Source organism: Formosa algae, assembly GCF_001439665.1.
GTDB lineage: Bacteria > Bacteroidota > Bacteroidia > Flavobacteriales > Flavobacteriaceae > Formosa > Formosa algae.
In genome coordinates this window covers 1-57,671 of the sequence record NZ_LMAK01000075.1, presented here as the reverse complement: position 1 = coordinate 57,671, position 57,671 = coordinate 1, and the positions used below count along the sequence as shown (strand labels likewise).

53 protein-coding genes and 1 pseudogene (1 of these 54 running past the window's edge) are annotated in these 57,671 nt (G+C 33.6%); 34 read left to right on the top strand and 20 right to left on the bottom strand.

Annotated elements, in window-relative coordinates; translation table 11 throughout:
* A protein-coding gene (locus tag AST99_RS16085; protein ID WP_057783505.1) for a M1 family metallopeptidase crosses the window boundary here: on the top strand, nt 1–413 show its 3' end. It extends 1,546 nt beyond the left edge of the window; 413 of the gene's 1,959 nt are visible here — the last part of the coding sequence; the start codon falls outside the window, past its left edge; its stop codon occupies nt 411–413.
* Nucleotides 414–429: 16 nt separating this feature from the next.
* Here the strand turns inward: AST99_RS16085 and AST99_RS16080 are convergent, their stop codons facing one another.
* Both AST99_RS16080 and purN read right to left on the bottom strand, forming a co-directional pair.
* Nucleotides 430–1,065, bottom strand: a complete 636-nt coding sequence (locus AST99_RS16080; RefSeq protein ID WP_057783503.1) for a ribonuclease H1 domain-containing protein — start codon at nt 1,063–1,065, stop codon at nt 430–432.
* Nucleotides 1,066–1,097: 32 nt separating this feature from the next.
* Entirely contained in the window at nt 1,098–1,661 is a 564-nt protein-coding gene (gene purN / locus AST99_RS16075) for a phosphoribosylglycinamide formyltransferase (protein ID WP_057783501.1), read from the bottom strand.
* A 237-nt stretch (nt 1,662–1,898) separates the two neighbouring features.
* Between purN and AST99_RS16070 the strand changes: the two genes are divergently transcribed.
* The 5 genes from AST99_RS16070 to pyk all read left to right on the top strand — a co-directional run bounded on the left by AST99_RS16070 (nt 1,899) and on the right by pyk (nt 6,209).
* Nucleotides 1,899–2,132 (top strand): acyl carrier protein, encoded by a 234-nt coding sequence (locus tag AST99_RS16070; protein ID WP_007647141.1) that lies wholly within the window; start codon nt 1,899–1,901, stop codon nt 2,130–2,132.
* A gap of 13 nt (nt 2,133–2,145) precedes the next feature.
* On the top strand, nt 2,146–3,396 hold the full coding sequence (fabF, locus tag AST99_RS16065; RefSeq protein ID WP_057783499.1) for a beta-ketoacyl-ACP synthase II: 1,251 nt from the start codon (nt 2,146–2,148) through the stop codon (nt 3,394–3,396).
* A gap of 6 nt (nt 3,397–3,402) precedes the next feature.
* Nucleotides 3,403–4,143: a ribonuclease III gene (gene rnc / locus AST99_RS16060; protein ID WP_057783497.1), complete on the top strand. Its 741-nt coding sequence runs from the start codon at nt 3,403–3,405 to the stop codon at nt 4,141–4,143.
* A 138-nt stretch (nt 4,144–4,281) separates the two neighbouring features.
* The gene (locus tag AST99_RS16055) at nt 4,282–4,767 is read left to right on the top strand and encodes an IPExxxVDY family protein (RefSeq protein WP_057783520.1); all 486 of its coding nucleotides are present in this window, start codon (nt 4,282–4,284) and stop codon (nt 4,765–4,767) included.
* Complete coding sequence (gene pyk, locus AST99_RS16050; RefSeq protein ID WP_057783495.1) at nt 4,767–6,209, top strand: pyruvate kinase; 1,443 nt, start codon at nt 4,767–4,769, stop codon at nt 6,207–6,209. The genes AST99_RS16055 and pyk overlap by 1 nt, the downstream gene beginning before the upstream one ends.
* Nucleotides 6,210–6,364: 155 nt before the next feature.
* Here pyk and AST99_RS16045 read toward each other — a convergent pair whose 3' ends face one another.
* The 3 genes from AST99_RS16045 to dinB form a co-directional block, all read right to left on the bottom strand.
* Nucleotides 6,365–7,702 carry a hypothetical protein gene (locus tag AST99_RS16045; RefSeq protein ID WP_057783493.1) on the bottom strand — a complete coding sequence of 446 codons (1,338 nt, stop codon included), beginning with the start codon at nt 7,700–7,702 and terminating at the stop codon, nt 6,365–6,367.
* A 24-nt stretch (nt 7,703–7,726) separates the two neighbouring features.
* Nucleotides 7,727–10,153, bottom strand: a complete 2,427-nt coding sequence (locus AST99_RS16040) for a TonB-dependent receptor (RefSeq protein ID WP_057783491.1) — start codon at nt 10,151–10,153, stop codon at nt 7,727–7,729.
* Between the two features lie 228 nt (nt 10,154–10,381).
* Nucleotides 10,382–11,482: a DNA polymerase IV gene (gene dinB / locus AST99_RS16035; RefSeq protein ID WP_057783489.1), complete on the bottom strand. Its 1,101-nt coding sequence runs from the start codon at nt 11,480–11,482 to the stop codon at nt 10,382–10,384.
* A 92-nt stretch (nt 11,483–11,574) separates the two neighbouring features.
* On the opposite strand from dinB, the gene AST99_RS16030 reads away from it, so the two are divergent.
* From AST99_RS16030 to AST99_RS16010, 5 genes are all read left to right on the top strand, one after another.
* A complete protein-coding gene (locus AST99_RS16030) occupies nt 11,575–12,252 on the top strand; it encodes an NAD(P)H-binding protein (protein ID WP_057783487.1) in 678 nt (225 codons plus the stop codon).
* The gene (locus AST99_RS16025; protein ID WP_057783485.1) at nt 12,233–12,706 is read left to right on the top strand and encodes a CYTH domain-containing protein; all 474 of its coding nucleotides are present in this window, start codon (nt 12,233–12,235) and stop codon (nt 12,704–12,706) included. The genes AST99_RS16030 and AST99_RS16025 overlap by 20 nt, the downstream gene beginning before the upstream one ends.
* A complete protein-coding gene (locus AST99_RS16020) occupies nt 12,703–13,248 on the top strand; it encodes a YciI family protein (protein ID WP_057783483.1) in 546 nt (181 codons plus the stop codon). The genes AST99_RS16025 and AST99_RS16020 overlap by 4 nt, the downstream gene beginning before the upstream one ends.
* 230 nt (nt 13,249–13,478) lie before the next feature.
* On the top strand, nt 13,479–14,396 hold the full coding sequence (locus AST99_RS16015; RefSeq protein ID WP_057783481.1) for an OmpA family protein: 918 nt from the start codon (nt 13,479–13,481) through the stop codon (nt 14,394–14,396).
* Nucleotides 14,397–14,429: 33 nt separating this feature from the next.
* Entirely contained in the window at nt 14,430–14,942 is a 513-nt protein-coding gene (locus tag AST99_RS16010; RefSeq protein WP_057783478.1) for a hypothetical protein, read from the top strand.
* Between the two features lie 220 nt (nt 14,943–15,162).
* Here the strand turns inward: AST99_RS16010 and AST99_RS16005 are convergent, their stop codons facing one another.
* On the bottom strand, nt 15,163–16,296 hold the full coding sequence (locus tag AST99_RS16005; protein WP_057783477.1) for an ATP-binding protein: 1,134 nt from the start codon (nt 16,294–16,296) through the stop codon (nt 15,163–15,165).
* A gap of 1 nt (nt 16,297) precedes the next feature.
* Entirely contained in the window at nt 16,298–17,050 is a 753-nt protein-coding gene (locus AST99_RS16000; protein ID WP_057783475.1) for an SDR family NAD(P)-dependent oxidoreductase, read from the bottom strand.
* A gap of 252 nt (nt 17,051–17,302) precedes the next feature.
* Between AST99_RS16000 and AST99_RS15995 the strand changes: the two genes are divergently transcribed.
* From AST99_RS15995 to AST99_RS15950, 10 genes and pseudogenes are all read left to right on the top strand, one after another.
* Nucleotides 17,303–18,304, top strand: coding sequence for an AAA family ATPase (locus AST99_RS15995; protein ID WP_057783473.1), 1,002 nt, complete (start codon nt 17,303–17,305; stop codon nt 18,302–18,304).
* A gap of 77 nt (nt 18,305–18,381) precedes the next feature.
* Entirely contained in the window at nt 18,382–19,245 is an 864-nt protein-coding gene (locus AST99_RS15990) for a DUF58 domain-containing protein (RefSeq protein ID WP_057783471.1), read from the top strand.
* Between the two features lie 15 nt (nt 19,246–19,260).
* Complete coding sequence (locus AST99_RS15985) at nt 19,261–20,949, top strand: hypothetical protein (protein WP_057783469.1); 1,689 nt, start codon at nt 19,261–19,263, stop codon at nt 20,947–20,949.
* The gene (locus AST99_RS15980; protein WP_057783467.1) at nt 20,949–21,953 is read left to right on the top strand and encodes a vWA domain-containing protein; all 1,005 of its coding nucleotides are present in this window, start codon (nt 20,949–20,951) and stop codon (nt 21,951–21,953) included. Before AST99_RS15985 ends, AST99_RS15980 begins: the two co-directional genes overlap by 1 nt.
* A 3-nt stretch (nt 21,954–21,956) precedes the next feature.
* A pseudogene (locus AST99_RS15975) lies at nt 21,957–22,994 on the top strand (VWA domain-containing protein).
* On the top strand, nt 22,991–23,923 hold the full coding sequence (locus tag AST99_RS15970) for a tetratricopeptide repeat protein (RefSeq protein ID WP_232301637.1): 933 nt from the start codon (nt 22,991–22,993) through the stop codon (nt 23,921–23,923). The pseudogene AST99_RS15975 and the gene AST99_RS15970 overlap by 4 nt, the downstream one beginning before the upstream one ends.
* A gap of 23 nt (nt 23,924–23,946) precedes the next feature.
* Nucleotides 23,947–25,719 carry a BatD family protein gene (locus tag AST99_RS15965; protein ID WP_057783465.1) on the top strand — a complete coding sequence of 591 codons (1,773 nt, stop codon included), beginning with the start codon at nt 23,947–23,949 and terminating at the stop codon, nt 25,717–25,719.
* A 1-nt stretch (nt 25,720) separates the two neighbouring features.
* Entirely contained in the window at nt 25,721–26,473 is a 753-nt protein-coding gene (locus tag AST99_RS15960) for a tetratricopeptide repeat protein (protein ID WP_057783463.1), read from the top strand.
* A 38-nt stretch (nt 26,474–26,511) separates the two neighbouring features.
* Nucleotides 26,512–26,808: a hypothetical protein gene (locus AST99_RS15955; protein WP_057783461.1), complete on the top strand. Its 297-nt coding sequence runs from the start codon at nt 26,512–26,514 to the stop codon at nt 26,806–26,808.
* A 310-nt stretch (nt 26,809–27,118) separates the two neighbouring features.
* Nucleotides 27,119–27,745, top strand: a complete 627-nt coding sequence (locus AST99_RS15950; RefSeq protein ID WP_057783458.1) for a carbonic anhydrase — start codon at nt 27,119–27,121, stop codon at nt 27,743–27,745.
* Between the two features lie 69 nt (nt 27,746–27,814).
* Here AST99_RS15950 and AST99_RS15945 read toward each other — a convergent pair whose 3' ends face one another.
* From AST99_RS15945 to AST99_RS15935, 3 genes are read right to left on the bottom strand one after another with little or no spacing between them, the layout of a single operon-like run.
* Entirely contained in the window at nt 27,815–29,065 is a 1,251-nt protein-coding gene (locus tag AST99_RS15945; RefSeq protein WP_083495714.1) for a T9SS type A sorting domain-containing protein, read from the bottom strand.
* Nucleotides 29,066–29,104: 39 nt separating this feature from the next.
* The gene (locus AST99_RS15940; protein WP_057783454.1) at nt 29,105–30,205 is read right to left on the bottom strand and encodes an HmuY family protein; all 1,101 of its coding nucleotides are present in this window, start codon (nt 30,203–30,205) and stop codon (nt 29,105–29,107) included.
* Between the two features lie 7 nt (nt 30,206–30,212).
* Nucleotides 30,213–32,345, bottom strand: coding sequence for a TonB-dependent receptor plug domain-containing protein (locus tag AST99_RS15935; protein ID WP_057783452.1), 2,133 nt, complete (start codon nt 32,343–32,345; stop codon nt 30,213–30,215).
* Nucleotides 32,346–32,442: 97 nt separating this feature from the next.
* Here AST99_RS15935 and AST99_RS15930 point away from each other — a divergent pair, with 97 nt between their 5' ends.
* The 4 genes from AST99_RS15930 to AST99_RS15915 are packed head-to-tail and all read left to right on the top strand — an operon-like array spanning nt 32,443 to nt 37,577.
* Nucleotides 32,443–33,354 carry a DUF6607 family protein gene (locus AST99_RS15930; protein ID WP_057783450.1) on the top strand — a complete coding sequence of 304 codons (912 nt, stop codon included), beginning with the start codon at nt 32,443–32,445 and terminating at the stop codon, nt 33,352–33,354.
* A gap of 2 nt (nt 33,355–33,356) precedes the next feature.
* Nucleotides 33,357–34,859, top strand: a complete 1,503-nt coding sequence (locus AST99_RS15925; RefSeq protein ID WP_057783448.1) for an ankyrin repeat domain-containing protein — start codon at nt 33,357–33,359, stop codon at nt 34,857–34,859.
* Between the two features lie 6 nt (nt 34,860–34,865).
* The gene (locus AST99_RS15920; RefSeq protein ID WP_057783446.1) at nt 34,866–35,360 is read left to right on the top strand and encodes a DUF2271 domain-containing protein; all 495 of its coding nucleotides are present in this window, start codon (nt 34,866–34,868) and stop codon (nt 35,358–35,360) included.
* 12 nt (nt 35,361–35,372) lie between these two features.
* On the top strand, nt 35,373–37,577 hold the full coding sequence (locus AST99_RS15915; RefSeq protein ID WP_057783444.1) for a PepSY domain-containing protein: 2,205 nt from the start codon (nt 35,373–35,375) through the stop codon (nt 37,575–37,577).
* Here AST99_RS15915 and AST99_RS15910 read toward each other — a convergent pair.
* Nucleotides 37,574–38,104, bottom strand: a complete 531-nt coding sequence (locus tag AST99_RS15910) for a CvpA family protein (RefSeq protein WP_057783442.1) — start codon at nt 38,102–38,104, stop codon at nt 37,574–37,576. The genes AST99_RS15915 and AST99_RS15910 overlap by 4 nt on opposite strands.
* A 127-nt stretch (nt 38,105–38,231) precedes the next feature.
* On the opposite strand from AST99_RS15910, the gene AST99_RS15905 reads away from it, so the two are divergent.
* Genes AST99_RS15905 through AST99_RS15895 form a run of 3 tightly spaced genes read left to right on the top strand, consistent with a single transcriptional unit; the run spans nt 38,232 to nt 40,048 of the window.
* Nucleotides 38,232–38,588: a hypothetical protein gene (locus AST99_RS15905; protein WP_057783440.1), complete on the top strand. Its 357-nt coding sequence runs from the start codon at nt 38,232–38,234 to the stop codon at nt 38,586–38,588.
* Between the two features lie 37 nt (nt 38,589–38,625).
* Nucleotides 38,626–39,645, top strand: a complete 1,020-nt coding sequence (gene pheS / locus AST99_RS15900; protein ID WP_057783438.1) for a phenylalanine--tRNA ligase subunit alpha — start codon at nt 38,626–38,628, stop codon at nt 39,643–39,645.
* Nucleotides 39,646–39,649: 4 nt separating this feature from the next.
* Nucleotides 39,650–40,048: a hypothetical protein gene (locus AST99_RS15895; protein ID WP_057783436.1), complete on the top strand. Its 399-nt coding sequence runs from the start codon at nt 39,650–39,652 to the stop codon at nt 40,046–40,048.
* A gap of 13 nt (nt 40,049–40,061) precedes the next feature.
* Here the strand turns inward: AST99_RS15895 and AST99_RS15890 are convergent, their stop codons facing one another.
* From AST99_RS15890 to AST99_RS15875, 4 genes are all read right to left on the bottom strand, one after another.
* Nucleotides 40,062–41,063, bottom strand: a complete 1,002-nt coding sequence (locus tag AST99_RS15890; RefSeq protein WP_057783434.1) for an NAD(P)H-dependent glycerol-3-phosphate dehydrogenase — start codon at nt 41,061–41,063, stop codon at nt 40,062–40,064.
* Between the two features lie 105 nt (nt 41,064–41,168).
* A complete protein-coding gene (locus tag AST99_RS15885; RefSeq protein ID WP_057783432.1) occupies nt 41,169–41,513 on the bottom strand; it encodes a hypothetical protein in 345 nt (114 codons plus the stop codon).
* A complete protein-coding gene (locus tag AST99_RS15880; protein WP_057783430.1) occupies nt 41,510–42,814 on the bottom strand; it encodes a voltage-gated chloride channel family protein in 1,305 nt (434 codons plus the stop codon). Before AST99_RS15880 ends, AST99_RS15885 begins: the two co-directional genes overlap by 4 nt.
* 392 nt (nt 42,815–43,206) lie before the next feature.
* Nucleotides 43,207–44,358: an FAD synthase family protein gene (locus tag AST99_RS15875; protein ID WP_057783428.1), complete on the bottom strand. Its 1,152-nt coding sequence runs from the start codon at nt 44,356–44,358 to the stop codon at nt 43,207–43,209.
* Nucleotides 44,359–44,745: 387 nt separating this feature from the next.
* Between AST99_RS15875 and AST99_RS15870 the strand changes: the two genes are divergently transcribed.
* The 3 genes from AST99_RS15870 to AST99_RS15860 all read left to right on the top strand — a co-directional run bounded on the left by AST99_RS15870 (nt 44,746) and on the right by AST99_RS15860 (nt 47,537).
* Complete coding sequence (locus AST99_RS15870; protein WP_057783427.1) at nt 44,746–45,333, top strand: HupE/UreJ family protein; 588 nt, start codon at nt 44,746–44,748, stop codon at nt 45,331–45,333.
* Between the two features lie 174 nt (nt 45,334–45,507).
* Nucleotides 45,508–45,939: a deoxycytidylate deaminase gene (locus tag AST99_RS15865; protein ID WP_057783426.1), complete on the top strand. Its 432-nt coding sequence runs from the start codon at nt 45,508–45,510 to the stop codon at nt 45,937–45,939.
* Nucleotides 45,939–47,537 (top strand): S41 family peptidase, encoded by a 1,599-nt coding sequence (locus AST99_RS15860; protein ID WP_057783424.1) that lies wholly within the window; start codon nt 45,939–45,941, stop codon nt 47,535–47,537. Before AST99_RS15865 ends, AST99_RS15860 begins: the two co-directional genes overlap by 1 nt.
* Before the next feature lie 27 nt (nt 47,538–47,564).
* On the opposite strand, the gene AST99_RS18495 is transcribed toward AST99_RS15860, so the two are convergent.
* Complete coding sequence (locus tag AST99_RS18495) at nt 47,565–47,768, bottom strand: hypothetical protein (RefSeq protein ID WP_083495713.1); 204 nt, start codon at nt 47,766–47,768, stop codon at nt 47,565–47,567.
* 1 nt (nt 47,769) lies between these two features.
* Entirely contained in the window at nt 47,770–48,351 is a 582-nt protein-coding gene (locus AST99_RS15855) for a MarC family protein (protein ID WP_057783421.1), read from the bottom strand.
* Between the two features lie 90 nt (nt 48,352–48,441).
* Between AST99_RS15855 and AST99_RS15850 the strand changes: the two genes are divergently transcribed.
* A complete protein-coding gene (locus tag AST99_RS15850) occupies nt 48,442–49,008 on the top strand; it encodes a DUF3109 family protein (RefSeq protein WP_057783419.1) in 567 nt (188 codons plus the stop codon).
* Nucleotide 49,009: 1 nt separating this feature from the next.
* Here AST99_RS15850 and AST99_RS15845 read toward each other — a convergent pair whose 3' ends face one another.
* Both AST99_RS15845 and AST99_RS15840 read right to left on the bottom strand, forming a co-directional pair.
* Entirely contained in the window at nt 49,010–51,001 is a 1,992-nt protein-coding gene (locus AST99_RS15845; RefSeq protein ID WP_057783417.1) for a tetratricopeptide repeat-containing sensor histidine kinase, read from the bottom strand.
* A 1-nt stretch (nt 51,002) separates the two neighbouring features.
* Nucleotides 51,003–51,737 carry a LytR/AlgR family response regulator transcription factor gene (locus tag AST99_RS15840; protein WP_057783415.1) on the bottom strand — a complete coding sequence of 245 codons (735 nt, stop codon included), beginning with the start codon at nt 51,735–51,737 and terminating at the stop codon, nt 51,003–51,005.
* Between the two features lie 540 nt (nt 51,738–52,277).
* On the opposite strand from AST99_RS15840, the gene AST99_RS15835 reads away from it, so the two are divergent.
* Both AST99_RS15835 and AST99_RS15830 read left to right on the top strand, forming a co-directional pair.
* Nucleotides 52,278–53,258, top strand: coding sequence for a ribonucleotide-diphosphate reductase subunit beta (locus AST99_RS15835; RefSeq protein ID WP_057783413.1), 981 nt, complete (start codon nt 52,278–52,280; stop codon nt 53,256–53,258).
* Between the two features lie 94 nt (nt 53,259–53,352).
* Nucleotides 53,353–55,833, top strand: a complete 2,481-nt coding sequence (locus tag AST99_RS15830) for a ribonucleoside-diphosphate reductase subunit alpha (RefSeq protein WP_057783412.1) — start codon at nt 53,353–53,355, stop codon at nt 55,831–55,833.
* A 150-nt stretch (nt 55,834–55,983) separates the two neighbouring features.
* Here AST99_RS15830 and AST99_RS15825 read toward each other — a convergent pair.
* The coding region (locus AST99_RS15825; protein WP_057783410.1) for an inorganic phosphate transporter at nt 55,984–57,671 on the bottom strand (1,688 nt) is incomplete at its 5' end.

Genomic DNA, 57,671 nt, shown 5'->3' with positions numbered 1-57,671 from the left:
AACAATACATTAATAATTGGGCTTATAAACACCCAAAGCCTGAAGATTTTTTTAAAAGTATGGATAATGGCTCTGGCGAAGATTTATCGTGGTTTTGGTTAGGTTGGTACCATAATAATTGGCAACTAGATCAGGCCGTCACAGCTGTTAGTTATGTTAAAGATTACGCTGATAATGGCGCTAATATCACGGTTAGTAATAACCAACAAATGGTAATGCCTATTTTGGTAAGTGTTGAGGAAGTAAACGGTAAAGTTCACGATTTTAAAGTTCCTGTAGAGATCTGGAAGCTTGGTGAAACTGCACAGTTTCATGTCGATACCACTTCAGAAATCACTCATGTTGTGATAGATTCTGAGCATCAATTACCCGATATTGATAGAAGTAATAATGTGTGGCACTCTAAAAAATAATAGATTCTAAATTTGATTACTTTCTTCCAAAATCGGCAGGAATTTCACCCCAAGCTTTAGTTTCCCATTTTACAATAGTTGTGATATAATCGTTGTTTTTTAGCCAACTTTCAGCACGATCAATTAAATCGAATACATCTTTGTTTTTTTCGGTTCTTTCTAATTTTGTGTTGCATTTTTTTTTCTTGACCCAACTTATAGCGGTTCTAGAATCGGTGTAAATAAGTAAACTGCTATTGTTTTTTTTTAGCAAAGCGAGACCGTGAACAATAGCTAAAAATTCGCCTATATTATTTGTGCCTTGTTTAAAAGGGCCTTGTATAAAAAGCTGTCTTTTACTTTTTGTCTCTACACCTCTATACTCCATAACCCCTGGATTTCCGCTAGAAGCCGCATCCACAGCGATAGAATTATAATTAGGTTGCCCGATGCGTTTCAATTGTTCAGAGGTTAAGCCGCTTTTAAAAGTTTTGTTGCCAATAAAGTCTTTGGGGTTACTGTTTAAAGCATGTTTTGCAGCCTCAAGGGTGGGGAAAGATTTGTAAACTGCACCCTGATAATCCTTGGTTTGTGCTTTACAAGCATTCCAGGTGTCGTAAACACCTACTTTATGTCCTTTCCAAACGGTATAGTATTTCTTTTTTTTTGACATTGATTATCTTTAAAAACGAGTTTAAATCAGCTTTAGCTTAAAAGTTTTTCTACAATTATAGGGAAATGTTCCATCTCTAGTTCATGAATTTTAGCCGCAACATCTTCAGAACTGTCTGTGCTTAAAACAGGACAAGTGGCTTGAAAAATGGTTGCGCCCTCATCATAATTCTCATTTACATAATGAATTGTAATCCCAGTTTCTGTTTCCTTATTAGCCACTACCGCATCGTGTACGCGTATGCCGTACATCCCTTTTCCTCCAAATTTAGGTAAGAGCGCCGGATGTACATTTATAACCTTATTAGGGTAGGCTTTTAGTATCTGTTCTGGAAATTTCCATAAAAAACCGGCTAAAATAATTAAATCAGGTTGTGCACTCTTTAAGAGGTTTAAAACGTCGTTTGTCTTAGTAAAAGCGACTTTGTTAAAAGATAAGGCGCTAATGTCTAGTTTTTTACATCGGTCAAGAACCTTGGCATGTGGGTTATTTGTGAGTACAAGTGTCACTGTTGCGTTAGATTTACTTTTAAAGTATTTAATTAAGTTTTCGGCATTCGATCCAGATCCAGAAGCAAAAATTACAATACGTTTCATGAGTTATATTTTGGTTATAATAATAAGTGTAAAATCGTGATAAACACTGTGAAAACAGAGGGTAAAACAACTTATAACTTGTTGTGAAAAATAGATAAATTTTTAAATTTATTTGTGCAAAATTAAAGGACTTATGTTTAAAATAATTAAATTACATTCACTATTTTCAAACTAAAAGCGTGTTTTAAAATAAAGTTTTTTATTTTTGCACCTTATTTAAACTTAAAATTAAAGATTATGTCAGACATTGCATCAAGAGTAAAAGCGATTATCGTAGACAAATTAGGTGTTGATGAAAACGAAGTTGTAACTGAAGCTAGCTTCACAAACGACTTAGGAGCAGATTCATTAGATACTGTAGAATTAATTATGGAATTCGAAAAAGAATTCGATATCCAAATTCCAGATGATCAAGCAGAAAACATTGCAACAGTTGGTCAAGCTATATCATATATAGAAGCTGCAAAATAAGGGAAAGATTTTTATGGAACTAAAGCGAGTAGTAGTTACAGGTTTAGGGGCTCTAACACCAATAGGAAATACCAAAGATGAATTTTGGGAAGGTCTAATTAGTGGTAAAAGTGGGGCTGCTCCTATAACATATTTTGATACTGAGAAGTTCAAGACTAAATTCGCTTGCGAATTAAAAAACTTTAATCCTACCGATTTTCTTGATAGAAAAGAGGCTCGTAAAATGGATCGATTTACTCAGTATGCTATGGTAGCTTCAGACGAAGCAATCTTAGATTCTAAGCTAGATTTAGATACCATTAATAAATTACGAGTAGGTGTAATTTGGGGCGCAGGAATTGGTGGTCTAGAAACATTCCAAAATGAAGTTTTAAACTTTGCAGCAGGCGATGGTTCACCACGATTCAATCCGTTTTTTATACCTAAAATGATTGCAGATATAGCTCCAGGTAACATATCCATTAAACATGGATTTATGGGGCCTAACTATACTACTGTTTCGGCTTGTGCTTCTTCTGCAAATGCAATGATAGATGCTCTAAACTATATTCGTTTAGGTCAATGCGATGTTATTGTAACAGGAGGTAGTGAAGCTGCCGTAACTATTGCAGGAATGGGAGGTTTCAATGCTATGCATGCGTTATCAACAAGAAATGAAAGTCCGGAAACAGCATCTAGACCTTTTGATGCGACCAGAGATGGTTTTGTGTTAGGAGAGGGTGCAGGAGCCATTATTCTTGAAGAGTATGAACATGCTAAAGCAAGAGGAGCCAAAATTTATGCAGAAGTTATGGGTGGAGGAATGTCATCAGATGCACACCATATGACGGCACCACATCCAGAAGGTATAGGCGTTATGGCTGTAATGAGAAATTGTCTTGAAAATTCCGGATTGAAACCAGAAGATGTAGACCATATTAATACACATGGTACATCTACGCCTTTAGGCGATGTCGCAGAATTAAAAGCAATTACTGAAGTTTTTGGCGAGCATGCTAAAAACATCAATATTAACTCAACAAAATCTATGACTGGTCACTTGTTAGGTGCTGCCGGTGCTATAGAATCTATTGCTGCAATTTTAGCAATGGAATATGGCATTGTCCCTCCAACAATTAACCACGAGGTTTTTGATGAGAACATTGATTCAGAATTAAATTTAACACTTAACAAACCTCAAAAAAGAGATGTTAAAGTGGTTATGAGTAATACCTTTGGATTCGGCGGTCACAACGCTTGTGTATTATTTAGAAAACTAGATTAAACACGAATGAAAAGCATTCGTTACATATTAAATTCCCGTTTTAAAAATAACGGGAATTTTTTTGTTTCAGTCTCAAAAATTTTAGGTTTCAAGCCTAAAAACGAGAGTTTTTACAAAACAGCTTTTACCCATCGCTCTATGAATATTAGAGACGGTAAGGGAAACGCAATTAACTACGAACGTCTGGAGTTTTTAGGCGATGCCATGTTAGGTTCTGTAATTGCCTCTTATTTATATACAGAAGCTCCGGCTGGAGATGAAGGTTATCTTACCAAAATGCGTTCTAAAATTGTGAGTAGAGAGCATTTAAATGAACTTGGACGCGATTTAAAACTTATTGAATTAATAGACAGTAAAATTCCTAAAGGCCAATTTGGAGATAACATACACGGGAATTTATTTGAAGCACTCGTTGGTGCAATTTATTTAGATCGTGGCTTTAAATACTGTGAGAAGTTTATTTATAAACGCATTATTGTGCCTTTTGTTGATATTGAACAATTAGAAGGTAAGGTAATTAGTTATAAAAGTTTGCTTATAGAATGGTGTCAAAAAGAAAAGAAAACCTTCGATTTTAATGTGTATGACGATACAGGAAACGACGATGTGAGACATTTTGCCGTAAAACTTGCTATCGATAAAAAAGTAGTAGCTAAAGCGCGAGCCACCTCTAAAAAGAAGGCCGAAGAGAAAGCCTCTAAGCGTGCTTTTTTTGTTTTCCAGAAGGAGATAACAAAAAATACATAGCCAAAACTACAATACATACATTTTTTTTAAAAATTCGCATAAACTAAAACGTTTTCGTAGAAATATAACAATAAGATAAGTTGAAAAGGTCATTTTTGAATGCTTTTAAATGTTATCTTTACAGTTAAAGTAACGATTATGGCGATTCATAAACTTAATCTTGAAGACTTTCTAGAAGACGTCGATTATATTTTAATTGCCATACATAGTCGTTTAGAAGATTATAGATTAGCGTATTATTTAAATAAAAATTTAAATTTAAGCCTAATCAGAAGAGCTCAAGATATTGATTACAAATATTTTTCAGCTGCTTATTCTATTTTTGAATGGAAGGACGAAGCCAATTTAATTACATATAACTTGGTGTCTAATATTTGTAAACGCGAGGAAGATAGCTTACAAAGTTCTGGATCGCTGTTTACAAATCAAGAAAAAATTATAAAGTCTTACAACTTAATTCCTGAATTAAAAAATGTAGATTATTTAATGAAGATTACGAAAGAAGACTTGCAAATAAGTGAACAATTAATAGTGAATAAAATCCAAGAGATACCCCAAGTTATCACAACTTATACGGTAAATGTGGATCAGATAAAATCTAAAGACAATTTAATTTTTAATTAATGTTGAAAAGAAAGAAGACCAAAATAGTGGCTACATTAGGGCCAGCGACGAGTACGAAAGAAGTTTTAAAAGGTATGTTAGACGAAGGCGCTGACGTGTTTAGAATTAATTTTTCTCATGCAGATTATGAAGACGTTGCAGAACGTATTAAAATGATTCGTGAGTTAAACGAAGAATTCGGTTATAATGCTGCAATACTAGGAGATCTACAAGGTCCTAAACTTCGTGTAGGTGTCATGAAGGAAGAAGTGTTTGTTAATCCTGGAGACGAAATAATCTTCGCTACTGGCGAAAGATTTGAAGGTACAAAGGAACGTGTTTACATGACTTACAAGCAATTTCCTCAAGATGCTAGACCAGGAGAACGTATTCTTCTAGACGATGGTAAATTGATTTTTGAAGTTGTTTCAAGTAACAATGTAGATGAAGTAACCGCAAAAGTTATACAAGGAGGTCCTTTAAAATCTAAAAAAGGAGTAAACCTTCCTAATACAAACATCTCTCAGCCTGCACTTACAGAAAAAGATATTGAAGATGCGATTTTTGCAATTAAGATGAAGGTAGACTGGATGGCTCTGTCATTTGTACGTCATGCTGAAGATTTAATGCAATTACAAGATCTTATAAGCGAACACAGTGAAAATAAAATTCCAATTATTGCCAAAATAGAAAAACCAGAAGCGGTAGAAAATATCGATAAAATTGTAGCGTATTGCGACGGTTTAATGGTTGCTCGTGGTGATTTAGGTGTTGAAATTCCTGCTGAAGAAGTTCCGTTAATTCAGAAGCAATTAGTATTATGTGCTAAGAAAGCTAGGATTCCTGTAATTATTGCAACGCAAATGATGGAAACTATGATTGATAGTTTAACACCTACGCGTGCAGAAGTAAACGATGTTGCAAACTCTGTAATGGATGGTGCAGATGCGGTTATGCTTTCAGGAGAAACGTCTGTGGGTAAATATCCAATTCAAGTTATTAAACAAATGTCGGATATTATTAAAAGTGTAGAAGATTCACCACTTATTAAAGTGCCACAATCTCCGCCACACATCCGTACGAAACGTTACATTACAAAAGCAATCTGTTTCCACGCAGCTAACATGGCTAACGAGATTAATGCGCAAGCGATTTCTACTTTAACAAATAGTGGATATACAGCTTTCCAAATTTCAGCTTGGAGACCATCTGCTCATATTTTAGTATTTACTTCTAACAAACGTATCTTAACACAATTAAACTTATTGTGGGGTGTTAAGGCATTGTACTATGATAAATTTGTAAGTACCGATGAAACCATAGAAGACGTAAATAAATTAGCCTGCGATAAAGGTTACTTAGAAGAAGGTGACATGCTAATTAGTTTAGCAGCCATGCCTATTCATGAAAAAGGAATGGTTAATACTTTACGTGTAACTGAAATTACAAGTTGTAGTATATAATTAAAACCATATATCATATTTGAAAAGGTGTTTAACTACTTACAGTTGAACACCTTTTTTTGTGTCTGAATTTTGTGTTTCTAATACATTCAAATGCGTATAAAAAAAGACTATCCTCTCAGATAGTCTTTTTTTATATTAAGATATTTTGGACTCTAGAATACACCAATAAAGTGGCTACCTTCAACGTTAACTAATTCTGCTCCTTTGGTTACTTCTCCAGTTTCAGTCTCTACAACGTAAATGTTTCCATTTTCACCAACTGGTGCTTGTGTAAGGTATATTTCTGTACCATCTACAACAAAACCTTGGTATTGGAATAAGTAGAAATCAGGATCGTAAGGAATATCGTCTATTTTTTGTGCCGTTTTAGCGTTTAAGTCTGCAAGAGCAAAGAAACCTTGAGCTCCTGCCACACCTTCTGCAGATCCGTCATGACGATATGCAATTACAGCTTTACCATTTGCAGCTGGTCTCCATGCTAAAATGTATGCACCTTCTATTCCTAAAGCTTCATCTAAATTGAAGTCGTAAGAATCGTCATATTCATTATCAGCATCTATTTTTAAGATATAAGATCCTTCTGGATCACTTTGATTTGCTTGGTATACGCTTCCATTATATTCGAATGCGTTAATACTACGGTATCCGTTTGTATTACCATGACCTACAGTAGATGTGATTACTGATGGGTTTAATAAAGATGGGTAGTCTAAAATGATTGTTTTAGAGCCTAAGATTTCATATTCACTTTCACTTTCTGTAGTTGCTGGATCAATTTTACTTAAACGTGCGCCAATATATAATTTATCTCCAGCTTCGTTTAATGTAGGCATATCAATTCTAGAAATATAGTATCCAGCAGCTTCTTCTTCATCACTTAAAGCTACACTATGCTCTTGGAAGTTATTGATTAATGAGTTTTCTAAATCTAAAGTTACAACACCAATTGTAGCATCTGTACGTGTGTAATCTCCATTGTCGTCAAATTCATTTTCTGTAGATACATATACTGCTGCTCCAGTTTGGTCTCCGTCGAATAATTTAATCCATCTTGGAGCTGTTCCTACATAAGGAGCAATACTAATTTCTGAACCTGTTTGTGTGAATGTTTGTCCACCTTCTACAGTATATTTAGTATAGTTTCCTCCTGTATCTCCAGCATAGCTAATGTTAAACATAGTATTTCCGTCTTCAGAAGATTGTAATCTGGCAGTTCTGTTAGACGGTACAATAAATCCGTTATCAAAAGGCTCTATAGATACAGTAGGATCTTTAGCATCGTCACTAGTAATAGAATAAATTAATGTACCTCCATTACCATCTCCTGGATCGTCTCCCATTCTTGCTGCAGCTACGGTTATCCATCTTGTATCGGTTGTTGGATTTGGGTTTACTATGGTTTCAGTATCATCACTACTACAAGAAGCGAAAAGTCCTATGGTTAGTGCTAATGCACTTAGTAATTTGTAATTTGAAAAATTGCGTTTCATATTAAAAAATTGTTTGTTGTTATATTAAAATTTGTTGATCGTGTAATTTAATTTGAGATAAAAAGCTCTTCCTGGTTTTTGGACAGATAGATTATCGTATACCGCTTCATCAAAAATGTTTTTGATGTCAAAACTCACAACAAGGTTGTTGTTAGGAAAAGAGTAACTCGCACCAAAATCTTGAGATAATTGTTGAGGTACTAAAAAAAATTCGTCACCAACGGTGTTAGAACCTTGTGCTGTTAAGTACGAAAATTCGTCTGTAAAGTACATGGTATAGAAAAGATTTAACTGAGAATCCTTATGGATAAGATCTTTAAAGGAATAACGTAAACTCCCGTTCATGGTAAAAAATGGTGTATTTGGGATGTCTATTTCTGTACCAAGTGCGGTCTCTGTTGTTAAATCGAAACGGGAAACATTAAAGTTGAAACCAAAATTATTATTATACGTATAATTTAATTGCGCATCAAAACCTTTAGATTTTGCATTCCCTTGATTGACGTACACTATAGTTTCGTCGTCTATATTTAAAGAGGTTTCTATAGGTAAACCAATACGATCTGTGATATCTCTAACAAATAGGTTTGTAGATATCGAAAAATGATGATGTTGAATTTTAAAGGTTCCAAATCTAAAACCTAAATTGTAGTTTTTACTCGTTTCTGGTCTAATACTTGGGTTGGCAACCACATTGTCTCCATCGTTTCCAAATACTTCAGTTTCATCAGGTAAACGTACCGCTTTTTCTGCAGAGGTTAATAAGGATAAGTTTGATAGAATGTCGTAAGACACGGCAAAACCATAGCCATTATCTTTATTATCACTTTCCGTGATTTCATCTACAATCTGATCCTCTCCATTAGCATCTTCAGCAATATCTGGATCTATATTTATAGTTTTTTGTTGATAGTGTTTACCAAACACATTGGCTTTTAATTTGTTTTCGAAAGCACTAAACTCGTAGGTTAAAGAATATATGTTTTTATGTAAATCTCTAGTTCCAATAAAGGTGTTTTCTAACACCGATAATAAAACATCACTATCTTCTCTGTCTATGCCTGTATACACATGGTTTAGTAATACTTTATGTTGTTTATTCATTTCATAAGATACTCCCGACCTAATAGAGGCTACATTTCTTTTAATTGTAGCTAAGGTTGGTCCGCCTTCTTGTTGTGAGCCCCAAGTGTATTGGTATTCGTCTCCTTTATAATCAATCGCTCTAATGCCTGCCCAGCTATAGGCCCAAGCCACAGTGTCGTTTACAACACGATTTCTTGTACCATATAATCCATGAACATTTACATCTAAACCTTCTATAAAAAGATTTTTCTTTTGGTAAGTTAAACTTCCAAGTAAGGCATCAGATTCTAAAAAACGATCTTTATAAGGCGTAATAGTCATAAAAGCACCATGTTGTACTTCTTTATAATCATCAGAACCGGTTAATCCGACAAAGAATTGATCGGCCCATTTTACATCTGTAAAACCAACTTGCACCATACCACCTAAAGATTTATAGGCATCATTAAATCGTCTTGCTGTAATGGGAGTTTGTACGCCACCTAATCCAGTTACCACTACGCTTCTTCCGGAAACTTTATAATCGTTATCAGAATAGTTATAAAACCCTGAAGCTTTTACTGTAAATCCAGATTCATCAAAACGATATAACCCATTAAGGCTTGTTTGTAAGGTGTTAAAAGAACCGTAAGATATAGATGCGTTTAAATTATTTTTTGCGTCTTGTTTCAGGATGATATTTATGGCACCACCTAAAGCATCGTCTGCCAAATAACCTGGCACTACACCTTTATATACCTCAATACGTTCAATCATAGCAGGTGGTATGCTATTTAAGCTAAAAGAAGACCCGTAAATTGAAATTGGAATACCATCAATAAAAATACGCACAGCACTTCCGGATAATCCGTTTAAGCTGTATTGTACATCAGACCCTAAACCCCCATTTTGTCTGATATTTACACCAACACTAGTTTTTAATAATTCATTGGTTTGAATATTTCGTATACCAGCTTCTTCAGTTTCTATGACGTTAACAGAGAATCCTTTGTCTTCTATTTTTTGCTTTGTAGTTTGCGATTTCACCAAGACTTCTTCTAAGTCCTGATATTCTGCAAACTTTAATACCGTTTTATGATTTACGGTAGCCGAAGTATGAGTTATAGTTATGTTTTTAGAATTGGCATTTAAAGAATGAATTTGAATGTTATACGATCCAAAAGGGACATTCTTAAAACTGTAATCGCCATTAAAATCTGTGGCTGTTTCTTTAGTAATGTTATTACCTGTTAAAATAATATGAGCTCCAAGTACAGGTTCTTTAGTATCAAATACAACATTACCTTTTAAGTTTCCTTGTTGTGCTATAGCTACACAACTCAGGAAAAAAAAGAATACAGTGAAATGGCTTTTTGTTAAGAGCATTATCTTAAAATTTTTAACAAAACTAAGCTTATTTAGACTAAGTACAAATAAAAATAACAGAATTGAGGAATTTTTTATAACTACACTAATTTGATAGATTTTAAATGATAAGAATCATTCTAAATTGATGATTTACTAATTATTTAGACAAATAAATAGGAATTGTTAATTGTCTTTAAAGAATTGAATAAGAATTGTGGTATTAGAAGGTAAATCGCTGTTTGCCGATTAGAATTTAAACTTTAACTGTACGCTCACATGTTTTGAGTCTGAGGGTTTGTTAGGTTTTTCGGTATTTAGATTTGAGATAGATATACCGAGTAAACGTACAGAATTAGTTAATTCTTCCTGAATTAGTAATGTCTTTACGGTATCCATAATTAAATCGGCATCGCTAATAAAGTAGTGTAGTGTTTTACTGCGTGTCTGTAAAGTAAAATCGCTGTACTTAATTTTAAGCGTAATGGTTTTTCCTGCGACTTTACTTTTTTTTAATCGTTTAGAGACTTCTTTGGCAATAAGCTCAAGCTTTTCAAGCATAAAAAGTTCACTCGACAAGTTTTCACTAAACGTACGTTCGGCCGCAAGGGATTTTCTTATCCGATTTGGTTTGACTTCACTATTATGGACGCCACGTACCACATGATAGTAATACTGTCCTGATTTTCCGAAATGAGATTCTAGGTATTCTATAGATTTAGACTTTAAATCTTTACCCGTATAAATGCCTAACTGATACATTTTTTCGGCAGTTACTTTTCCAACGCCATAAAACTTCCGGATGTCTAATTCTTCTAAAAATGTTAATACATCTTCTGGATTTACTGTTTTTTGTCCGTTAGGTTTGTTATAATCGCTAGCTACTTTTGCAATAAATTTATTAATAGATATACCTGCAGAAGCTGTTAAACCCACTTCCTTTAAAATGCGTGCTCTTATGTCTTCAGCAATAAGCGATGCACTAGGATTTCCTTTTTTGTTAACCGTAACATCTAAGTACGCTTCGTCTAAAGACAAGGGTTCTACAAGATCTGTATAATCAAAAAATATTTTTCTAATCTGCTGGGAGATTTCTCGATAGCGCTCAAACCGAGGTTTTACAAAAATTAATTCTGGGCAATTACGTTTGGCCTGAATGCCACTCATGGCACTTTTAACTCCAAATTTTCTTGCCTCATAGCTGGCAGCGCTAACAACACCTCGTTTTTCACTTCCGCCTACAGCAATGGCTTTACCTTTTAGTTCAGGAGCATCCATCTGTTCTACAGAGGCGTAAAACGCATCCATATCAACATGAATAATTTTTCTTAAAGGAAAATCTGACTCCATAAATTTGTATGGCAATACTATGGTTTATTGCGCTGTGTTTTGTATACTATTAGACAAATTTATAATAACTTTATTAAAGCAAATATAAACTTATGGGTAAAACAGCTATTGTATTAGGAGCAACAGGTTTAACGGGTAGAAACTTATTGGAGAAACTTTTAAATGATAGCGATTACAGTAGAATTGTACTGTTTAGCAGGTCTACTTGTGGTATAGTAGATTCCAAAATCACAGAATATTTAATAGATGTATTTGAACTAGATCAATATAAATCATTGTTTCGGGCAGATGTTGTGTTTTGTTGTATTGGTACTACCCAATCTAAAACGCCGGATAAAACAATATATCATAAAATAGACTATGGTATTCCTGTGGCAGCCGCCAATTTATGTGCAAAAAATAATATAAATCGTTTTATATGTATCTCTGCATTAGGAGCAAATTCAAAAAGTAAGGTTTTTTATAACAGAACTAAAGGCGAAATGGAAGCTGTTGTATTATCTTTAAACCTTAAATACACATATTTGCTTCAGCCATCATTAATTACTGGTTCTAGAAACGAGTTTAGATTTGGAGAAGCCATAGGAAAAGTGTTAATGGATGTATTGTCGCCATTGTTTATAGGTAAATTTAAAAAATATAAACCCATTCCATCTAAAACAATAGTATCAGCTATGTTATGGTTGGCAGATCATTCTTATGCGTTGCAATGCATACCGTCTGAAAATATAAAAGAGATTGCAAAAGAATATGATAGAAATAGAGCGTAAATTTTTAGTAAAATCTAATGCGTATAAAGCCGAGGCTTTTAAACACACTAAAATTGTGCAAGGCTTTTTAAATACCGATAAAGAACGAACAGTGCGTGTACGGTTAAAAGGAGATGAAGGTTTTTTAACAGTAAAAGGACAATCTACCCAAAACGGTTTAGAACGTTTTGAATGGGAAAAGCCTATTGAAAAGACAGATGCACAGGCCCTTTTAAAGTTGTGTGAAGAAGGTGTAATTGATAAAATACGTTATGAAATAAAAATGAATCAACATATTTTTGAAGTTGATGAGTTTTTTGGAGCCAATGCAGGATTAGTCATTGCAGAAGTAGAATTAAGTTACCCTACAGAGGTCATTTCAAAACCACTTTGGCTGGGAGAAGAAGTTACCGGAGATGTTAAATATTATAATTCGCAGCTTAGTAAGCAACCCTATAAAACTTGGAACATATGAAACATTCAATACTTATAATAGTAGTCTTAATGCTTTTTAATTGTAAAAAGGCAGAACACGCAACACCAATATCTACAGCTGTACAAGATAGTTTAGAAATCGATCTTGCTACAGATACTATTTCTATAAACACAGAGAAAATTGTGCCTGTAAAAAGCTATAAAGAAATTAAAGCTGAGTTGACAGCAAAAGGATATCAGACTTACGATTATGTAGATGAAGAAACCAAAGACACCATTTTAATGCAACAATATTTTATTGCGTTTTTAAAAAATGGAACGATTAGAACGCAAAACGAGGAAGAAGCACAAGAGCTGCAAGATCAGCATTTAGCGCACTTAACTAAAATGTACAAGTTGGGATATGCAGATATTTCAGGTCCTTTTGGAGATGATAGTAACATGAGAGGGATTACAATATATAATGTGCCAACTCTTAAAATGGCAGATAGTTTGGCTAATGCAGACCCGATGGTTAAAGCTGGCCGATTAGAAATTGAAGTTCATCCTTGGTGGGCAGCAAAAGGGATTAGTTTGCGTTAAACTTTTAAAATGTTTATAGAAACATGTCTTGTGATATTTTCTTTTAATCAGGTTTCCAAAATTAAAGAATATAATATATGTATAGAAAGCGTTTTCAAGAACTGAAAACGCTTTTTTTATGCAGTAATTTGATTAATTAGTGTTTTTGTTTTTTAAGCGGTACTTTTTTTTTTTGAAAAAACTTACAAATTTTTAATACCTTAATAGTCACTAATTTAAAACCAAAACCAATGAGCAAAAAAGCAGTTTACCTATTAGGTGTTTTGTTAACCATTATTCTTGGAACAATTTTGTATTGTAAACTCTGTAACACATGTTGCGTCACAGAGGAAGCTGTTCCAAAACCCGTGGTTGTAGCACCTAAGGAGACTACAAAAAATCCGTTTTTATTAAAAGACTTTAATGGAAGTTTAGATCTCAATGCTAGCGATAACCTTAATTTTAATGTGTCGGGTATCACTATCCTTAAACCCATTTCTAAAGATGTAACAGATGGTGTAGATAGTTTAAAGGTTTATTTAGATGGCGATCCTCTTAAAATAATAGGCATTACCGGTCTTTATACTAGCGATGAAATTAATAATTCTGCATTTCCAAATTTAGGTTTGGCTAGAGCTAATGCAGTAAAGAATTATTTTGTTTCAAAAGGAATTTCTTCACGGCAAATAGACACGTTTGGAGCTTTAGATAATGACATGGTCCCCGATCAGGCAGGTGTGTTGTATGGACCAGAACAGTATATGGTCTCTACTCGCGAAGTAGATGACAAATCGCATTTTGAAGCATTGGAATTAATACATGCCGAAATTTCCGAACATCCTTTAGTTATGAATTTCGATACCGCTAAGGCAACTATTGATCTGTCTGGCGAACAGCGGGAAAAAGTAGCTAAGATTTCGAGATATTTAGATAAAGTAGAAGGAGCTTCCATCACAATTGTTGGACATACAGATAATACGGGTAATGCAGAAGCAAACTTGGTGTTAGGTCAAGAACGAGCAGATTTTGCCAAATCTTATTTTATTAGAAACCATATTCCTGAAGGTAAAATTATAACTGTTTCTAAAGGTCAAACAGAACCTATTGCTAATAATGCTACCGAAGAAGGACGTGCTAATAACAGAAGAATAACAGTGATATTTAAATAAAAAGAATTCGTTTAAAACTTAAAAAAATAAATTATGAGCATATGTATTTTAATCCCGATAATAGTAGGACTGCTTTGTGCATTGTTTGGCTACCTTTTAGGAAAAGCCAGTTGTAAGAAAGTTGATACCGAAGTGTATACCAATACAATCGCAAAATTAGAAGGCGATTTACAAACATGCCATTCTAAATTAGGAGCTTTAGAAATGCAAGACCGCAGAATGGCAGCTTCAATGTCTGCGCCAGTTGTTGTTTTTAATGCATCGGAAGCTAAAACCGTTTTTGGGAAGTTGGTTAAGGAAAATGATTTAAAAATAGTAGAAGGTATCGGACCAAAAATAGAACAACTGTTTTTTAGTGCTGGTATTTCTACTTGGAAAGCTTTATCTGAAACCTCTGTAGAAGATTGTAAAACTATACTGAAAGGTGGCGGAGAAGCTTATAAAATCCATAACCCAGGCACGTGGCCAGAACAAGCTAAATTGGCATATGAAGGCCAATGGAAAAAATTACTGGATTGGCAGGATAAATTAGATGGAGGGAAATAATAAGATTCAAAAATTAAAAAACCGCTTAGTTGGTTAAGCGGTTTTTTGTCTTTTAAAAAAACCTTATTTCAATGCCAATTATATTGGGAGTAATAAGGTTTTTATATAGTGTTGATTAATAGCATTACAAATATATTGTCTAATCAGGTTGGTTTATCTCAAATTATATAGTTGGTATAAAAATGTATGTAATTGGTAATATTTAGTGTATAATTATAATTTAGCTATATTTCACCTTACGCAGAATTCGCATGGTCTCTTTATATAAAAGGTAAACTTCTAAACTATAGGCTTTAAGGAGAAGTTTTGCTCTGTACAGTTTGTTTAGAGCATCAGGGAAATTATTTAGATAGCATATTAAATATGTCGCGGGTAAGTTTTTTATGTCCTTTTGTTGCGATGCACTAAGCGATAATCCTTTTCTTAATTTGTCTAATATGGCATTGTTGGCGTTGTAAATATGATGCAGAATTTTTTTATCGTATTGCGGAGGCTCAAACAGTAAGGTTGTGTTTATCTGGTAACTTGCATTATCTTTAAAGCTAATAACAGTTTCTTCTAAAGGATAATAGTTATAAGAATCTTGAAGTCCTAAATGGACATATTCTATAATATTAAAAGAATCTTCTGAAATGGTTATGGAGACCTCGTCTAAAGTGGAGTAAAACAAACGGACCTGTTCATTTATTAATTCTATATCTACTCTAGAATAATACATATTGTGTTTTACCACTTTGCGTTGTCCTGCCCAGCACACCACGAAATATTCCTTAAACACACGATATTCTGGGTGATAATCTTTTCTAGAATTTAAAAAGTCGAAAACACCGTTTAAAGTGTACTCGATGTTATTTTGTGCATGATTTTCAATCGATTCTACAATTTTAGAATTTACATCTTCAATTGTAATGTCAAAAGCTTTCGGCATACTTATGCTACCGTCTCTAAAAAAAACAGCACCGCCGTAATATTTCCAAATGTTTTTTCTTAACGACGTTATCTTATTATTTGCGCGTATGGTTACCAATCCCACAACTTTATGATTGGGTAGATTCGGAAACGGAATGTTTTCGTATTGTACGATTGGTGGATTGGTAAGATAGGCGTTTATTAAATTCTGAATTTTACTATCGTCGAAAAAGTCAACACCTATAATTTCATTGTCGTCATCTTCAACCCCAATAACAATGTAGGAATTGTTTTTAGGATTGCTGTTAGATAAGGCGCAAACGTGTTTTAAAAACTTGGCCTTGCCTTCCTTTTCACTTATATTAATTTTGCGTTTCTTATCATAGAAACTATTTTCGTCATTATGCGCTAATAGATTTTTAATAAGAAGTCGCTTATTAATCATATTAATTCTTCTTTACTGTGGTTGAGTTGGCTTGTGCTGTAGGAAATACAAGTAAATCTGCGATATTAACATGATAAGGTCTGCTTACAACAAAGTAAATAATTTCGGCAATATCTTGAGGTTGTAAGGCTTCAAAGCCTTTATAAACTGAGTCTGCTTTTGGATCGCCTTTAAAGCGTACTTTAGAAAATTCTGTTTCAACAAGGCCAGGATTGACAGCTCCAACTTTTATACCGTAAGGATTCAGATCTATACGCATGCCTTCGGTAATAGCTAAAACGGCATGTTTAGTGGCGCAATATACATTTCCTTTAGGGTAAACTTCTTTCCCCGCAGACGAGCCAATATTAATAATGTGTCCAGATTTGCGAGCCACCATTTTTGGCATAATTGCTTTACTAACATATAGTACTCCTTTTACGTTTATATCCATCATAGCATCCCAATCATCGGTGTCTCCATCTTGAATAGTGTCTAGTCCGTGGGCGTTTCCTGCATTATTTATTAAGATGTCTATATTGCTAAATGTGTCTGGAAGCGAATTTATAGCGTCTTGCGTTGCTTTTTTGTCTCTAACATCAAAACTAAGCGTGTATACTTCGGTTTGGTTTTCTAGTTCTTTTTGTATGTCGTCTAGGCGTTCTTGTCTTCGGCCACATAATATTAATTTTATGTTGTGTTTGGCAAATTCAAAAGCAGTCGATTTCCCAATACCGCTTGTGGCACCTGTAATTAGTGCTATTTTAGTGTTCATAATAAATTTAGTTTTTAATAAAATTCTTCTATAAAAATACTTAATAGACTTTAAAAAATACTAGTGTGTGCGTTATTAATTGCCTAATTCTAAAACTTTATTGTTAGGAAATTCTATTTTTATCATCGAAAATCTTAATTAAGGCATAATGTTTAATTTTTAACCAATTATTAACAGCTAAACACGGAAAATTTTAACAATTTGCAAGACATTAAAATTGCTTACTAAATTCGAGTTTTTAAAAAATAGAATATGGAGGATACCAGTACAGTTGATATTAAATCAATCAACGAAAAGATAGAAAGAGAAAGTGCTTTTGTCGATTTACTTACCTTAGAAATGAACAAAGTAATCGTTGGGCAAAAACACATGGTTGAACGTTTACTTATTGGATTATTAGGTCAAGGCCACATCCTTTTAGAAGGGGTTCCTGGACTAGCAAAAACACTTGCAATTAACACCTTGTCTAAAGCTATAGATGGTAGTTTTAGTCGTATTCAATTTACACCAGATTTATTACCTGCAGATGTTGTAGGAACTTTAATATACAATATTAAAGAGAATGATTTCTCTATTAAAAAGGGACCTATTTTTGCAAACTTTGTGCTTGCAGATGAGATTAATAGAGCGCCTGCAAAAGTTCAATCTGCTTTATTAGAAGCGATGCAGGAAAAGCAAGTGACTATTGGAGACGAAACATTTATTTTAGATAAACCATTCTTAGTAATGGCAACACAAAACCCGGTAGAGCAAGAAGGAACATACCCGTTACCAGAAGCGCAAGTCGACCGTTTTATGTTGAAAACCGTTATAGATTACCCGAAGTTAGATGAAGAACAACTTATTGTTCGTGCAAACTTAAGAGGAACTTACGAAAAAGTAAACCCTGTAGTATCTGTAGCCCAAATTTTAAAAGCACAAGAAGCGGTTCGTGAAGTATATATGGATGAGAAAATTGAGAAGTATATTCTTGATATTATATTCGCAACACGTTACCCAGAAAAATACAGATTAGCAGATTTAAAACCTTTAATCTCTTTTGGAGCGTCGCCTCGTGGTAGTATTAACTTAGCTACAGCAGCAAAATGTTATGCTTTTATTAAGCGTCGTGGTTATGTGATTCCAGAGGATGTACGTGCCGTAGTTTACGATGTGTTACGCCATAGAATTGGAATTACTTACGAAGCTGAAGCAGAAGATATTACCTCAGAAGATATTATTAGCAAGATTGTTAATGAAATTGAAGTGCCATAAAATTTTAATTTAAGACTAATGAAAGACGATTTATGGTGCCTATCATAAATCAAAAATCCACTATCGTAAATTGAAGCATGGACACTAAAGAATTACTAAAAAAAGTACGAAAAATTGAGATTAAGACACGCCGTTTGTCTAATCATATTTTTGGAGGAGAATATCACTCTACCTTCAAAGGTCGTGGTATGACATTTAGTGAGGTGCGTCAGTATCAAATTGGAGACGATGTCCGAAATATAGATTGGAATGTTACCGCACGTTACAACGAGCCTTATATTAAGGTGTTCGAAGAAGAGCGTGAGTTAACCATGATGCTTATGGTAGACGTTTCTGGTTCAGAATGGTTCGGAACAGAGCAGCAATTTAAAAATGAGGTGGTTACAGAAATCGCTGCAACATTGGCGTTCTCTGCGACTCAAAACAACGATAAAATCGGGTTAGTTTTATTTTCCGATACCATCGAGTTGTATATTCCTCCAAAGAAAAGCCGCTCACACGTTTTGCGAATTATTCGTGAACTTATAGAGTTTAAGCCAAAAAGTAAGGAAACAAATGTAGCCGAAGCTTTTAAATTCTTATCTAGCGTCACGAAAAAGCGTGCAATTGTTTTTGTGTTATCCGATTTTATTTCAGACGATTATAAGCAGACATTAAAAATTGCTGCTAAACGTCACGATGTTACTGGAATTCGTGTGTATGATAAGAGTGAGGAAAGCATCCCTAATTTAGGAATGGTACACATGCAGGATGAAGAAACAGGCGAATTAATGTTGGTTAATACATCGTCTAAAGCCGTAAGAGCAAATTACAGTAAATATTATCAAGACAAAGTAAACTATTATAAAGACAGCTTCGCAAAATCTGGAGCAGGAACTATAGATTGTCGTGTAGACGAGAGCTATGTAAAAAAATTACTAGGCTATTTTAAACGCAGATGATAATCTTGAATAATTATGAAAATATTTAAATTCCCAAAACTGAATCATTTTAAGAAAGGCCTGTATTTACTCTTTGTATGCAGTCTATTCTCAGGTTTTTCATATGCGCAAAATATAACCTCAGGAATAGATTCTACTTCTGTAAAAGTTGGTGCTCAAATTACATATAAAATAGAAGTTGAAACAGATACCATTAACCTTGTGGTATTTCCCGAAGGGCAAACATTTGCGCCTTTAGAAATGATACATTCGTATCCTGTAGATACTACTAAGTTAGACAATACTTATAATTTAATAAAGAAATATGGCTTAACACAATTCGATTCTGGACACTACACTATTCCTGTACAGAAAATTGTTGTTGGAGATAAAACGTTTCAAACAGATTCTTTACAAGTTGAAATCAGAGATATTGTCGTAGACTCGACTAAGCAAGGGCTTTACGATATTAAACCGCTTATAGAAGTCGATAAGATTAACAATAATTGGTGGAGATTACCATTGTATATTCTTTTAGGTTTACTAATTATAGGAGCCTTATTGTATTGGTTTATTTGGAGAAAAAAGCCACTAACAGAAGAAGAAGAAATTGCATTGTTACCTCCATACGAGCGTGCAAAACTAGCGCTTAAGAAGTTAGACGATAGTCAGTTTTTGGTGCAAGAAGAAATTAAAGAATACTACTCAGAATTAACGTTAGTACTTCGTAAATATTTAGATGAAAAAGTTTACGATAGAGCTTTAGAAAGTACTACAGACGAGTTAGTAAGCCGATTGCAATTATTAAGAGAAGGAAATCAGATCGATTTTAGTAAAGAAACGATCAAAAATATTGAAAGTATTTTAAAACGTGCCGATTTAGTAAAATTCGCTAAGTCTGCACCAGATATCGCTTTAGCCGAAATGGATAAGCAGACTATTTCATCAGAAATAGATCATGTAAAAGAAGTACTTCCTGAGCCAGATGAAGAAGAAAAATTATTGAATCAGCAATATAAAGAAGAGCAAGCGCGTAAAAAGAAACGTAAGAAAATTTTAATTTCTGTTGTGGCAGGTTTTGGAATAATCGCTTTAATATTCACTGGTTTCTCCATGAAATATGGCTTTAATTATACAAAGGACACACTTTTAGGTCACAATACAAAACAATTGTTAGAAGGGCAATGGGTAACGAGTGCTTACGGGTTTCCGCCAATAACAATTACAACACCAGAAGTGTTAAAACGTTTAGAAACACCTGTGCCAGAAGAGTTGAAAGACAAAATTCAATCTACTAAGTTTGGTTTTGGTACCATGTTAGACGATTTTAGTGTTTCTGTGTCTACCTTAAAAACGGCGCCTCAAAATCAAAGTCAGCAAGGGCAACAAGGTGGACAACAACCACAACAAGATAAAGCTATCGATTTAACTGAAGCGTCAGAACGCGCTATAAAACAATTCGAACTTAATAAAGTAACAGACATAACGGTAAAACAAGAGAAGTTCTCTACACCTAATGGTGCAGAAGGTTTAAAAACTTTTGGTAATGGGCATATTCCTGTAGAAGGTTCAGATAATTATGTGTCTGGCCATTATATTATGCTTCATTTTACCGCACAAAATGTGTTACAAGAAATTATAATTACTTGGAAAAATGATGATGTTTATGCCGAACAAATGGCAGAACGCATTGTAAATTCCGTAGAACTAAATAAAGCAGAATAATGTTTGAGGGTATAGAATTTTTAAACAAAGAGGTATTCTGGTTGCTATTATTGCTTCCACTAGCAATAGTATGGTATGTTTTTATGCAGAACAAGCAGAATGCTGAGCTAAAAATGTCGAGTATTAAAGGGTTTAAGGTAACTAATTCATGGTTACCAAAATTAAAACATCTTTTATTTGCACTACGTTTATTAGCCTTAGCCTTGTTAATTACTGCTTTGGCAAGACCAAGAACGGTAGATGTGTCGTCTAGAACAAATACTACAAAAGGTATAGATATTGTAATGGCTATAGATGTTTCGGCAAGTATGTTGGCGAAAGATTTAAAACCAAACCGGTTAGAAGCCTTAAAAGATGTCGCATCAGACTTTATTAAAGAACGTCCTAGCGACAGAATTGGGTTAGTAGAATATGCTGGAGAAAGTTATACCAGAACACCTATTACAAGTGATAAAGGTATTGTGCTTCGTTCTTTAGACGATATTAAATACAATAATATTATTGAAGGCGGAACAGCTATAGGGATGGGATTAGCAACCTCTGTAAATCGATTAAAAGATAGTAAAGCCAAAAGTAAAGTGATTATTTTGCTTACAGATGGTGTTAACAATTCGGGTTTTATAGATCCAAAAATTGCTAGTGAAATGGCTGTAGAGTTTGGTATTAAAACCTACACTATCGGATTAGGATCTAACGGAATGGCATTATCGCCTATTGGTATTTTGCCTAACGGAAGTTTTCAATACGGACGTGTACAAGTCGAGATAGACGAAGCGCTTTTAGAAGATATTGCTAACGTTACAGGAGGTAAATACTTTAGAGCGACAGACAACCAAAAGTTAGAAGAGATTTACGAAGAAATTAATAAACTGGAAAAAACAGATATTGAAGAGTTTAAGTATTACAATTATCAAGAAAAATTCCGTCCGTTACTTTTATTAGCGGGAATGTTATTATTGCTTGAAATTTTACTGAGATCTACAATATTCAAAAGTTTTATATAATAGATGTTTCAATTAGAAGAAAAAATATGGTTTTGGGCATTGTGTGTCATTCCGGCGATTATCATCATCTATTTGGTGCTTCAGCTTTGGAAACGCCATACTCAAAAAAAGTTTGCAGATAAAGCCCTTTTAAAGCGTTTAAGTCCGAACCGTTCGGTATTTAAATCTGTTTTAAAACTTGTTATTATCTGTTTAGCATTTGCTGCATTAGCTATTGCCTTAGTGAATCCTAAAGTAGGAACTAAGCTAGAAACCGTTAAATGAGAAGGTGTAGATATTGTGTTTGCTGTCGATGTTTCTAAAAGTATGTTGGCCGAAGATATTGCGCCAAACAGATTAGAAAAAGCTAAGCAACTTGTCACCCAAATTATTAATAATTTAGCGAGTGATCGTGTTGGGATTATTGCTTATGCAGGAAAAGCATTTCCGCAATTGCCAATTACAACAGATTACGCTTCGGCAAAAATGTTCCTTCAGAATATGAATACAGACATGATGTCTTCTCAAGGAACCGCCATAAACGAAGCTATTAACTTAGCCAAAACCTATTACGATGATGCCGAGCAAACTAATCGTGTGCTTATCATTATCTCAGACGGAGAAGACCATAGCGATGTTGCTGCACAAGTTGCAGAAGAAGCGGCAGAAGAAGGTATACGAATTTTTACCATTGGTGTAGGAGATGTAAAAGGTGGTCCAATTCCTGAAAAACGAAATGGGATTGTGATGAATTATAAAAAGGATAGCAATGGCGAAACTGTAATTACTCGATTAAATGAAGAAACGCTTCAAAATATTGCAGAAGAAGCGAATGGAGTATATATAAACGGTAGACAAACAAGCGAGGTTGTAGATCAGATTCGTGACATTCTTAACGGGATGGATAAAACAGAATTTGAATCTAAGCAGTTTGCCGACTTTAAAGATCAATTTCAGTGGTTTGTTGGTTTAGCAATTTTGCTTTTATTTATAGATATTTTCTTACTAGATCGTAAGACAGGCTGGTTAAAGAAGTTAAACTTATTTAACGAAAACTTATGATAGAAAACGCTAAAAAATCAGTAATATTCGGATACTTTGATAAGTATGTTATGAGAAGTTTAGTATTAATTTATATTACATTATGTACATTTTCGTCTTTTGCACAAGATGATAATGAAGCACTTATTGAGGCTAAAAGACAAGCTAATAATTTTGTTTTTGAAGGAAATGAGAAAATTCAAGGTGAAGATTATGTCGCTGCAGAAATGGAATATAGAAAAGCAATTTCTGAGGAGCAAGCCAATATCTTTGGAATTTACAACTTAGGAACTTCATATTATAAAAAAGGTAATTTTGAAGAGTCTTTATACCGTTTACAAGAGGCTGCAACTAAAGCTACCGATCGTGCAGAAAAGCATAAAGCCTTTCACAACATTGGTAATATTTTAATGCAGAATAAAAAATGTAAAGAAGCGGTAGAAGCTTATAAGAATGCCTTAAGAAACGATCCATCAGACGAGGAAACGCGTTATAATTTTGGTTTAGCTAAAGAATGCGCAAAAGAGCAAGAAGATCAAAACCAGAATAATGAGGATGATCAAGAAGACAATAAAGATCAGAATCAAGATAACCAAGATCAAAACCAAGACCAGAATAAGGATAACAAAGATCAGGACGATCAAGACAAAAAGGACGAAGGCGAAGATCAGGATCAGGATAAAAAAGACGAAGGCGATCAAGATAAAGATGAAGGTGACCAAGAAGAAAATGAAGATGGTAAGCCTAAAGACGATAAGCAAGATCCAGGAGAAGGTGATCAAAATAAAAAAGAGCAGCCGCAACAACCTAAGCCACAGCAAGGACAAATGTCGCCACAACAAATTAAAAACTTGTTAGAAGCGATGAATAATCAGGAACAGAAAGTTCAAGAAAAGATAAATGCTGAGAAACAAAAAGGTGAACGTATTAAAACCGATAAAGATTGGTAGTTTGTTTTTAGAATGAATTTAAAATGAAAAGTATTAAACACATAGGTATAGTTTTAGTTTTACTGGTCTCAAGCGTAACCTTTGCACAGGTTAAGTTTGAAGCTAAAGTGAGTAAAACTAAACTGGGTATTAATGAGCGATTACGAGTAGATTTTGAAATGAATAAGGATGGCGATAATTTTAATCCGCCAAGCTTCTCTAATTTCACAGTCGTGGGTGGTCCTAATCAATCGGTTAGTAAATCGTGGGTTAATGGTGTGTCTCAATTTAAGAAAACATATTCTTATTTCTTATCCCCAAAAAGTCAAGGAAGCTTCACTTTAAACCAAGCTACTATAGAAATAGATGGCGAACTTTATAAAACTACGCCTACAAAAATTACTGTAACTTCTGCAGTGTCTAAACCAAAAGACGGTAATAATGCAGATTATATTGCATCAGAAAACATTCATTTGGTTGCTGAGGTTTCAAAAGCCAATCCATATTTAAACGAGGCGATTACTGTAATCTATAAGCTGTATGTTTCTACAGAAACAGGAGTTAGTAATTGGCGAGAAATTAATAGTCCGAAGTATAGCGATTTCTGGAGTCAGAATATCGATATAAAAGGATTGAAAATTCAGAATGGAACATACGAAGGAGAGCCATATCGTTATGTCGTATTACGCAAAACGGTATTGTACCCTCAGAAAACTGGAAAACTTAAAATAGAGCCTTTAAGTTTAGATCTTACAGTAGATGTGGCAACAAATAGACGAGACATTTTTGGAGGCCGATTAATGACTCAGGTTCACAAAACAGTGTCTGCAGGAGAACGTATTATAAATGTGAGACAACTTCCTGAAAATGGACGACCAGATGATTTCACTGGAGCTGTAGGAGATTTTGACTTTAAAGTGACCACTTCTAAAACCGAATTAAAAGCTTCAGAATCTTTAGATTTAAATGTTCAAGTATCAGGAAACGGTAACTTAAAATTATTCGAATTACCTCAAGTGGTTTTACCAAGTTCTCTAGAGGTTTACGAGCCAGAACATAACGAAAATGTAAGAACCAATTTAAGTGGTATGCAAGGCGATATTTCCGATAGTTATACGGTTGTGCCTCAGTTTAAAGGGAAGTATCCTATACCTAGTATTTCATTCTCTTACTTTGATGTAAAAACAGAATCTTATAAACGTATCAGTTCAGACGAGATTATTGTTGATGTTACTCAAGGACCTAATAATGTTGCGGCTACTACGCCAAGTGCAACAACAGGAGAGAATAAGCAAGCTGTAGTGTTAAATAAAGATCATTTTGCGTTTATTAAAACAAAAACAAATTTAGAACCGGTTGCTTCATCACATTTCTTTAAAACAAAATTGTTTTGGGGATCTTTAATTGTTCCGTTTTTAATGATTCCGTTAGCGATGGTTTTTAGAAAACAAAAAGCAGTAAGAGATGCAGATGTTACTGGAAATAAAATACGTAAAGCCGATAAGCTTGCTAAGAAATATTTAAGTGAGGCTAAAAAAGCATTAAATAATAAAGAAGCGTTCTATATCGCTTTAGAAAAGGCATTACATAATTATTTAAAGGCGAAACTAAATATTGAAACTAGTGAGTTTAGTAAAGATAGAATACAAGAATTACTAACACATAAGCAAGTCGATGCAAGTGTGGTTTCAGATTTTACATCTCTGTTAGAAAGTTGTGAATTGGCACGTTATACGCCATCTACTCGGGAGACAATGCAGCATGATTTTGATAAGGCGGCAAGTACTATTTCGTTAATTGATAAACAAATTCGTTAAGATGAAAACAGTTTTATACATACTAATGATGTTGTTAAGCAGTCTAACTTTTGCACAAGATCAAGAGGCCGTTTTCGAGCAAGCCAATACACTTTATAATCAAGGGAAATATGCAGAGGCTATAGATAAATATCAAACTATTCTAGATAGTGGTTTGCAGTCTAGTGAGTTGTTTTTTAATTTAGGAAATGCACATTACAAGTTAAATCATGTTGGGCCTAGTGTATATTATTTTGAAAAAGCATTGCAACTAGCTCCAAACGATACCGATATAAAAAACAATATTGCATATGCGCGAAACATGACTATTGATGCTATAGATGTTGTGCCGGAGGTTGGGCTTACTAAGCTCTTAAAGAACGTAACTGGCTTTCTTAGTTTTGATGGTTGGGCCATAACAACAGTAATGTTGTTTGTTATATTTGTGGTATTATTTATTAGCTATTACTTTGCTGAATACACTGCAAAAAAACGATTCGCGTTCACTACAAGTATAATTGTTTTTTTTATAGGATGCTTGACGTTATTTTTTGCGTTCCATGATTATAATTTAACTCAAAAAGATAATCCTGCAATTATTTTCGTACAAGAAAGTCAGGTTAAAAGCGAACCGAACTTAAGCAGTCAAGAAGCATTTATCTTACACGAAGGGACCAAGGTTCAGGTTCTTGATACCGTAAACAATTGGAAAAAAATTAAGTTATCTGACGGTAAAACAGGTTGGGTTTCTAGCACGGATATTAAAGTTTTATAACTACTTTTACATTAAGTTTAGTTATTACTTAATAATCCATGCCTAAAACTTTTATATCCATATTATTTTCTGCAATTTTTGTGCTTTTTATAACGGCACCAACAATTGTTAGTTTACTAGAAAATAATATCGATATGTCTATGTTTTATAATATAGCAGAAGAAGAAAATAGTAAGGAAACGGTTAAATTGATAAGCTTAGGCATAAACACATCTAAAGACTTACATGGTCTGTTTAGTTGTCTTGATCAAGACAATACATTTAATTTTTACTTAAACACATACTCCGAATTACATTTAGATCTTGTGTCTCCACCTCCAGAACGACACATCTAGTAATGCTATTGTTTGGTTGTCTTCGGCCATTAGTTTTACACTCTACAAAATTTTTAAGTTATTTCCTTAATAAATCATAAGATTTTTAGACTTCAAAAGTTTTAAAATTATATTTATCTTGGTCTAATACAAAAATCATCTATCAAATTTTAATGTAATTTTTACGATTTAAAAGTGGTAGTTAACAGTTATAATTCGGCAGTTATAGAGTTGTTAAATTAAAAACAGAAGCTTAAATTTCAATACTTATAAATACAATTCAATCAGATTGTATTCACATATATAACCTAATAGACTAAAGATAAAAGATATGATATTAAAAAATGTTTTTAAAAATAATGAGAAGTGGATTAAAAATAAATTAGCAACTAATGAAAATTATTTTGAAGATTTACGCCACGGACAAAAACCCGAATTTTTATACATAGGCTGTTCAGATAGTCGAGTAGATGCAGAAGGGTTTATGGGTTTAGAGCTAGGACAAGCATTTGTACATAGAAATATTGCAAATATGGTACCTAATACCGACTTGAATGTGATGTCTGTTGTAGATTATGCTGTAGATCATTTAAAAGTAAGTCATGTTGTAGTTTGCGGACATTATGGATGTGGAGGTGTTAAAGCTGCTATGCAATCTGCAGATTTAGGGTTGTTAAACCCATGGCTAAGAAATATTAGAGATGTTTACCGTATTCATGCAGATGAATTAAATAAAATTGAAGACGAAGAGAAAAGGTATAATCGATTAATTGAGTTAAACGTGCAGGAACAATGTGTTAACTTAATTAAAACATCTGCCGTTCAAAAAGCCATTCGTTCTAGAGGAGTTAAAGTTCATGGATGGATATTCGATATGCATACCGGAAAATTAATCGATTTAAAAATTGATTTTGAAGCTATCCTTCACAATATTATGGAAATATATCATTTAGATTAACGTCTTTAATTACATAAAAAAGCCACTCTTTAAGAGTGGCTTTTAACTCAAACAAAAAAATAAAACTCCTTAATTAAGGATAAGTTTTCTAGTAATAGACGTTGTTCCAGACGTAAACTTTAATACATAAACACCACTTTGTAGATTTTCTAAATGCAACTCTTTATTGTAAAAGCCTGTATTGCTTTTTAAGGTGCTACTAAATACTTTTGCCCCAGTAATGGCATAAATTTCTACTTCGTTAATATCTGTCGTTAGTGTGTTTACATCATACACTAAATTGATTTTTTTATCGCTAGACGGATTAGGGTATATTCCGAAACTGATGCTTTCATTCACATCATCAATACTTAAACTATTTGTAATATCATCAAACTTAAAAGCTAAGTTTCCTGTAGCGGATCCTTCAAAGCTTGTAAATACTAATCTGTAAATAGACCCTTCTTCACTTTTAATATAATAGGCTTTGTTTTCATCTACGATATAAGAAAACGTATCCATACTAAAAGATTTCCAGCCGTACCCAATAGAGTTTGTGGCTTCAGAATAGGTTAAATTTGTGGTGTCTGCTGTATCCTCTTCTTCTTCATTGACGGCTACAGTTAGACCTTCGTTTATTAAGGTACCGGTAACAAGATATTTTACAGTATTTCCTTCATTATCCTCAACATCTGTGTAATATTTAGTAAATACTAAATGCCAAGCATCCATATTAGGTTCTGCAACTACTTTCGAGCCTTCTTTTATGGAATAATAATTAAATCGATTATTCTCATTTTCTGTATTTAATATGGTTTCAGTAGTGTCTTCAGACCAAGCAGAACCATCCCATGTTGCATATCTAAAGGTATAACCTCCGTAAAAATCTTCGTTAATAAATTTTGCATAGGTACCATCTGTAAATTTTAAAATGAAGATGATGCTCCCTGTAACATGATGATTTGTAATGTTGTATTCTCCCCAGCCGTAAGTAGCAGAACCTCTATCTATAGATCCAGAAGTCCAATCTGTATCACCATTATATAAGGGTGTCCAATTTTCTTCATTAGTGATGTCTATAGTTGCCCAATCGTCTGTGTCGTTTGAAGCTTCAAAGACTTCAATTAACGAATTTGTTCGAATACTCATACTCATTGCGCTGGTTCTTAAAAATCCAACATCCCAGGCATCTGCAGTAAAACTTGTTACGGTTTTAGTGTCTAAATCGTAATATATGGTATTGGCGTAACTTGGCGCCATAGTTAAAGATACTTCAGTCTCTTGAGCAAAAATGGTTGTGCAGGAGCATATTAAGCATAAAAATTGTAAAGTTCTTTTCATAGTGTGAATGTTTTAAATGGTTGTATAATGGATTAGTTTTTACTGTAAAAGGCTATAAATAAACTCAGGATAACCACGAACTCCAGAGGCGTTAGTTAGTGCTAAGAATTTTAGTTTATAGTAATTTCCGTTTGCGTCTTGTACAATGTAAAAGACATCATCTTTAAGTGTTGGCAAACTGTCTGGTCCGCCGCCATTTCTCCAACTGCTACCAATATTTCGTTGGTCGCTTGTAAATAAAGTAGTGTTTAAATCTGCTAGAGTAAACGTGTCGTAAGTTAATGTTGTTGGGTTATCTTCATCTGCCGTGTCTATGATGTAAGCATTAGCATTTGCTTTTAAATTGTTAACAACAAAATCTGTGTATCCATAAGATCCATAACCCGTAATTTCATTTGTAAATACGGTGAAATTTAAATCCCATTCCGATTTTGTAGGCTCTACATTTACTATAGATTCTGTATTGAAGCTAAAGAAGGTAAAGTTGTAATCGCTATCTTTAGATATTGTAACTTCCTCGTGTGTAGTCGCATTTAAGTCGGCATATTGTAAAACGTAATCGTCACCGTCTCTACTGATTTTAATTTTTTTCCAACCTCTGGATTCACCACCCACAGATACACTTCCTAAAGCAGGTTCTTCTGTTGAAAGTTCATAACCTAAATTAACCAGATACACAGCATTTTCTGAATCTGTACTAGAAACTTCAGCAATAGCAGTTTCGGTGATATCTCCCTCTGGCGAATCTACATAAGCTGTATTCTCGGCATCAAAAGTTCCTACAGCAACTTTTGTTTTTAAAGAAGAAATTTCTTCATCATCTTCGGTTACAGCATCTATGTCTGTTGCAGAAAGGGCTGCTGTGGCCATATAAATAGAACCGTTAATAGAGACTCTAAAATCTGAGCCAGAATAAAAGCCTAAGTCCCAAGAATCGCGTGTAACTTCTGTGGTAGTATTGGTACTTAAGTCTATATATACTTGGTTAGGTTCGTTAGCACCGCCAACATTAGGCGCTATTGTTGCTCCTTCAATAATAACAGTAATAGGTGCATTTGGTGTATCGTCACTGCTTGTGCAACTCGTGAAACCAAAAATGGCTAAACAAGTAAATAGAGTTAAAACGGTGTGGTTTTTCATGATTGGATTAAATGTTTAATTTGTATAACAGTTTTAGGTAAAAAGAACGTCCGTAGCCAAGTAGAAGCGTACTACTATCTGTGGCATGCGTACCGCCACTTGTGGTATTAGAAGTGTTTACGTTAATAACGTTCAGTAAATTCCGACCACCTAAAGTGGTTTCTAGTGTATTGTTGAAAAAAGATTTTTTTATTGAAGCATCCATCCAGCCATAGCCATCTGTGGTCGATTTTGAATACACAGAATCTCCATTAGTGTCTACGCCAGAGGCGACGTATGTTTGCTGTTCGCCATTGTATTTAAATAATACACTAACAGCTGTTTGCCATTTTGAAATGGAGTAGGTCGCGCTCGTATTTAGTTGAAAAGCATACAGAAATTCATCATTGGCATTTTCTTCGTTATTTAAAATTCGAGAAATCCCTTGTAAAGTGGCACCCAAATTAAAATTCCAACGTTCTGCTTGAAAACGGTTTTCTGATGTTAATCCCCAAAGTCTATAACCGTCTATATTAATATATTGATATTGCAATGGCGATTCGTTTACAATAGCCAAATCAATTTTGTCATTTACATCTATATAACTTAGCTTTAATGCATTTGTTAACGCTATGTCATTAAAACGACTATTCTTTTTTAAATTAACAAAAGCAGTGTAACCATTTTCGGGTGTTAAGTCTGCATTTCCTTGTACATCATGATTAGAATCTACGAAATAATAATAGAGTTCTTCAAAATTAGGCGTTCTGTAAGACGATCCTACATTTGCGCGAAGTTCAAATCCGTGATTTAAAAGATAACGTGCACTTACTGCGCCTAGTAGTTTAGAATCGAATTTAGAATTGTATTCGTATCGCAATCCAGGGCGTATTGAAAATTTATCTGCAATGTTTAATTCTGTTGAGCCAAACACTGCGATATTACTCTGATTTTGTGTTTTGGCTTGTTGTGTTTCGGATCCTGAGGCCTGAGTATCGTAACCTTCAATATATTTTCCTTCGTAACCCAACTGAAAATTATAAAAATCACTCTCCACCAAATTATTTATGGTTCCTTTAGAGAAAAAGACTTTACTAGACTGATACGTTTCATCGGTTTCGTCTGTTTTCTCTTCCGTTAAAATGTAATAGTTAAAGGTGTTTAAATCGCGTTTTTGTTGCTGATAAGAAAAATCTGCAGAATAATTGGCACCAGAATTTAAGCCACCAGAAAAGTTTAGATTATTTACAAATCGGTTTGTTGTATAAATTTTATCTGTAGCAGATGGATTGCTAGTTTGTGATGCTACATCTATATTGGCACGTACAGCAGCATCATAGTAATATAATTCTTCATTAAAATAATCGAACTTATATAAGACTTTTAAGTTATTGGTGTTATAATGTAGTAATGCGTTAGTGGTTATTTGCGTTTTTGGAAGCCATTCGTATCCTCTTAAACCATCGTTTGTGTAATAATTTTCACCTTCGTTATCGTTTTTAAATCCAGTAAAATCATTGCGATTAAAACCTATACGCGCCATCCATTTATCGTTAATGTTATGCGCTATATTCACGGCTTGTATATGTCGGCCTTCATCAAACCAGCTGTATTCATCGTTAACGGTTTCTTCTTGTACAAAGGCTTGTATGTCCCAAGAGTTTGAAACTGTTTTTTTTGTAATTATATTTATAACGCCAGAGACTGCATTGGCGCCATACTCTACACCCATAGCGCCTTCAACAATTTCAATACGCTCTACGGTGTCTAAGTTAATTTGAGTTAAATCGATGTTGTTTCCTAATCCACTATCGCTAACTAAAGGAATGTTATCTACTAGAATATTAAAGTATTGTGCATCTAAACCGAAATAAGATATGGTAGATTTTCCGGTTTGTGCGTTGGGAATAATGTTTAAATTTAAATTGAAGTTTAATAAATCGGCTAAGGTGTTGGCAGCCTGATTATCTATTTGCTCGCGTTTAATAACAATTACATTATGTACAGATTTTTGAATCGATTGCGGATTATATTGTCCTGTAACAACAACTTCGTTTAAAGTTTGAATGTCTAAAGAGTCCTGTCTTGCCGTTTGTGCTTTGGCAACAACAGCCATTAAGGGCATAAAAAAAAGTAAAATATAATTTTTATTTAGACTCATTCTTTTTTAGATTTGTGACAAATATATAATCTTATTTTAATTCAGTCTAAATAAGAACAAATATTTTTAATCTAAATTTTCAACCTATAGAAATATTATGAAAAGAGTACTACTATTAACGATGTTAGCATCGGCTTTTACATTTAATTCGGCTGTAGCTCAAAAGAGTAAGTCACAAGACCAAGAAGCAATTAAAAGCATGTGCGGTTGCCACGAAGTGACTTTTAATTTCGCTGAAACATTTAATTATGTAAACGATTCTACTTATATGCCTTCAGAAACAAAGCACGATAAAGGTTTAGAATGGGTAGAGTTAGTCGAAGATTCTAAAGATAAAATCGCATTACAACATTTGTTAATTGTTGGTGATCCTGCACATCCGCATATTGTAAAACATTGGAGACAAGATTGGGAATATGAGAACACAGATTTATACTTATATAATGGTGACAATGTTTGGAACTATGAGGGGTTGACTAAAGACGATGTAAAAGGACAATGGACTCAGAAAGTATTTCAGGTAGATGATAGTCCGCGTTACGAAGGCTCTTCGTCTTGGGTACATGTAGATGGGAAAAGTTATTGGGAAAATACTACTACAGCACCATTACCACGTAGAGAATATACAAAACGAAGCGATTACAACATTACCTTAAGAAGAAACCGTCAAGAAATCACTAAAGATGGATGGATTCACGATCAAGACAACGATAAAGTATTGCGTGAAGCCGGTAAGGAAGATGTTATTATCGCTCAAGAAAAAGGTTACAATACGTATACTAAAGTAGACGATAGTAAATGTGTTGCGGCTCAGGACTATTGGAAAAAAACGAGTGCCAAATGGGCTTTAGTACGCACCAAATGGGATGAAGTGTTTGCTAGAAATAAAAATTTATCTTTGGAAGAAAAAGTAGATAATAAACAATTGTATAAATATTTGTTTTCTGATACAGAATATCAGAATGAAGCAGAAATTAGTGAAGTAATAGAATCTTTTGTAAAAAAATAGTCATGAAAAAATCAGTACTTAAAAAGGGAATTTTAGGAGCATTTTTAGCTTTAGGAGCATTTGCTCAAGCACAACAATCTAACGTGTTCTTAGAACGTGATTTTTGGAAAACAAATCCTTCAATCGAAACTATCGATTTAAAAATTAAAGAAGGAAATGATCCTGTTAAACGTAACGACAGAAGTTTCGATGCTGTTGCGACTGCTATTTTAGGAGATGCGCCAATAGCAACTATAAAATATTTACTTTCTCAAGACGGTAACGACGTTAATAAGTTAACACACGATGGTCGTACATATATCTTTTGGGCAGCTAATAAGGGTAATGTAGAGCTTATGGAATATCTATTAAAGCAAGGTGCTCGAACAGATATATCAGACGATCACGGTTATAGTTTACTAAATTTTGCTGCGACAACAGGACAAAAAAACACGAAGGTTTATGACATTTGTTTGGCAAACGGATTAAAATTAACAGATGTAAATCATGATGGTGCAAATGCATTATTGTTAGTGTCGCAAAGTGCTAAAGATTTTTCTACAATAGACTATTTTATAGCAAAAGGTTTAGATTTAAATAGTAAAGATACTGCTGGAAATGGTATTTTTAATTATGTTGCTAAATCTGGAAATAGAGATATGTTAGAGCAACTTATAGCAAAAGGTGTAGATTATAAGTCTTTAAATAAGGACGGTGGAAATGCCATGATTTTTGCTAGTGCAGGCGGTCGAGGTCCTTCTAATAGTTTAGAATTTTTTAAATATTTAGAAAGTAAAGGGATTGAAGCAAATGTTACTACTAAAGATGGACTAACACCTTTACATGGTTTAGCAGCAAAAAGTAAAGATGAAGCAACTATTATTTATTTTATGAATAAAGGAGTAGATGTTAATCAAGCCGACCAAAATGGAAATACACCTTTCTTAAATGCAGCAGCAAGAAACGATGTATCTATAATCTCTTTATTAGAGCCTAGCTTAAAAAATATTAATGCAACGAATAAAAAAGGAGAATCTGCTTTAGCTTTGGCTGTAGAACATAATTCAACTGAAGTGGTTTCGTATTTAATAGACAAAGGCGCAGACCTTAATGTTGTAGATGCTAACGGAAATAACTTAACAGCTTACCTGATAAACTCTTTTTCTCCTAAAAATAAAGAAGAGTTTAATAAAAAATTAGCCCTTTTAACATCAAAAGGATTAGACGTGTCTAAAGCTCAAGCAGATGGAGATACATTATATCACTTAGCTTTAGATCATAAAGGATTTGAATTACTTAAACTTGCAAAGCAATATAAAGTAGATGTAAATGCTAAAAACAAAGATGGTCTTACCCCTTTATTAAAATCGGCTATGTCTGCTAAAAATGATACTGTTTTAAAGTATTTATTAGATAACGGAGCAGACAAAACGATTACAACAGATTTTGAAGAAACAGCTTTTGATTTAGCTAGTGAGAATGAGCTTTTAAAGTCGAATAACGTTAATATTAATTTTTTAAAATAAGCAGATATGCGTAAATTTTCAATTATAAAAATACTTTCTGTTTTAGCACTTATGGCGTTTAGTTTCTATTCCTTTAAACCGGCTGAAGCAGCGTCTAAATATAAGTGTATGGTGCAAATGACGAATTACACAGGCGAAGGCGCTTATGTCGTTATTTCACTAATAAACCCAAAAGGTGAATACGAAAAAACCTTGTATATGCAAGGTGATGATGATGAATGGTACAACGATTTAACGTCTTGGTTTGACTTCTATGGAAAAAAACGTAATAATATAGATGCCATAACTGGAGCAACAGTTGCTGGCGGACAACGTAGTATAAATGTGATTGAAATAGATGATTCTAAAATTGATACTGGATATCGTATTCGTTTTGAATCGGCTGTTGAAGATCAAGAATATTATGAAAAAGATGTTGAATTTGAATTGACATCTGCAAGTGTAAAAAGTAAAGTTGAAGGTAAAGGATTTATACGTTACATCCGTATGATTCCTAACTAAAAGAAATAACTTATGACGATTTCAATATGGAGATATAGCCACCTTGCGCTGGCTGTATCTTCTTTTGTTTTTATAATATTAGCGGCATTTACTGGTATTATTTTGGCATTCGAGCCTATCTCTAATCAAATTCAACTTTATAAAGTAAGTGGGTTTGATGAGGTGACTTTGGCCGAAACCGTGCAGCATTTAAAAACAAATTATCTTGAAGTCATCGATATGAATGTTGATGTTAACGATTTTGTATCTGCTTCTGTAATTACAGAGGAAGGTGATGCAGAAACGTTTTACATCAATCCTAAAACTGGTGAAAAATTAGGAGAACTTATTGAAAAAGCTCCACTTTTTAATTGGGCGACAAGCTTTCATAGGTCCTTGTTTTTAAAATCTACGGGGCGAATATTTGTTGGAATCACCTCTTTTCTTCTTTTCTTAATCGCTGTATCCGGAACGGTTTTAATCGTAAAAAGACAACGTAGTTTTAAACGTTTTTTTGGTAAGATTGTCAATGAAAACTTCTCGCAATATTACCATGTTGTGTTAGGACGTTTATCATTAATTCCTATTATTATTGTCACGCTTACTGGAGTATATTTATCTTTATATCGATTCGATTTATTGCCGAAAGAAACGCTTATTCAGAATGTGAATTATGATGAAATTTCTGAAACTCCAAAACGCGAGTTAAAAGATCAAGCTATTTTCAGTGATACCAAGTTATCTGAAGTTCGAAGTGTAGAATTTCCGTTTTCTGATGATGTCGAAGATTATTACACCCTTCAATTACAAGATCGTGAAGTTTTAGTCAATCAGTATACAGGCGAAGTTTTAAGCGAAGCTAAGTATCCGCTTATAGCTGTGGCTTCTCGATTAAGCATTAATTTGCATACAGGGCAAGGCAGTATATTATGGGCATTAATTTTAGCCATAGCTTGTGTGAATATTTTGTTTTTTGTGTATTCTGGATTTGTCATGACATTAAAGCGCCGAAAAGCTAAACTTAAAAACACATTTAAAAAGGATGCTTGTAAATATGTGATTTTAGTTGGTTCGGAAAATGGGAGCAGTTTGCAATATGCCAATATGCTGCATAAGCAATTATTGAAGCTAGGTGAGATGTCTTTTATTGCTGAATTAAATGCATATTCAACCTACAGATCTTGCGAGCATTTAGTAGTTATTACAGCTACTTATGGGCAAGGAGATGCGCCAGAAAATGCCTCTAATTTTGAAAATATTTTTAAAACTATAAAAACAGAGAAGGCTTATAGTTTTTCTGTTGTCGGATTTGGATCTTTAGCGTATCCCGATTTTTGTAAATATGCGTTTACTGTAGATGCGTTACTTCAAACAGATCCTAATGCAGTTCAGCTTTTAAAGCCGTTTACCATTCATAATAAATCTTTTGAAGCCTATACGAAATGGATTAATTCATGGTCTAAGAAAGTCGGGTTGCAAATTCAGTTGCCTGGAGATGCTTTAGTTGAAAGCAACAAGCGTAAGCGTACATTTAATGTGGTTCAAAAAACAATAACGAGCGATAATCCAGACGATACGTTTACTATTACTTTTAAACCCAAATTAGGTTTTAGCCGATTTAAATCTGGCGATTTATTAGCGATTAAACCACAAGCCAATAGTGCAGAGCGCTTGTATTCTATAGGGAAAGTAAATGCGAGTGTTTTTTTAAGTGTAAAACGCCAAGAATTGGGCTTGTGTTCTAATTTTTTAAACGATTTAAAAGTTGGTGATAGCCTTAAAGCACGACTAATTAAGAATAAAGAATTTCGTCTCTCTAAGCGAACAAAACACGTACTTATGATTGCTAATGGAACAGGGATTGCTCCGTTTTTAGGGATGATAGATCAGAATACTTCAGCTCAAAAAATGCAGTTATATTGGGGCGGACGTCGTAAAGCTTCTTTCAAAATGTATAAAGACATTATACAAGATGGTTTACAACACAATAAGCTTCAAAAACTTGAAATCGCGTATTCACAAGAAGATGAACATAAAGTCTACGTGCAACATTTACTAGAGCGAGATGCAGAACACGTGGCACAGGTTTTAAAACAAAAGGGTGTGATTATGATTTGCGGATCTATTGCTATGCAAAAAGATGTACTTCTGGTCTTAGAAGCCATTTGTGAGCGCCATTTAGAACAGCCATTAAGTGTGTATAAAAATAAAGGTCAGCTTAAGCTAGACTGTTATTAGTTTTCTTCTTCATCTTTTGTTAAAAGGTCTTTCTTTTTCTCTTCAACTTTTTCTTTAATGGCAGGGTAAAGTTTTGTTGAAATAGCCATTACAGGTTCGTAAAGTACAGAGTCATCAATATCAGTTTCATCTACAAATGGAACCGTATCATTTAAGGTTACAAAAATATTTAAAGCTACACTAGCAATTAAACCTATTTTAAGAAGGCCAAACACACCGCCTAAAATCTTATTTACAATACCTAAAAATGCAAAATCTGCAAGTTTTGTGAGTGCTCTTCCAGCCAATCCAATAACTAACACTATCGCTATAAATGTAACAGCAAAAGCCACTATTTTAATGTAATTATCATCCCAATCTACTTTATCTTCAAACAGAGAACCTGTATAAGCACTAAAATGAATGGCGCCAAAAACACCAATAATTAAAGCCAGTAACGAGGCTATTTCTACAAAAAGACCATTAATAAATCCTCGAACTAAACCGAATAGAAGAATAACAGCAAGAATGATGTCTAATAAAGTCATAATGAATTGGTTGATTTCTCAAATATAATATTAAATATGAATCTGTCATATTTTATGAGATGTTTAGGAGAAATGAGGTGCTATTTTTTAACTTTGCAGCACGCAGTTTAAGCGTAATAAAAATTATATGTCAAGAGACGAAGAATTAAAATCGAGATGGAAAGATGTCGTGACTAAATTGTCGAATCAATTTGCAGATGGTGATACTTTAGATCTAGATGCCATTATTTATTTAATTGGTTTACAAGAGTTAGGACAGTTGGACCGTACTTTTAAAAAAGACCAAAAATTAGATTTAATGCATATTGCAATTTGCAAGCTATTAGTGCCTTATGGGTATTATGAGTTTGATTTTGTAGACGATGATGGGTGGCCACATTATACCGTAAAAGAACAATTGCCAACATTAAAAGCTGGCGAACAAAGTATTTTAATGAAAGAAGCCATTGTAAACTATTTCATTGAAACCGAATATATAAATTAAGAATTGTTAAATTTGCATTCATTTTTGAAGGAAGATCATGATTGATAAAATAAAAGAACTTATTGCTGAAGCAGAAGCATTTAAAGCACAGTCTAAAGACGAAGTTGAAGCATTCCGTATTAAATACTTAGGTAAAAAAGGATTGTTAAACGATTATTTTGCTGAATTTAAAAACGTGGCTAACGATCAAAAGAAAGAATTTGGTCAAGTTATTAATCAGCTTAAAAATACAGCTCAAGAACGTGTTGATGCTTTAAAAGCTGAATTAGAAAGCAATGAAGAAGCAAAAGGGATTTATGGCGATTTATCTAGACCAGGCGAACCTATTTCTATTGGATCTCGTCACCCTATTTCTATTGTAAAAAATCAAATTATAGATATTTTTTCAACCATTGGTTTCAACGTTAGTGAAGGTCCAGAAATTGAAGACGATTGGCATAATTTTACAGCATTAAACTTACCAGAATATCACCCGGCGAGAGATATGCAGGATACGTTTTTTATTCAAACAGATCCAGATGTATTATTACGTACACACACCAGTTCTGTACAAGTGCGTTATATGGAAAACAATGCGCCTCCAATTCGTACCATTTCTCCAGGACGTGTGTACAGAAATGAAGCTATTTCGGCTCGTTCTCACTGTTTCTTTCATCAAGTTGAAGGATTATATATTGATAAAGATGTAAGCTTTGCAGACTTAAAGCAAACGTTGCAATATTTTACTACAGAAATGTTCGGGAAATCGAAAATTCGTTTACGTCCGTCATATTTTCCATTTACAGAACCAAGCGCAGAGATTGATGTGTATTGGGGCTTAGAAACCGAATCTGATTACCGTATAACTAAAGGTACAGGTTGGTTAGAAATTGGTGGTTGTGGTATGGTAGATCCAAACGTTTTAGAAAACTGTAATATAGATTCTAAAGTGTATTCTGGTTTTGCTTTTGGCGTAGGAATAGATCGTATTGCCATGTTATTACACCAAATAAACGACATCCGTTTATTAAGTGAAAACGATGTGCGTTTCTTAGAACAATTTAAGTCTACAATTTAATTGTATGAAAAAAGATATTGAAATTCCCAAAGTTGATGGTGTTTATGTCGCTGCTGTAAAAGTGTTTAATAAAGACCTTAATGTAGACGAGTGGAATGCCTATATTATAAATGATAAAGACGTCGATTTAGAGATGGTATTAATCGTCTCTAAAGGACTGTCTAAAGATAAAAAAACGGCTGTAATGCGTCATAAATTAGAGACGCTTCCGGCTAAGAGTTTTGCTAAAATTGAATATCTTCAAGAGGAAGTTTTAGCCTTAGTAAATACCTTTGAAGTCTCTTTCTTTGAAGGTAATAAAATGTTTGACAAGTCCTTTGTGTTTAAAGCGAACACTATTAACGAGAAAGCCTATCAAGTTATACCAACTATGGGTGGTATTCAGGGCGTTTTAGTAAAATAAACACCCTTACTTTTTAATCTAACTTGTCTGTAAGTTTTTCAAAAGTCTTTTTAGGATCTTTGCCTTCATATAAAATTTCGTAAACCGCATTAATTATAGGAAGTTTGGTTTTACGAGCATTCTTTTCATTCAATAGTTGTGCACTTTTAGAGGCGTAATAGCCTTCTGCTACCATACTCATTTCCATTTGTGCTGATTTTACGGTGTAGCCTTTTCCAATCATATTACCGAACATTCTATTTCTAGAAAACACAGAATATCCTGTAACTAATAAATCGCCCAAGTAGGCTGAGTTGTTAATGTTACGTTTCATCTTGTGCATTTTTTTAATAAAGCGTTTCATTTCTCGAATCGCATTACTCATTAATACACTTTGAAAGTTGTCTCCGTAACCTAAACCGTGAGCAATTCCTGCGGCAATAGCATAAATGTTCTTTAGCATAACGGCATATTCGGTCCCGATTACATCGTCGCTAATTTTGGTTTTTATATAATTACTAGAAAAGTTTTTAGCAATGGCTTTTGCTTTTTTAGAGTCGGCACAAGAAATTGTTAAGTAAGATAAACGTTCTAGAGCAACTTCTTCGGCATGGCATGGTCCAGCAATCACAACAATGTTGTTGTAAGATACATTGTAATCATGGTGAAAGTGCTCGCCAACTAATAATCCAGATTCTGGAATAATACCTTTTACGGCAGAAACTACTGTTTTGTTAGAGATGTCTATGGTTATTTTTTCTAATTCACTTTGCATGAATGCAGAAGGGATGGCGAAAATTAAGATATCTGCATAATTAGCAATTTCATTAATGTCGTTACTAAGAATAAGTTCATCGGTATTGAACTCTACAGAACTTAAATAATTAGGATTATGCTGTTCTTTTAATAAATGTTCTTTAGTGTAAACACTACGCATGTACCAACCCACTTCGTCAAGATTTTCACAAAGCATTTTTACAATGGCGGTAGCCCAACTACCAGCACCAAATACAGCATATTTTAATTCTTTACTCATAAAAGCATTATAATTATAAGATTCAAAAGTACGTAAAAAAGAACTTTTTCTGGGTTAATGAAATATTAATAAAACAGATTTCGAGTTACTGTGCATTTAAATTGTTTAAGATTTCAAAACCATTTCGTTTTTAATAATATAAATTGAAGTGTCTGCTAAAAATAGTTTTTCGACTTCTAAGAAGTGTTCTATACGTTCTAACGTATCGGTAATTTCAATAATTTGTGGGTGTTTAAAATGCTGAACATCACTTAGCCCCCAGTTTATTTTTTTACTATCAAAATAGCCTTTAGAGACGTTAAATTGTAACACCTGATTTAAATTGGCGGCTTTTGCTTTTTTTATAACGATAGTCCCAAAATCTGATTCGTGAAGGGTTTTCCAAAACGGAACATCTTTACGTTTTTTACCGTATTCAAAATAAATCCTAATGGTGGTTACCGTTTTCATTTGTGATGTCTTTTATCGTCAATTTCAGATAAGGTAAGTCCTTTTTCTTTAAAAACACTCGTGTTTTTTGGGCTTCCAATAATTTGAGAGGTATATACGCCAGTGTGCCCAGAAAATAAATACGAAACACTACAAGCAATGGCAATAAATACGCCTGCTTCAATTCCGAATAATTCGATACCCATAACTGTACATGCAATTGGTGTATTGGTTGCGCCTGCAAATACAGCTACAAATCCCATGCCAGCAAGTAAGCCCATAGGAAGCGGAATAAACCAAATTAACACATTACCTAAAGTGGCTCCGATATAAAATAAAGGAGTGACTTCTCCACCTTTAAAACCTGCACCAAGAGTAAAAGATGTGAATAAGAGTTTGGCTAAAAAATCGTAAGAATTCATATTAGAGCTAAACGATTCTACAATTGTTGGCACACCTAAACCAATATATTTAGTGGTCCCAATACTATAGATTATAATGGCTAAAATTATGCCACCAATGGTTGGGCGTAACGGCGGATATTTTATGTATTTTTTAAATAAATTCGACCAAAAGTGAGTCGATTTTGAAAATAACATGGCTACCAGTCCAAAGATTATTCCTGCTAACATGGCCCAAAGTAAATTTATGGGATTCATCTCTGCAACGGCGTCTATGTGATAATGTGTATGATGAATGTTCCAGATTTCACAAAAATAATTCGCAAGTACTGCTGCTAAAAAACTAGGCACAATAGCATCTAAACGAATACGTCCAAGAATGAGCACTTCTAAAGCAAAAATACCACCAGCCAAAGGTGTTCCGAATACAGATGCAAAACCAGCACTAATACCTGCTATTAAAACAATTTTACGATCTCCATTAGAAAGTTTAAATATTTTAGTGAATTGATCTGCTACTGCACCACCAATTTGTACGGCGGTTCCTTCACGACCTGCAGAACCTCCAAATAAATGCGTGACAACCGTTCCAAATAAAACTAAAGGAGCCATTTTGAAAGGAATGACTTTTTTAGGCGAATGAAATTCTTCAAGTAATAAATTGTTTCCTTTTACTACACTGTTTCCGAAAAGGTGGTACGTAATACCTATAATAAATCCACCGATAGGTAATAATGCAATAATCCAAAAATTAGATTCTCTATAGGCTGTTGCCCATTCTAAACTCTTCAAGAAAAATGCAGAGATACTTCCGGCTACCAGACCTAAAAAGGTGCAGATTACAAGCCATTTAATGAGATAGTATAATGATGGAATTTGTTCGAATGAGGTTAGTTTGTTTTTAAAATCTTCTAAGGTCATAATTACCTAATATTAATACTTCTACTAGGTTTACAGTCGGTATTAGTAGAAATTTTTAGTGTTATAAGAGCGGTTTAAGGCAAACCTCATTGCCGTGCATAAACAAAATTAGAACAAAAATTATAATATCAAACTGTTTTGGAAAGCTTTGTTGATGCTTAACTGTATTTATACTGTAAGTTAAATATTCTTTTTTAAGAAGAATACATGTTTAAAAACATGATTATTAAAGTTTTAACGTTAGTTTGTGAATGGGAATACATTTATGGTACGATTTTTAACGTTATAAATTTGCTAAGATTTTTAATTATATATCTCTATCAGTTACTAGACTTTGGTTGTAAATGTACTGATAGAGATACTTAATTATATATACTGTGAATTAGAAGGTCTTAAAGAACTTCTTTTCTTCTTATGTTAATACGCATAGCGCCTTCAATAGGTTGTTCGGACACCATAATTAAATAGCCACCGCCGCCAGCACCAGCTAATTTCCAAGCCATAGCGTGTTCTTTATGTTTATCTATTTCTTTATTAATTCTATCGTTAACCATTGCAGGGAACATCTTTACTTGCGCTTTAAATGAATCTAAAAATCCTGTAGCAAAAGTGTTTAAATCTTTCGCTTTTATAGCATCCCAAACTATTTCTGAGGCTTCAGATAATGCTTTTACATTTTCTTCTGTGATATAGGTTTCTCCTAAAAGATCTAAACCAGGTTCTCTTGGCCATAACATAACCATATACAGGTGTTCTTCTAGCCAAGTTAATGTAGATTCATCATCAATAGATTCAAATTTTGTAGGCCAATACGCATTATCGTAATAGTGTCTGGTAAGTCCTGGCATACAAATACCAATGGCATCTTGGGCTCCAGAAATCATTGTAGATCCTGGTGTGTTTTCAAATTTAAAAAGAATTTCTGCTAATTTTTCTGGCTTCTCTAAAGGCAAATAATAAGGCCAAATTTGTTTTGCTGCATTTCTAGTAGAAGTAGACATACCGCAACGCTCGTTGTATTCAATAACAGGTTCTAAAGATAAGGTTATAGCCCATCCTGGATGAAATTTAGACACATACGGTTGATCTATCCAAGTTCCTGCCAAATCAATTCTATATGGTAATGTACAGTTACCTGCAGAGCGTATGGCTGTGGTAGAGCGCTCTGGAAGTCCTTCGTCTGGAATTCGTTTTAGATTTTTAAGCTCTATGTTTAACGCATTACATAATTCTTCTTTTTTTGGAGAAAAACCATCTTCGTTTACCACAAAAAAATCAGGTCTTAATGTTTCTAAATCTTCTTTAAAATCTAAAATACCAGAACCCGTATTTACAAATGCTTTTTTTACATACCTAATGGCATTTATCATGTAAAGTCTTTCTTGTTCCGAATTAATGGTTTGTCGGCCTTTTAATTCTGCAATAGTAGCGTCAGAACCTATCCCAACATATAAGTCACCATACATAGAGGCTTCCTTAAAAAACGCAATATGGCCACTGTGTAGCATATCAAAACATCCCGAAACAAATACTTTTTTATTCATCTTATATCTAATTTATATCCAAATTTGAATTTAATGTCGAAATTAAACTCATTTTTTGCAAGGTATTTTATTTACAGAAATTTAACAACAACTTTGATGTAAAAGCTTGCGCATGATTCTGGTATCCTTGTGACTAGTAAATATATATGTGGCGTTTTAATTGAAGTGGAATACAAATAATTAGATTTTTAAGAATGTGAAAAATAAATGCTATTGTAACACGCATGCCTTTCATTATTTTTCTTTGATGCTTATTGCGTAGTTAAAATAACAATTTACCACGCAAATAATGAGATATAGCGGTCATGGGTCATTTCTTTTTCTTAATTTTATCGGCAAATTTTTACTGATTTAAGTCTTATAATAACCTCGCAATCCCTAATTACTATGCTAGATGATTTTCTTTTTTATGTTCAATACGGTATTAATCATGTATTAGATATAAATGGTTACGATCATGTTCTTTTTTTATTAGTTCTGACCGTTGCATATGTTTTTAAAGATTGGAAGCGTGTGTTAATATTAGTTTCTTTATTTACACTCGGACATACCATTTCATTAATATTGGCAGCATACGATATTGTTAAAATAAATGGCGCTTTAGTCGAGCTCTTAATTCCAATTACCATTTGTGTTATGGCTTTATATAATGTTTTTACAGCAGGGAAAACCATACAGAAAGGTGTAGGATTATTATTTTTTTCTGCCTTGTTTTTCGGAATTATTCATGGCTTAGGGTTTGCTAGAGAGTTTCATTTATTAATTGGCGGATCTAGTGATAAGCTATTGCCTTTACTAGAATTTGCATTGGGTATAGAAGCCGCACAACTTATAATTGTATTTGTTGTATTGTTTTTTAGTTTTCTTATGCAAACCGTTTTTAACTTCTCTAAACGCGACTGGATTTTAGTAATGTCATCTATAGTTATTGGTTTAGTCATTCCAATGATTATGGAAAATGAATTAATTGCTTAAAAATAAAGCGTTTTCTCAAAATTTTAACGAACTGCCATTGTAATTAAAACCCTAACAAGCTATCTTCGTTAACTCAGGTGTATAATACTATAAGAATTACCCGCCTAAAGAAGTATAAAGACGTTTGGATTATCTTTTTAATCTAATTGAGTCCACCAAAATTTAAACATTTTAATGTCAAAAAAAAAGCAACTTAAGTACGACAAAGCTTATTTACGAATAGCAAGAGAGTGGGGGAAATTATCGTTTTGTGAACGCAAACAAGTTGGAGCAGTTATTGTAAAAGACCGAATGATTATATCAGACGGTTTTAATGGTACACCAACTGGATTTGATAATTTTTGTGAAGATGAGGAAGGCTATACCAAATGGTATGTATTGCATGCCGAAGCAAATGCGATTCTTAAAGTTGCAGCTTCTACTCAGTCTTGTAAAGGGGCGACCTTGTATATTACGCTATCTCCTTGTAAAGAATGTAGTAAATTAATTCACCAAGCGGGAATAGTAAGAGTCGTGTATTGCCAAAAATATAAAGATAATTCTGGCTTAGATTTTTTAGAAAAAGCTGGAATACACATTGAATACATCGAAGACTTATCTGCATAATGACTCTAAAAAAAATATATTTACCTCTTATTGTTGGAGCTGCTGTGGCGGCTGGGATTTTTATTGGCGGTAAATTAAATTTTTCAGACAAATCAGATCGGTTGTTTACATCGAATAGTAAAAAAGAAAAGCTAAATAGATTAATCGATTATATAGACTACGAGTATGTAGACGATGTAAATACAGATAGTATTGTAGATGTTACTGTAAATGGAATTCTTGAAAATTTAGATCCGCATTCTGTGTATATTCCTAAAGAAGACATGGAGCGAGTGTCTGAGAATATGAAAGGTGATTTTGTAGGTATTGGAATTCATTTTTATACATATAAAGATACGGTAACTGTAATACGTGCCGTAGACGATGGTCCAAGTGATAAAGTAGGAATACGTGGTGGAGATCGCATTATTTTTGCTGATGGCGATTCATTATTCGGAAAGTATATTAACGATGTAGATATTGTACATCGCTTAAAGGGTCCTGTTGGTTCTAAATTACATTTGCAAGTTTATAGAAAAGATACCGATCAGATTTTAGATTTTGATGTGTCTAGAGGTGTTATCCCCATTAAAAGTGTCGATGCTAGCTATATGCTTACAGAAACATTGGGTTATATTAAGGTAAACCGTTTTGCCGAAACAACTTTTAAAGAATTTAAAAAAGTCTTGTTAGATTTAAAATCGCAAGGTGCCACAAAGATTACGTTAGATTTAAGAGATAATCCTGGCGGATTTTTAACCGTTGCAGAACAAATTGCAGATGAATTTTTGGAAGATGAAAAGCTAATTCTGTTTACAAAAAATAAAAGAGGTAACATCGATAAAAGCTTCGCAACCGAAAAAGGCGATTTTGAAAACGGAGAGGTTTATGTATTGATAAATGAAAACTCGGCATCTGCAAGCGAAATTGTCGCTGGAGCTTTACAGGATAACGATAAAGGTACTATTCTGGGGCGTCGTTCTTATGGAAAAGGTTTAGTACAACGCGAAATGGAATTGGGAGATGGTAGTGCAGTACGCTTAACAGTATCTCGATATTATACGCCTACGGGGCGCTCAATACAACGCTCTTACAGTAACGGTAATAAAGATTATTACGACGAGTATTTTGAGCGTTTAGAAAGTGGAGAGCTTTTAGATCCGGATAAAATAAAAGTGTCCGACTCCTTAAAATTTACCACACCAAAAGGTAAGGTCGTATATGGCGGTGGCGGAATTATTCCAGATGTGTTTGTGCCTTTAGATACTAGAACTCAGAACGAAACTTTGCTGTTTTTAGAGCAACGTGGTTTAGTGAGTTACTTTATTTTTGAAGAGTTAGAAAAAGACAGACATATGTTTGACGATTATACGCGAGAGTCTTTTGTAAATGAATTTGAAGTAAGCGACGATCTGGTTTTAAAGTTCGAAGATTACTTAAACTTACGTACCATAGCAAATATTTCTTTTCAAGCTTATCAAGATGAAGTGAAGCTGTATTTAAAAGCAACTATAGCCGATCAATTATTCGGAAAAGGGGTGTATACCGAAGTGTTTAATAACGACAATAATATGATTAAAGAAGTTATTAAATTGAGTGAACAACTTCAAGAAAATTGATGTTGTTCACCCGACTATCAAAGCGGTTTACTTTTGCTGTTTAAACTTTTTCTCGATACTCTTCGAGGTGTTTAAAATAAGTAATAACACTATGGCGCACAATAATGCCATAATGGTAATTAATGCTACAATGCCTTCGTTTCCAAAAGGATCTTCAAAATTTATTTGTGTAGCGTTAAAAATAATCAACGCTATAGCTATAACCGATAGAATGATTGAGAATATTTTCATGTTAAATAAATAAGGCTTTAATGTTGTGAGCAAATAGTTTTACTGCAATTGCAAGCAAGATAACACCAAAAACTTTACGAATTATATTTATTCCTGTTTGTCCTATTATACGTTCAATCGCAGACGATGTTTTAAGTACTATATATATAAGTACAACGTTTAAAAGTACGGCTATAATTATATTTTCGGTTCTAAATTCCGCTCTTAGTGATAGTAAAGTTGTTAAGCTACCAGGTCCTGCGATTAAAGGAAACGCTAAAGGGAATACTGTTGCTGTCACCGCAGATTGCTCTTCTTGTTTGTATAATGTAATACCTAAAATCATTTCTAAAGCAATAAAGAATAGGATAAAAGACCCTGCTACAGCAAAAGAATTGACATCTATACCAATTAACTTTAAAATACTATTTCCTAAAAACAAAAACACAATTAATATTGTACCTGCTATAATGGATGCTTTCTCACTTTGAATGTGTCCCATTTTTTTACGTAAGTCGATTACGATAGGAATGTTTCCTATAATATCTATTACGGCAAATAGAATCATAAAAGCGGTGAATATTTCTTTAATATTAAATTGCATTACATTAGGGTTTAAATTTTTGCGCAAAAGTAGTGGATTAAAATATACTATCTATAATAAATAAATATAAAGTTTACCTATTTTTGCGGCATGTTTCAAATAGGAAAAACCATAGTTTCAGAAGAAATTATAGAGAAGGATTTTCTCTGTAATTTGTCGGCGTGTAAAGGACAGTGTTGTATTGATGGTGATGCTGGAGCGCCTTTAGATAGTGAAGAAATAAAGATACTTGAAGATATTTATCCGAAAGTTAAACCGTTTTTAAGACAAAAAGGTATTGAGGCTATCGAGGCTCAAGGCACATATATCACAACAGATTTTGGCGATTATGAAACACCTTTAATTAACGGAGCAGATTGTGCTTACGTTATTTTTGATAAAAAAGGAACCGCACTTTGTGCTATAGAGGAAGCGTATAATCAAGGTGAAGTGACATGGAAAAAGCCAGTATCTTGCCATTTGTATCCCATCAGAATTAAAGATTTTACAGAGTTTTCAGCTGTAAATTACGACCGTTGGGAAATCTGTGACGATGCCTGTACTTTAGGGAAAGAACTGCAAGTGCCAATTTATAAGTTTGTAAAAGAAGCTTTAATTAGAAAGTTTGGAGAAGACTGGTATATGGAACTCGAAAAAGTAGCTGCAACTTACAAATAAGCTATGTTTTTTTGTTTTTAAGTATAGGTATTTGCAAAATCACTTTAGTGCCTTTTGGTCTGTCTTTTTCAGTATATAGATCTTCAATGTCAAATTTATAATCTTTAGTATAGCGTTTAGAGAAGTTCGCTAAGCGTGCTTTTGTAATGGCAATCCCTACAGATTTTCGCTTTAACACCTTTAAGCTATTAATTTTTTCGGCTTCAATTCTACCTATACCATTATCTATAATACTAATATTTATGTAGTCTTCGGAGTCCTTAGATACATATAAATCTATTTTTCTGTCATGTTTTTTAGAAGATAGCCCGTGCCATAATGCATTTTCTAAAAACGGTTGCAAAATTAACGAAGGTACTTTAACGGATTTTGTATCGATATCTTCTGGAACATGCATTCTAAATTCAATTTCGTTTTCAAACCTTATGTTTTCAATGTTTAAATAGAGTTGCATGGTGTCTAGCTCGTCTTCTAAAGTCATTTCTTTTTCTGTGGACGCAATCAGAATTTTTCTAATTAATTTTGAAAACTTATTCAGGTAATAAACGGCTTTTTCTTTATCGTTATTTATGATGTAAAGCTTAATCGAGTTTAATGAATTGAAGATGAAATGTGGATTCATTTGACTTCGTAACATGTCTTGTTCCAGCGTAATAATTTGCTTTTCCTGTTTTAACTGTCGGTGTCTAATAATAATAATAATCATAGTGGTAAACAGGGAAATTAAGATGGCTGTATACCAAAATAACTTTTTGTTTCGCTCTAGTTTATTACGTACAATTTCATTCTCGTCTGCTAATTCTTGTATTTGGTTATTCTTAGATTCGTGTTCGTACTGAATAATTAAATCATTTACATAATTTAAATTTCTGTCGTTAGTTATGCTATTTTCTATCTCTTTGCTTTCTTTATAAAATAAATGAGCGTCTTTATAATTTTCAGACTTAAAGTAAACCTCGGATAAGTAAAGAAGCGATTCTGAGGTAAATGTTTTTAAATCGTAAGTTCTAGAAATTTGAAGTGCCGTTTTTAAATTGTTTTCAGCAGCTTCATTCTGGCCTAGTTTTTCTTGGATACGCCCAAGATTTACATAGGTTTCTGCAAGATAGTATTGGTCTCCCAGTTCTTGAGCTTCAGCTAGAGCTTTAGTGTTTAATTCTAGAGCTTCTTCAAACTTTCCTTGTTTAATATAGATTTTGGTAATGGCATTATGGCAAATAACGCGTCCCACTTTAGAATCTATTTGGTTATTAAAATCAAGAGAGATTTTGTAATTCTTTAAAGCTTCATCCAGTTGGCCTTTATGCTCAAGGGCAATCCCAATATTTTGATAATTAATGGCAAGTCCAAGTTTGTTGTTGCCTTCCGTTTCAATAAATAAAGATTTTTCAAACTGTTTTAGGGCTAGATCGTATTGTTTGAGTACTAAATAAATGTTTCCCATACTGTTTCTAGAGACCGCCATACTGCGTTTAAGTTCTGTATCTGGGTTTATTTTGTACATTTTAGAAGCTAAATCGTATGCTTCTTTATGATAGTCTAAAGCAGGTTTTACAAGATCCATTCTACGATAAACGACTCCAATTAAATTCAAAGACATGATGTGAAACACATCATTATCGGCTTCAATAGCTATTTCTAAAGCTTTTTTATGAAGCTGAATTGCGGGTTCGTAAAGCGATTTGTTGCGATTTGTCGTTCCAAGTGCGTTTAAAGCGTAACATTCTGCTTCAGGATATTGCTTTAATGTTGCTTGGTTTATTATGTATTCCATTTTTAAAACATCTCCCTTGTCGTTATAAAAAATGGTTTCTAAAGCGCGATAATCTTTAGGTTTGTTTTTAAATGCAGTTTTTACACGTTCAATAAAAAGCGTGTCTAAAGTATTATTTTGTGCTGTACTAAGTTGAAAGCATGATAATAGGACAATCCAAAAGAAAACAATAGGAAGTTTGATGTAAGTATTTTCTATGAGGGATTGTCGTTTTAGCATATTATATTTTTTCTAAAAAATCAGATTTCCGTTGTCTAGCCACAGGGATTTTGTGGTTAGATTGCATAACGACGTAGCCTTCATTTTTAATATATTCTTTAATCTTATTTAAGTTTACAATATAGGAATTGTGAATCCTAAAAAAAACATGTTCGGGTAAAATGGTGTTGACTTCTTTTAGTTTTTTTGTCAATACTATTTTTTGGTTGTCTTTTAAGAAAATTGTGCTGTAGTTTCCGTCAGACTCTACAAACAGTATATCATCAATTTCAACAAATATTAGTTTACCATCGGTGTTTATAGATATGCGATGGTTGTTTTGCTTAGCATTAAATTTAATTAATATTTCTTCAATTTGGGCAGAATTATTAGATTTAGAATAGTGTTTTTTTATTTTATAAATGGTGTGTTCTAAGTCGTCTGAATCTATGGGTTTTAATAAATAATCTATGGCTTCTTGTTTTAATGCTTGTATACCATATTCGTTATATGCCGTTGTAATTACAACAGAAAAATCTCGGCTTTTTAATTTATCTAAAAACTGAAATCCGTCCATAGTTGGCATTTGTATATCCAAAAACAAACAGTCTGGAGGTGTGTTGTTTAGGTATGTAATAGCCTCTTCTGGCGAGGTAAATGTTTTTATAATCTCTATATCATCTTTAAAGTTGTTTAACTCCCAAGTTAGACTTTGTATCGCTTTTGGTTCGTCATCAACAATAACGGCTTCTATCATAATTTTGAAAAATTTAGGATAACTGTATCGTATTAATAAATTTACACAAAAATAATTCTGATTAATTTGTTTTTGGCTATGTATTTTTGCTAAATATACAGTATTGAATACCAACTATACAAAAGGAGGTGTTTATTTCACTTCTTTGTTGTTTTTTGAAAACGTTTTAATAATATAATAAGACCAAAATAAAGGTCAAAAAATATTTAGTTTAGTTAGTTATAGGGGAAAAAAGAGAGCTTTAAAAGCTCTCTTTTTTATTTTAAATCGTTTAGAGTTTCGAATAATTTAATTTGTTATTGTGTTTCTTAAATGTAAATTAATTGAAACTTTAACTTAACGTGTGTTTTGTAAATAATTGTATTTAAGTAAAATATAAAATATTTTAGTCAACATTGCTTATTTGTGTTTTTAAGTTGTTGTTAAAAACTTGTTAACAATGTTTATAAGATGTGCTTTCTTTTTAGAGGTGTATTTTTAATATTTGTTATTCACCTTAATTGGTGCCTCTATACTAACCCTTTACTTAAAACAAAGTTAATGCCTCTAGCTACCGAACCCATTCTTCAAGAAAACAAAGACCGATTTGTAATTTTTCCTATTCAACACCATGACATTTGGGAATGGTATAAAAAATCTGAAGCCAGTTTTTGGACTGCAGAAGAAATCGATTTGCATCAGGATATTGTAGACTGGAAAGACAAGTTAAATAATGACGAGCGTTATTTTATAAAGCACATTTTAGCATTTTTTGCCGCTAGTGATGGTATTGTGAATGAAAATTTAGCAGAAAATTTTGTAAGTGAAGTACAATACAGCGAAGCTAAGTTTTTCTATGGCTTTCAAATCATGATGGAAAATATACATAGCGAAACCTATTCTCTGCTTATCGATACCTATGTGAAAGATGAAAAGGAAAAAGATTTACTGTTTAACGCTATTGAAAACTTTCCTGCAATTAAGAAAAAAGCAGATTGGGCATTAAAATGGATAGAATCGCCAAGTTTTGCAGAGCGACTTATTGCTTTTGCAGCTGTAGAAGGTATTTTCTTTTCTGGAGCTTTCTGTTCGTTATTCTGGTTAAAAAAACGTGGTTTAATGCCTGGACTTACTTTTTCTAACGAATTAATTTCAAGAGACGAAGGTGTGCATTGCGATTTTGCTGTGCATTTACACAATCATCATTTAATAAATAAAGTGCCAAAATCCAGAATTACAGATATTTTAGTAGATGCTTTAAATATAGAACGCGAATTTATTACAGAATCTCTACCTGCGAGTTTAATAGGTATGAATGCGAATTTAATGACACAATATTTGGAATTCGTAACCGATAGATTATTAAGTGAGTTGGATTGCGATAAAGTTTATAATACCGCCAATCCATTTGATTTTATGGATATGATTTCACTACAAGGAAAAACAAATTTCTTTGAAAAACGGGTGTCGGAATATCAAAAGGCAGGCGTTATGAATAAAGAAGAAGAGGAAGATAAATTTAATTTTGATGCCGATTTTTAACCACTTAACATTTCAACACGTATAAAAAAACCAATACTAACCACCTCATTTCTGATTTTGCTGTATCAGAGATATTAAAAACTGTTCAAAACATATGTATGTATTAAAAAGAGACGGAAGAAAAGAACCTATCATGTTCGATAAGATTACCGCAAGAGTAAGAAAGCTCTGTTATGGTTTAAATAAACTTGTCGATCCTGTTAAAGTAGCCATGCGTGTTATTGAAGGGTTGTATGATGGCGTTACCACTAGCGAATTAGATAATCTAGCAGCAGAAATTGCAGCAACCTTAACTACAGCACATCCAGATTACGCGCGTTTAGCAGCTAGAATTTCCGTGTCAAATTTACATAAAAACACTAAGAAAACGTTTAGTGAGGTTATGCACGATTTATATACGTATGTTAATCCAAGAACCGGTCAGGCCGCTCCGCTTTTGGCAGATGATGTGTATAAGGTCATCATGGAACATAAAGAGCGTTTAGACTCTACAATAATATATAATCGAGATTTTAGCTACGACTATTTTGGTTTTAAAACCTTAGAACGCTCTTATCTTTTAAAATTAAATGGCAAGATAGCCGAGCGTCCGCAACATATGTTAATGCGCGTTGCTATAGGGATTCATTTAAACGACTTAGAATCGGCGATACAGACTTATGAGCTGATGTCTAAAAAGTATTTTACACACGCTACACCAACACTATTTAATTCAGGAACACCTAAACCACAAATGTCGTCTTGTTTTTTACTGACTATGAAAGACGATAGTATAGATGGGATTTACGATACTTTAAAACAAACGGCTAAAATTTCGCAATCTGCGGGAGGTATTGGGTTGGCAATTCATAATGTTCGTGCCACTGGAAGTTATATTTCTGGTACTAACGGAACCAGTAATGGTATTGTGCCAATGCTTAGAGTGTTTAATGATACGGCCCGTTATGTAGATCAGGGTGGAGGAAAAAGAAAAGGGAGTTTTGCCATGTACTTAGAAACTTGGCATGCCGATATTTTTGATTTCTTAGATTTAAAAAAGAATCATGGGAAAGAAGAAATGCGTGCTCGCGATTTGTTTTATGCGATGTGGATTTCAGATTTATTTATGAAACGTGTTCAAGAAGATGGGCCTTGGACCTTAATGTGTCCAGATGAATGTCCTGGCATGGACGAGGTGCATAGTGAAGCTTTTGAAGCATTATATTTAAAGTATGAGGCTGAAGGGAAAGGTCGAAAAACAATAAAAGCAAGAGAGCTTTGGGAGAAAATATTAGAATCTCAAATAGAAACGGGAACACCTTATATGTTGTATAAAGATGCAGCAAACCGAAAATCTAATCAACAGAATTTAGGAACCATTAGGTCTTCTAATTTATGTACAGAGATTTTGGAATACACATCTCCAGATGAAGTTGCTGTATGTAATTTAGCATCTATAGCATTACCTATGTTTGTTAAAAATGGTCAGTTTGATCATAAAGAATTATTTAAAATCACAAAACAAGTTACCAAAAACCTAAACCGAGTTATAGATAGAAATTATTACCCGGTTATTGAAGCTAAAAATTCTAACATGCGTCACAGACCTATAGGTTTAGGTGTGCAAGGTTTGGCCGATACGTTTATTAAATTACGCCTACCGTTTACAAGTGATGAAGCTAAAAAACTGAATCAAGATATTTTTGAAACGCTTTACTTTGGTGCAGTAACTGCGAGTATGGAAGAAGCTAAGGCAGATGGCGCTTACCAAACCTATAAAGGTTCACCGATAAGTAGGGGCGAGTTTCAATACAATTTATGGGGTTTAACGGAATCTGATTTAAGCGGACTTTGGGATTGGGATGCCTTACGTAAAGAGGTTTTACAATATGGTGTACGTAACTCCTTATTAGTAGCGCCTATGCCAACAGCATCAACATCGCAAATACTAGGAAATAACGAGTGTTTTGAACCGTATACCTCTAATATTTATACCCGACGTGTATTATCTGGTGAGTTTATTATTGTGAATAAACATTTACTAGAAGATCTTGTAGAACTTGGACTCTGGAACGAAGGACTAAAGCAAGATATTATGCGTGCTAATGGTTCTGTCCAACATATAGATTGCATTCCTCAGGATATTAAAGATTTGTATAAAACAGTATGGGAATTAAGTATGAAAGATATTATAGATATGTCGCGCCAGCGTGGGTATTTTATAGATCAGTCGCAATCCCTAAACTTATTTATGGAAGGCGCAACCATGTCTAAATTAACATCTATGCATTTTTATGCCTGGAAAAGTGGTTTAAAAACAGGTATGTACTATTTAAGAACAAAGAGCGCTGTAGATGCTATTAAATTTACTTTAGATAATACTAAGAAGGCAGAACCTATTACGGATACAGTTGAAGAGCCTGTAGCATCGTATAAAAAGGTTAAGGCAGAACAAACAGCAGCTAAATTAATAAAAGAAACCGAGGCTAAGAATAGTGAGGTTCAGGTAGAGCCTCTGTCTCCGGAAGAGATGAAAGCTTTAATCGCGCAGGCTAAAGAAGCTGAAGGTGATGATTGTTTAATGTGTGGATCGTAATCGATTATATATAGTTTAATTTTTAAGGTTAAAAGGGAGTAAATTTAGATTTGCTCCCTTTTTTTGTAAGTCTTTTTTTAGAAACAAAAAAACCGAGCGGTTAAAGTTGTAACGGCTCGGTTTTAATAATTGTGATGGGTTAGGAGATTGTTATTCTTCTAACTCTTCGTCTTTTATAATTTTATGAATTTGAGTTGTCCCATCGTTAGCATGGTAAAACTCTTCAAGTAAATTCATGGTTGCTGTTAACAGGTCTTTAGTTTCTAAAAGTAAGCTAAAGTACAATGTTGTGTTTTTAGGGCTCACTTCTTCTGTTCTAGTACGTTCAACCTGTTTCTGAATTTTATCAGTAATTTCAGTAAAGATTACTTTTTTGTTCTTTAAGATGTCTCCTATATCTTCAAACGAACGGTTTTCAAATGTCTTTTGTGTATTAGAGAATAATTTTTCTAATATCGTATCGATTTGTTTCAGTTCTTTAATCTGATTGAATTTTAATTTTTTATGATTGTTATTTACGTGCTTGTAACTTACTTTAGAAATGTATTCTAAAGATTGAGACATGTCTTGTAAATAGCCTAAAATATTAATGTAGAAGTTACTCGCAGCAACACTAGATTCGTCTAAGTTTTTAATAAAATAGAAAATATTATCTCTTAATTCATCTATCTCGTTTGCTAATTTTTCTACTTGTTTTTTATTTTGTTTTAAAGCAATAAGATCTTGTTTAGATAAGCCGTTTATGGCACCTGTGTAAATTTTGTTAACACGTTTAATAGCGTTTGCAATATTGTGCGCACTTTCGTGAACAACGCCCTGTATAGAGCTGCTTTCTGCACGTATTAATTGTCCTTCTGCTTTTAGTTCTTTTTGCCTTTTATTGTGCATTAAGTAGTTTCTCGATAATAATAGAAAGGCTATTAATAATAAAATACCTACCATAGATGGAACGTGTAAATTAATTAAATAAGCGATTATTGCTGCAGACACAAAAGCGATTAAAGCAGTAAAGAACCAACCTCCAATTACATTTAATACACCAGCAACTCGATATACTGCACTTTCTGCTCCCCAAGCTTTATCGGCAAGAGAAGTCCCCATTGCAACCATAAACGTTACATATGTAGTAGAGAGTGGTAATTTCATTGAAGTTGCAATAGATATTAGTACACTGGCCACCATAAGGTTTACTGCAGCACGCACCATATCAAAAGCTGGAAGTTCATATTTTTTATCGCGTTCAAGAGCAATTGTTGGTTTCTCAAAACGTCTGTCTATTTTCTCTTGTGTTTTATCTGGAACAACCATTCTTAGTAAGTCAGATATCCCAACTGCTGTTCTTACAAAACCACGAGATAGAAAGTTTGGCTGAAAACGTTCTTTAGTTTCATTCTGGCTAGATGCTAAATCTATAGATGTTTTAACAACTGCCTTGGCTTTGCTAGAAAACCAAAGTGTAACAACCATTACCATACCAGCAATAAATAACATTAGTGTTGGTGTTCTTACAGCCTGACCAAGTATAGCCATATTAAACTGATCTGCTGGAATTCCAGAAACAGACCATTCTTGGTACGATTGCCAAGCAGCTATAGGTACTCCTATAAAGTTTACTAAGTCGTTACCAGCAAAGGCTAGTGCTAAAGCAAAAGTTCCTATTAAGATAATAAGCTTATATATGTTCAGTTTTAATACCGCCATATATATGTAAGATATTGAGCTCCAAAAAGCGAAACTTATTAAAAGGATGATAAGCACTTCGTTTTCTATATAATGACCAATTGTTAATCCGCCTAAAAAGGAATAGCTTTCTTGAGCAAAAGCTGTCCCGCCAATAC

What these genes read in the sequence shown, in the direction of transcription:
- AST99_RS16080 (WP_057783503.1), bottom strand. Translation starts at nt 1,065, where the DNA reads ATGTCAAAAAAAAAGAAATACTATACCGTTTGGAAAGGACATAAAGTA.
- purN (WP_057783501.1), bottom strand. Translation starts at nt 1,661, where the DNA reads ATGAAACGTATTGTAATTTTTGCTTCTGGATCTGGATCGAATGCCGAA.
- AST99_RS16070 (WP_007647141.1), top strand. Translation starts at nt 1,899, where the DNA reads ATGTCAGACATTGCATCAAGAGTAAAAGCGATTATCGTAGACAAATTA.
- fabF (WP_057783499.1), top strand. Translation starts at nt 2,146, where the DNA reads ATGGAACTAAAGCGAGTAGTAGTTACAGGTTTAGGGGCTCTAACACCA.
- rnc (WP_057783497.1), top strand. Translation starts at nt 3,403, where the DNA reads ATGAAAAGCATTCGTTACATATTAAATTCCCGTTTTAAAAATAACGGG.
- AST99_RS16055 (WP_057783520.1), top strand. Translation starts at nt 4,282, where the DNA reads ATGGCGATTCATAAACTTAATCTTGAAGACTTTCTAGAAGACGTCGAT.
- pyk (WP_057783495.1), top strand. Translation starts at nt 4,767, where the DNA reads ATGTTGAAAAGAAAGAAGACCAAAATAGTGGCTACATTAGGGCCAGCG.
- AST99_RS16045 (WP_057783493.1), bottom strand. Translation starts at nt 7,702, where the DNA reads ATGAAACGCAATTTTTCAAATTACAAATTACTAAGTGCATTAGCACTA.
- AST99_RS16040 (WP_057783491.1), bottom strand. Translation starts at nt 10,153, where the DNA reads ATGCTCTTAACAAAAAGCCATTTCACTGTATTCTTTTTTTTCCTGAGT.
- dinB (WP_057783489.1), bottom strand. Translation starts at nt 11,482, where the DNA reads ATGGAGTCAGATTTTCCTTTAAGAAAAATTATTCATGTTGATATGGAT.
- AST99_RS16030 (WP_057783487.1), top strand. Translation starts at nt 11,575, where the DNA reads ATGGGTAAAACAGCTATTGTATTAGGAGCAACAGGTTTAACGGGTAGA.
- AST99_RS16025 (WP_057783485.1), top strand. Translation starts at nt 12,233, where the DNA reads ATGATAGAAATAGAGCGTAAATTTTTAGTAAAATCTAATGCGTATAAA.
- AST99_RS16020 (WP_057783483.1), top strand. Translation starts at nt 12,703, where the DNA reads ATGAAACATTCAATACTTATAATAGTAGTCTTAATGCTTTTTAATTGT.
- AST99_RS16015 (WP_057783481.1), top strand. Translation starts at nt 13,479, where the DNA reads ATGAGCAAAAAAGCAGTTTACCTATTAGGTGTTTTGTTAACCATTATT.
- AST99_RS16010 (WP_057783478.1), top strand. Translation starts at nt 14,430, where the DNA reads ATGAGCATATGTATTTTAATCCCGATAATAGTAGGACTGCTTTGTGCA.
- AST99_RS16005 (WP_057783477.1), bottom strand. Translation starts at nt 16,296, where the DNA reads ATGATTAATAAGCGACTTCTTATTAAAAATCTATTAGCGCATAATGAC.
- AST99_RS16000 (WP_057783475.1), bottom strand. Translation starts at nt 17,050, where the DNA reads ATGAACACTAAAATAGCACTAATTACAGGTGCCACAAGCGGTATTGGG.
- AST99_RS15995 (WP_057783473.1), top strand. Translation starts at nt 17,303, where the DNA reads ATGGAGGATACCAGTACAGTTGATATTAAATCAATCAACGAAAAGATA.
- AST99_RS15990 (WP_057783471.1), top strand. Translation starts at nt 18,382, where the DNA reads ATGGACACTAAAGAATTACTAAAAAAAGTACGAAAAATTGAGATTAAG.
- AST99_RS15985 (WP_057783469.1), top strand. Translation starts at nt 19,261, where the DNA reads ATGAAAATATTTAAATTCCCAAAACTGAATCATTTTAAGAAAGGCCTG.
- AST99_RS15980 (WP_057783467.1), top strand. Translation starts at nt 20,949, where the DNA reads ATGTTTGAGGGTATAGAATTTTTAAACAAAGAGGTATTCTGGTTGCTA.
- AST99_RS15970 (WP_232301637.1), top strand. Translation starts at nt 22,991, where the DNA reads ATGATAGAAAACGCTAAAAAATCAGTAATATTCGGATACTTTGATAAG.
- AST99_RS15965 (WP_057783465.1), top strand. Translation starts at nt 23,947, where the DNA reads ATGAAAAGTATTAAACACATAGGTATAGTTTTAGTTTTACTGGTCTCA.
- AST99_RS15960 (WP_057783463.1), top strand. Translation starts at nt 25,721, where the DNA reads ATGAAAACAGTTTTATACATACTAATGATGTTGTTAAGCAGTCTAACT.
- AST99_RS15955 (WP_057783461.1), top strand. Translation starts at nt 26,512, where the DNA reads ATGCCTAAAACTTTTATATCCATATTATTTTCTGCAATTTTTGTGCTT.
- AST99_RS15950 (WP_057783458.1), top strand. Translation starts at nt 27,119, where the DNA reads ATGATATTAAAAAATGTTTTTAAAAATAATGAGAAGTGGATTAAAAAT.
- AST99_RS15945 (WP_083495714.1), bottom strand. Translation starts at nt 29,065, where the DNA reads ATGAAAAGAACTTTACAATTTTTATGCTTAATATGCTCCTGCACAACC.
- AST99_RS15940 (WP_057783454.1), bottom strand. Translation starts at nt 30,205, where the DNA reads ATGAAAAACCACACCGTTTTAACTCTATTTACTTGTTTAGCCATTTTT.
- AST99_RS15935 (WP_057783452.1), bottom strand. Translation starts at nt 32,345, where the DNA reads ATGAGTCTAAATAAAAATTATATTTTACTTTTTTTTATGCCCTTAATG.
- AST99_RS15930 (WP_057783450.1), top strand. Translation starts at nt 32,443, where the DNA reads ATGAAAAGAGTACTACTATTAACGATGTTAGCATCGGCTTTTACATTT.
- AST99_RS15925 (WP_057783448.1), top strand. Translation starts at nt 33,357, where the DNA reads ATGAAAAAATCAGTACTTAAAAAGGGAATTTTAGGAGCATTTTTAGCT.
- AST99_RS15920 (WP_057783446.1), top strand. Translation starts at nt 34,866, where the DNA reads ATGCGTAAATTTTCAATTATAAAAATACTTTCTGTTTTAGCACTTATG.
- AST99_RS15915 (WP_057783444.1), top strand. Translation starts at nt 35,373, where the DNA reads ATGACGATTTCAATATGGAGATATAGCCACCTTGCGCTGGCTGTATCT.
- AST99_RS15910 (WP_057783442.1), bottom strand. Translation starts at nt 38,104, where the DNA reads ATGACTTTATTAGACATCATTCTTGCTGTTATTCTTCTATTCGGTTTA.
- AST99_RS15905 (WP_057783440.1), top strand. Translation starts at nt 38,232, where the DNA reads ATGTCAAGAGACGAAGAATTAAAATCGAGATGGAAAGATGTCGTGACT.
- pheS (WP_057783438.1), top strand. Translation starts at nt 38,626, where the DNA reads ATGATTGATAAAATAAAAGAACTTATTGCTGAAGCAGAAGCATTTAAA.
- AST99_RS15895 (WP_057783436.1), top strand. Translation starts at nt 39,650, where the DNA reads ATGAAAAAAGATATTGAAATTCCCAAAGTTGATGGTGTTTATGTCGCT.
- AST99_RS15890 (WP_057783434.1), bottom strand. Translation starts at nt 41,063, where the DNA reads ATGAGTAAAGAATTAAAATATGCTGTATTTGGTGCTGGTAGTTGGGCT.
- AST99_RS15885 (WP_057783432.1), bottom strand. Translation starts at nt 41,513, where the DNA reads ATGAAAACGGTAACCACCATTAGGATTTATTTTGAATACGGTAAAAAA.
- AST99_RS15880 (WP_057783430.1), bottom strand. Translation starts at nt 42,814, where the DNA reads ATGACCTTAGAAGATTTTAAAAACAAACTAACCTCATTCGAACAAATT.
- AST99_RS15875 (WP_057783428.1), bottom strand. Translation starts at nt 44,358, where the DNA reads ATGAATAAAAAAGTATTTGTTTCGGGATGTTTTGATATGCTACACAGT.
- AST99_RS15870 (WP_057783427.1), top strand. Translation starts at nt 44,746, where the DNA reads ATGCTAGATGATTTTCTTTTTTATGTTCAATACGGTATTAATCATGTA.
- AST99_RS15865 (WP_057783426.1), top strand. Translation starts at nt 45,508, where the DNA reads ATGTCAAAAAAAAAGCAACTTAAGTACGACAAAGCTTATTTACGAATA.
- AST99_RS15860 (WP_057783424.1), top strand. Translation starts at nt 45,939, where the DNA reads ATGACTCTAAAAAAAATATATTTACCTCTTATTGTTGGAGCTGCTGTG.
- AST99_RS18495 (WP_083495713.1), bottom strand. Translation starts at nt 47,768, where the DNA reads ATGAAAATATTCTCAATCATTCTATCGGTTATAGCTATAGCGTTGATT.
- AST99_RS15855 (WP_057783421.1), bottom strand. Translation starts at nt 48,351, where the DNA reads ATGCAATTTAATATTAAAGAAATATTCACCGCTTTTATGATTCTATTT.
- AST99_RS15850 (WP_057783419.1), top strand. Translation starts at nt 48,442, where the DNA reads ATGTTTCAAATAGGAAAAACCATAGTTTCAGAAGAAATTATAGAGAAG.
- AST99_RS15845 (WP_057783417.1), bottom strand. Translation starts at nt 51,001, where the DNA reads ATGCTAAAACGACAATCCCTCATAGAAAATACTTACATCAAACTTCCT.
- AST99_RS15840 (WP_057783415.1), bottom strand. Translation starts at nt 51,737, where the DNA reads ATGATAGAAGCCGTTATTGTTGATGACGAACCAAAAGCGATACAAAGT.
- AST99_RS15835 (WP_057783413.1), top strand. Translation starts at nt 52,278, where the DNA reads ATGCCTCTAGCTACCGAACCCATTCTTCAAGAAAACAAAGACCGATTT.
- AST99_RS15830 (WP_057783412.1), top strand. Translation starts at nt 53,353, where the DNA reads ATGTATGTATTAAAAAGAGACGGAAGAAAAGAACCTATCATGTTCGAT.